Raw genomic sequence first — 57671 nt, 5'->3', positions numbered from 1 at the left:
TCTTGAGCCTTCGGATGGTCAGGATACAGAACTGTCAAATGATATCCAGACTGCATTTCGGATTCTGGATGGCACAACATTAAATGCGTATGAAACACAGAAGCAGTTACAGGAACTGGAAGCAATGTATGATGACATAGCAGGAAATTCAAAAGCGGAGCTTGTGGAGAGCAAAATGAATGCTCAGAATAAAACATCAGATGTTATCCGGATTCGGATAAGATATGAGGGAAATGAGAATTTATCGGATAAGCAATTGGATGAATTTACTTCATATGTTGAGCAGGCGGTACTTTATGGCATAGCCGAGAAACTTGGCGCAGACTATAACGATCAGGAGAAAAGCATTGTGCGAAAGAATCTGATACTGAGCAAAGAATATATCGATGCCTGTGCAGAGGAAAGTGCAGAAGAATACGGCATCCCGGTTACTGCCTGGTCAGCCTTTGAATACTTGAGCCTCCCGGCAGCAACATTGAATGGCGTTGCTTATCCGGCTGGGTATTATGAGACTTTGTGTGTGACGTTGAAAAGATTATGACTGACTTTTCCACCTACTCCTAAACCTACTCCTAAATCCCCGGAATCCTTGAATTATATAGGTGGTTGTGGTATGATATGAGATATTTTGATTATATATTTCAAAGGAGCTCAAGGGAATATGGCTAAGAAAAAACTGGTAGTTATTTTTGGAGGAAGATCATCGGAACATGAAGTTTCATGCATTTCAGTTCAGACAGTTGCCAAAGCGGTGGATACGGACAAATATGATATGACACTGATCGGAATCACAAAGGATGGAAAATGGCTGAAGGCTGACAGCATTGAGAGTATTGCTGACGGAAGCTGGTACGACAGTCAGGTTCGTGCAGTGATTTCACCGGATTCTGCAAAAGAGATTATCATAAAAGATGGCGACAGAATCTATGCGGAGCCTGTAGATGTTATTTTCCCTGTTTTGCATGGTTTATATGGAGAAGACGGTACGATTCAGGGATTGTTTGAGATGGCGGACATTCCATATGTGGGCTGTGGTGTATTTGCATCGGCTGCTGCAATGGACAAATTCCATACAAAGATCATTGCTGATCATATCAATGTAACACAGGCAAAATTCGTTCCTGTAGTAGAAGATGATTTTGATGATCTGGATGTTGCGATGGATCGGGTAGAGAGCGAGTTGAATTATCCGGTATTTGTAAAGCCATCATCCGCAGGTTCATCAAAGGGTGTTACAAAGGCACATGACAGAGCCGAGTTAGAGGCTGGTCTGCATGAGGCACTCAACCATGATTCTAAGATCCTTGTCGAGGAGACGATCGTTGGCAGAGAGTTGGAATGTGGCGTACTCGGATATGGCAATCATACAAAGGCATCCGGTGTTGGCGAGATCCTTGCCGCTGCAGATGCAGATTTCTATGATTTTGATGCAAAATACAACAATGCAGATTCCAAGACGATCATCGGTGCGGATATACCGGAAGAAGCTGAGGACGAGATCCGTGCAGAAGCAATCCGTATCTTTAATGCGATTGACGGCTTTGGACTTGCCCGTGTGGATTTCTTCCTTGAGAAAGACACCAATCGTGTAATATTTAATGAAGTAAATACATTGCCGGGATTTACATCGATCAGTATGTATCCGATGCTGTGGGATGCAGAGGGATATGATATCAAGACCCTTGTAAATACCTTAATTGAGATGGCATTTGAAAGATAATTTATGACGACGAGAGATATAAAGATAAAAGTAACGGGTGTACAGAGTGTTGCCGGAGCGGATGATGAGCCGGAGGTTCTGGAGCTTGAGACGCGGGGAACATACTCTGAGAAAAACGGAAACCGCTATATCAAATATGACGAATTCATTGAAGATGTGGAAGAACCGGTGAAGAATCTTCTGCGATTCGATGAGCATGCGCTTCAGCTGACGAAACGTGGCAGTGTGAACACGGTTATGTTATTTGACCGTGAGAAGAACAGCTCAGTGCATTATGTAACTCCGGTCGGACCGATCTGTATGAATATCTGTACGGAGGAATATCATATGGAGCAGTCCGAGAAGGGGATTCGGATTGATATTCGTTACTGTATTGATTTTAACAATGATTATATTACGGATTGCAGTCTGAATGTGACTGCGGACTACGAAGGGGTATAAATATATATGGGTAGTGAGAAATCCTTCGATAGCTTTTTGGGGATTGAAACGATCGCGGAGACAGCATTTGGAGATATGGATGTATGTCTTCCGGTGAACGAAGAAGATAATAATTATGAGGTTACATATTATAATGATTTGGTGACGATGTTCGATGAGATCAGCATGGAGCCTGAAGATACGCTTGTGGATTTTGGCTGTGGACTTGGCAGAGTGCTTTTTTACTGTAATTCCAGACATTACTGCCGGACGGTTGGAATCGAGAACAATGCCAGGGTCTATGACAGACTTCTGACAAATGCCGCAAGCTATCAGAGCAAATTCCTTGATCAGGAGGAACGGATGCAGTTCCTGAATGTGGAAGCGGAGGCATATGAGATCGGAGATGAAGACAATTATTTCTATTTCTTCAATCCATTTTCCAGCGCAACCTTCAAGAAGGTACTGGATAATATCATCGCATCGGTACGGAGACAGCCAAGAGATATTGAACTTCTGATCTACTATCCGACATTTGAATATCAGAAAGCAATCCGTGACTGCAACCTGTTCGTTTTAAAGAAGATGATCAAATTGTCCGGTTATGAAGAAGACCCGGATGAGAAGGTTCTGGTATATCATTTGTCACGATATTTTGTAGTGTAGAATAAATAAGGCGGTCTATCTGGCAGTAGGGCTGTATATTGACTTGCTACGATTCCTATTCAATGCACATGTCTTATTCGTAAATACTCCTGTGCCAACTCGTCCTTCGGACTCAAACAGGCACCCGTATTTACTGACAATGTGCATTTCATTACGGAATCTTCGCCAATGTCAATATACAGCCCTACTGCCAGTCAGACCGCCTTATTTATACACATTATATATAGCAGTCATGCAAATTGCAGTCAGGATACAGGTGATTCCGATGATTCCCCACAGTATAGAGGGGGAGATCGCTATACTTCCGATCACATAGGAAGAAGCGTTTAAGATTATATGAAGGATCATGCCTGGGACCAGGGAGCCTGACCATACGGCAAGACAGCCCAGAATGATTCCGGCCGGAACGCTGTAGCAGAACTGAACGACATTTCCATGATAGCAGCCGAAACAGAATGCTGTGAACAGGATTGCACAGAGGGCGGCATGCTTCGTGTGAAATGCAGAGACAGACAGCTTCAGTGCCACTCCCCGGAAGGCGAATTCTTCTGCGATCGGTGCGAGAAGTGTGACTGTACAGATACGGATGATTCCATTGTTGATGGAAAATGACCGCTGTACCCGTTCATGGTATGAGATTAGAAGCTCCGGCCTATAAGTGTCGATCAGACGAAGAATACAGGTTGTTAAGAGCTGAAGACTGATACCAAGGATCAGCAGTAAAATAAAGATAACAAAAGCACGCAGGAAAGGATTTTTCTTTCCTGCGTGCTTTGTTTTTGAATGATCGGACAGATAAAAATATCCGAAAATACAGATACAAAGAATATATGAAATACATGATGTGATACTGCCGACAGAATCAGTCTGACTGCCTGTAAGATCACAGATCCGGGTGCCTGCAAGATAGACAATATTATGTATCAGTAATGCGGTAACCGGAACCAGACAGGTAATAACTAATTTTCTGAGGTCGACACGAGTATTTATCATGATTACTGGATCTTCTTTGCCCTTTCTTTCTCTTCCTTTGCCTTTGCTTTTCTTGCGGCTTTTTCTTCTTTGCTGAGTTTCATGCTGGCAGTTTCCTGCTCATAAGTCTGCTCGTATTTCTTCTGTTTTGCACGAAGCTTCTGGCTGAATGATTTCTTTGCAGGCTCCGGTGCTTTCTTACCACGAACATTCTTAACGCTTGTGATGTAGATACCGCTGACCATAGCTTTAACTTCGCCACGGACAGGCATAACATCAAAGATTCCATCGTCGCAGATCAGATTGATGATCTGTGGGCCAATCTTGGCTTTAACGATAGGAAGCTTGGCTTTCTGGTAACGCTTTGGAGTTGATTCCAATACCTGTTTCGGAAGATTTGCATCTTTCATAGGCAGCATCTTTTTATCGATGACCAGCATCGTGACAGGCTGTGCAGCCTGAAGCATAGCTTCTTTCTGTGCGCTCTGCTTTTTCTGCAGGCGGTTTCCTACTATGTAAAGTACTACTAAGATTACAACTAATATTGCGATGACGATTAACATCCATCCCCACCAAGGCATAATAAGTTCCTCCTTATATTTCATTATTTGTCTGTGATTGCAAATTGTATATATTATGATTACTTTTGACCTTACCAATCAGGGAACGCTTCCGCTCGTTTCTGCGCTGCATAACTTCGAACTAAGCTCGAAAATACCTCGCTAAGATCTCAGTTACTCCTGCAGCGGTACTAAGATGCCGCTTCTGCGCCATCTAAGGACCGGCGGACTCAAATGTCCCTGTATTGGCAAGTCAAAGTAATCAAATATATATACAATTTGCAATTATATTATTTTTCTGTCATAGGCAGATTTTTTAACCGGGCTGCCTGAATCTTACCGGGGATTGCATCCAGAACCTCTTTACGTTCCTTCGGCTTCAATCCACGGATGTCAACCGGCTCTAAGAATTCGATCACAACCTTGCTGCTGTGAAGAAAATTATGTTTATTCGCTTCCATACATTTGTCTGTTCCGCAGATAGCAACCGGAATGATCAGACATCCGGCTTTCTGAGCGATCTTGAATGCACCGTCTTTAAATGGCAGCAGTTCGTCGCCCTTATTTCTTGTTCCCTCCGGGAAGATCATCATGGAGTGACCGGATTTGATGATATCAGCAGTCTGCAAAATCGTTTCCAGACCCTTTTTCAGATCGGTACGATCCAGATATGTGCATCCGATATCATCCATGTATTTGTAAAGCAGAGGTATATCCTTGATATTGTCCTTGGACATGAAGCCAAGCGGCATATCGATTGCATTGTGACAGGATAAAATATCAAAATAGCTTCGATGATTACCAACGAACATGACCGGTTGGTCGGTAGGAATATTTTCCTTGCCAATAATTGTTCGTTTACATCCGGTTAAGAACATAACTGCTCCGAAAAATCCTTTTACCAGCTTCTGAGCCTTGATGTAAGCTTTGTCCTGATCCTTTTTTGCAAGCTGCTTCAGATACAGATGATATGGAAAACAAAATATGATTCCAAGTACTGCAAACAGTACAGTAATAATGGTTCTCAAATATATCCTCCTGTTCTATCTGCCGTAGAGTTTTGCTGTCTCAAATAGACGTTCTTCTAATTTAGTATCCATGTCTTTATCCTCAAAGCGCCAAGCCCAGTTGCCTTCCCCTACACCTGGAGTATTCAGACGAGCCCATGAATCTAATTTCAGAACATCCTGCATAGGAACAACAGCCATATTTGCGACAGACGAGAAACATGCACGGATCATAACCCAGCAGATATCACTGGCATCTGTGCTGAAATAGCGGCGAAGCTTGTCCTTGGATGCTTCGTATGCTTTCTGATACCAGCCAAATGTTGTGTCATTGTCATGTGTTCCTGTGTAGCATACACAGTTTCTTGTATAATTATGCGGAAGGAAATCATTTTCTTCCGGATTCTCAAATGCAAACTGTAAGATCTTCATGCCAGGCAGATTGAATTTGTCACGCAATTCGATAACAGAATCGTCGATCTCACCCAGATCCTCAGCGATGATCGGAAGGTCATAGCCAAGATTTGCCTGTAACTGTGTGAAGAAGTTGATACCGGGAGCGGGTTTCCATTCTCCGTTGATGGCGGTTTCTTCGCCATAAGGTACAGCCCAGTACCGGTCAAATCCTCTGAAATGGTCAATTCTTAAGAAATCTGTCAGAGTGAGCTGGTATTTGATTCGCTCGATCCACCATTCATAACCGGTAGCGGTATGCTTTGGCCAGTTATACAGTGGGTTGCCCCACAACTGTCCGGTCTCTGAGAAATAATCAGGTGGTACACCGGCAACTTCAGTTGGGTATCCCTTTGAGTCCAGCATGAAAAGCTCCTGATGGCTCCATACATCGGCACTGTCCCATGCAAGGAAGATCGGAGCATCACCTACGATGCTGATGTTCTTTTCATTTGCGTATTCCTTGATCGCCATCCACTGTGTATGGAATAAGAACTGGATGAAATCATAGTAACCGATCTCATTTGCAAGCTTCTTTTCCCATGTGGTACGCTGTCTTTTGGTAGGTGCTTTCAGGGAATCTTCCCACATATACCAAGGCATTCCTTCATGGAAATCCTTACCTGCCATAAACAGGGAGTAGTCAGCGAGCCAGGAGGAATCCTTTTTGAAAGAAGCAAATGCTGCCATCTGTTCCTCGTCTGTTGACAATCCGTCCTCATAGTCAGGATCAGTAAAACGTTCGTAAGCGAGCTTTAACAGCTTTGTCTTAAAAGTGATCAAGGTTCCGTAGTCGATGTGGATGGGATCCCATTCCGGCATATCGGTAAAATCATTTTCTGACAGAAGCTTGTATTCTTTTAATGCATCAAGGTCAATAATTAACGGCTGACCGGCAAATGCGGAGAATGGCTGATATGGTGAATCACCAAATCCGGTATGTCCAAGTGGAAGCACCTGCCACAGATTCAAGCCCGAATTTGCCAGAAAGTCTATAAACCGGTATGCACCTTTTCCGAGATCACCGATTCCGTAAGGACTTGGAAATGAAGTCGGATGTGCCAGAATACCGGCGTATTTCTTTGGCTTTTTTTCATGGTTGTTTTCTAACATGTTTATCCTCTTTTCCTATTATTATATTGACGTTTTTGGTCTGGTCAGATATATCTGTCTGCCCGAACATCATAAAACCTCATTTTTCCTTGAAAAATCAAGGCGGTGTGGAAAAAACACCGTACGGTTTATTATACATAAAACGAATTATTCTTACAAGCCTGAAATTGGGGGAAGTCGCAGTCCGCCTGCCCGCCTCTGTCGGTCTCCTTGGCTGGTATGGGTGACTGGCATGGGCAGTTGGTCTCCCCACTATAATATGGCATCAGCGAGAATTTCGTCGTGAGATGCACATTGCCAGTAAATACGGGTGCTTGTTTGAGCCGAAGGCGAGTTAGCACAGGAGTATTTACGAATCAGGCATGTGCAACGAACAGAAATCGCAGCAAGCCATTTATAGTGGGGAGACCAACTGCCCATGCCAGTCACCCATACCAGCCAAGGAGACCGACAGAGGCGGGCAGACAGGTTGTGTTAGCTTTATAAAGTTTTGTTTATGATCTTCATAAATACATCAGAAAATAAACACAGTTTAGACACACTTCCCTTATATACTGTGTATTGTAAGAGTTTTTCATTTATTTGAATCCTCTCTCCCCTCATTTTTTGCAAGTGGTAATAAATCTTTCCCCGGTTTGTTACCACTTGTTTTTTGTTATAGCGACGAGGCAAGTGCAGTGTGCTTGCACAACTGCATTTGCCGACCGCTAATCACTGAGCCGATAGGCTTTTATCTTAAACAAAAATGTCAGTTTTAGTTTATAAACACATCAGAAAATGAACACAATTTAGACACACATCCCTTATATACTATGTATTGTAAGAGTTTTTCATTTATTTGAATCCTCTCTCCCCTCATTTTTTGCAAGTGGTAATAAGTCTTTTCCCCGATTTATTACCACTTGTTTTTTTGCCTTTTCGGCGGTATACTTCCATTATTAAATTCACAACAGACGGAGGATGACAGGTATGATTTCGGAAAAATATGCAGATATGACAACCAAAGGTTCTATAATAAGAGAATTTGCGCAGTATGCATCAAAACGTGCGGCAGAGATCGGAAAGGAAAATGTATATAACTTTACGATCGGTAATCCTTCTGTTCCGGTATGTCCGGAGTTTACAGAGACATTGGAACGGATGTTAAAAGAAGAAAATCCTTTGACGCTTCACGGATACAGTCCGACACTTGGTATTATGTCCGTCAGAGAAGCGGTTGCAGATTCTTTAAACAGAAGATTTGGAATGGAATATACAGCAGATGATATTTTCATGACCTCCGGTGCAGCAGGTGCGATCGCACATGCGATTCGTTGTGTAACAAAGCCGGGAGATGAGGTGGTCACATTTGCTCCATATTTCCCTGAGTATGTTCCATATGTTGACGGAACAGGTGCGGTGCTTAAGATCGTGCCGGCGGATATTACATCCTTTCAGATTAATTTTGATGCATTTCTGGAGCTTTTAAATCCAAATGTACAGGCAGTTCTTATTAACTCTCCGAATAACCCATCCGGTATCGTATATTCAACAGAGACGATCAAGAAGCTGGCTGCAATTCTGGAAGAAAAGCAGAAGGAATATGGACATGATATCTATATTATCTCCGATGAACCTTATCGTGAGATCGTATTTGAAGGAACGGATTCGCCATTTATTTCATCCTTCTATGACAACAGTATCTGCTGTTATTCATTCAGTAAATCACTTTCCCTTCCGGGTGAGCGTATCGGATATGTAGCGGTAAATCCGAAATGTAAGGATGCGAAGCTGATCGTTCTGATGTGTGGTCAGATCTCCAGATTTACAGGACATAACTGTCCGCCATCCATGATCCAGCTTGGTGTGGCAGAAGTGATCGATAAGACAGCTGACCTGTCAATTTATGAGAAGAATAAGAATATTTTATATAAAGAGCTTACAAATATGGGATATGAGTGTGTAGAACCGGGCGGAACCTTCTATATGTTCCCAAAGACTCCGATCGCGGATGCAAATGCATTCTGTCGTATGACAGCCAGCAAGCTGGATCTGATCCTGGTACCGGGAGACAGCTTTATGTGTCCGGGACATATGAGACTTGCTTACTGTACCACAACGGAGATGGTAGAACGCGCACTTCCGTTATTTGAAAAAGCAATGAAGCTTGCAAAAGAGATGGAGTAATCAAAGGAGAACATCATGGTTACACAGATTCCGATCATACTTGCATCGAATTCACCGAGAAGAAAAGAGCTGCTTGAAAGAGCCGGTTATACATTTACGGTTATGCCAAGTGACTGCGATGAAGCTACCGATATCCGTTTTCCAAAGGATATGGTGATGGAACTTGCCGGAAGAAAGGCAGAAAATGTATATAAAAAGGTATGTGCAGACCATGCCGGTACGGAAGCAGAGACACAGCCGTTTATCGTGATCGGTTCCGATACGGTCGTCGCATTAAATGGCAGGATCCTTGGAAAACCGGTTGATTATGACGATGCATATAATACGTTGAATAGTTTGTCAGGACAGACACATAATGTATATACAGGTGTTTCTATTATGTATTATGACGGAGAGAAATGCCGGACAAAGACATTTTACGAAAATACAGAGGTTACATTTTATCCGATGACGCATGAGGAGATCACCGGATATCTTGCGACGGGAGATCCGTTTGACAAAGCAGGAAGCTATGGGATACAGACACAGGGTGGTCTGTTTGTGAAAGGGATCAAGGGCAGTTATGACAATGTTGTCGGACTTCCGCTTTCCCGGTTGTACCATGAGTTAAATGAGATGTTATATGGGCAGTAATGTGTGAGAAAACGATGTGCCGATCATGTATGATAGAATAGTAGAGATTATAAACTGCTGAAAAAAGAAAGGCAGGAGGACAGAGATATGGACGAAAAAAGAAATTTTACCTTATTAACAGACTTCTATGAATTGACGATGATGCAGGGATATTTCCGTGAGAAAGCAGATGACATCGTTGTATTTGATGCATTCTACAGAAAAAATCCATCCGGAAGCGGCTATGCGATCGCTTGTGGTTTGGAACAGGTGATCGACTATATCAAGAATCTGTCCTTTTCCTATGAAGACGTTGATTACTTAAGAAGTCTGAATATGTTTGATGAAGAATTTCTGAATTACCTTGCAGGATTTCATTTTACAGGTGATATCTATGCGATTCCGGAAGGTTCTGTAGTATTTCCGTATGAGCCACTTGTGAAGGTGGTTGCACCGATCATGGAAGCACAGTTGGTTGAGACCGCATTGTTAAATATTGTGAACCATCAGAGTCTGATCGCTACAAAGGCATCCAGAGTCTGCTATGCAGCAAAAGGGGATGGTATCATGGAATTCGGACTTCGCCGTGCGCAGGGACCGGATGCCGGAACCTTCGGTGCGAGGGCGGCAGTTATCGGTGGCTGTGTCGGAACCTCAAATGTAATCTGCGGTAAGCAGTTCGGCGTGCCTGTACTTGGGACACATGCACATAGCTGGATCATGAGCTTCCCGGATGAATATACAGCATTTAAGAGATATGCGGAATTATATCCGGATACATGTACATTGTTGGTTGACACATATGACACATTGAAATCCGGTGTGCCAAATGCAATCCGGGTATTTGATGAGATGAAGGCAGAGGGAAAGATGCCGACCAGATATGGAATCCGTCTGGATTCCGGTGACCTTGCATATCTGTCTAAGAAAGCCAGAAAAATGTTGGATGCAGCGGGATATCCGGATGCAGTCATTGCAGCATCCTCTGATCTGGATGAATATCTGATCAACAGTTTGAAGAATCAGGGTGCAGCGATCACGTCATGGGGCGTTGGAACCAACCTGATCACGTCGGCAGATAATCCATCTTTTGGCGGTGTTTATAAGCTTGCGGCGATCAAGAAGCCGGAGGATGAAGAATTCACAGCCAAGATCAAGATATCAGAGAATCCGGCGAAGATCACAAATCCCGGAAATAAGACGGTGTTCCGTCTGTATAATAAAGAGACCGGAAAGATCAAGGCGGATCTGATCGCACTTTCCGATGAGACATATAATGAAGCGGAAGATCTGGAGATATTTGACCAGATGGCTACATGGAAGCGTTCGACACTTCCGGGTGGTTCTTATGAGATCCGTGAGATGCTTGTCCCGGTATTCTTAAAGGGACAGTGCGTATATCAGAATCCATCCACGATGGAGATCCGGGAGTATTGCCGGAAAGAACTGAACACACTCTGGGATGAGACCAGACGACTGGTAAATCCGCAGGAAGTATTTGTCGATCTGTCAAAGCCGTTATATGACCTGAAACAGAAGCTGCTAAACAGTAGACATTGATGCAGGAATGGTCAGATCAGAAAATATATATTATTTTATCGTCCGACCGGCGTTATAATGAAAATCTTTAATATCAAAATTCATAGCAGAGATCTCGCTCATAGCAGCGTTGATCTCTGTTGTTGTTTTAGGGACAGCTTTTGTAATATGAGCCAGAGTCGTCTCGTAGCCAAGCATCTGTTGAAGGATCTTCCTGCAATAAGCTTCTTCTTCAATCATGGTGTGGATGTCATGCTTTTGCAGATAATCAGTCATGAAGCCGGCACGGACATTGATCTGATAGATGATATAGGCTCGGATCACACGGCAGATCATATAGATCGTGCCGAGAATTAATGCACCTACGGCGATCCAGCCTTCATACGTCTGCATGACAACTCCGCCACCACTTAACATAATATTAGAAAAAAGAGAGTCAAATATTATCAGGCAGATCAGAAATACGACATTATAAAGAAAATGTGTTTTCAGGCTGTGCCGCCTTTTTGCCAGACCATCGATCTCAGCAGTATATACCATTTTATAATATTCGATCTGCTTGCCTGTATTATCGATCATATCCATCAGATCAAAATATTCCTGTGAATACGGCGAATCAGATGGGTCTGCATCTGATTGAAAAATGTCAGTTTCTATTATTGGTTCATTTTCGGATGACTCCGAATCTTTTGCCTTTAAAGTAAGCATGCTTTTATCCCCTTATGTAATGATGAAAGAATCCCCTGTCTGTATATGCGCAATTTTCAAATATATTGCATATGCGAAGCTCATATACATTGCTTTTCAAGTTTGTTTATGGATTTCATTGTAACACAATTTACTGCCGGATAGGGAGTCTTCCTCAAAAAGTAAAATAAAATATCTAGTCTTTCAAACCATGTTACAAAGCCCCGAAAACCATGGCTTTTCTATATAGAAACTACGATTGACATTTGCTGTTCGAATCATCTATATTATAAAAAGTTAAGGGATACAGGCATTTTTGAAACTTGGAATTAGTAGAGTGTATAAGAGTTTTGAAGTGCCGGTTTACAAATAGAAAGATGAGGTTTTACCTATGAGCAAGATCAGGATCATAACAGATTCAGCCAGTGATATTTCAACTGCTGAGGAACAGAAATATAATATATTAATCCTTCCGTTTCCGGTAACGGTCGGTGACAAATCTTATATGAGCAGAGTCGATTTTGACAATGCCGGTTTTTATAAGATAATGGAGGAAAATCCAAACGAACTGCCAAAGACGGCGCAGATCACAGCATTCCAGTTCGACGAGCTGTATAAGGAGCAGTTTGATGCAGGATATACAGAAATTATATTTGTCAGCATCAATAAAAAAGGTTCTGCTACCCATGATAATGCAGTCATGGCAAAGAATGAATTCTTTGAGGAGCATCCGGAGTATGCAGGAAAAGGAACGATCCGGATCTTTGATGGTGTTGGATACAGCGGTCAGTATGGATATCCGGTTGTGCAGGCAGCAAAGATGGCAGAAGAAGGAAAAACAGTGGATGAGATCACTGCTTATCTGTCAGACATTCTTCCGAAACGACGGATCTACTTCGGTATTTATGGATTGAAATATGCAGCAAAATCAGGACGTATTCCGAGTGCCGCAGCACTGGTCGGTGATGCACTTGGCGTAAAACCGATCATGAAGATATGGGCAAATGAGATCGTTACAGCATTCAAATGCCGCGGCGAGAAGAAATTACTGGCAAAGATGGCAGATGTCTCAGCAGCAGAGATGCTTCCGGGTTCGCCATATCAGATCGTATATGGATGCGATGATGTATGCAGGGATGAACTGGCTGCCAAGATGACAGAAAAGGTTGGTTATGCGCCGGACGATTTCTTCCAGATCGGAGCAGCGGTTGCTTCCAATGCAGGACCAAAGGTAGCCGGAGTTATTTTTATGGTAAAAGACGAAGCATAAACAGAATATAGATTTTCATAGAAAAGACCTTTGTTCACAGGAGCGGAAGCAGATATACAAGAACCGATGTGGATAAGGGTCTTTTTGTATGGGGATTGACTGGCAAGAAAAAGATGAATTGTGCGGCATAAAGGAAGCCGATTGGCGTAAAGAATGACAACAGTTGGTTGCATATGCTGATCTTAGTAGTGTATACTTAAAAGAATGAAGAAAAATGTGCCGGCAGATGAAAGGCAGATGAGAGATATGGGTGACACACCAAAGATTGAAGAAACAACATTTTATCATATTAATTATTATTTGTATGGAAAGGCATTTAAGGGAAGTTATCAGGGCATGCGGTTCCGCCTTGCCAGAAATCCGCTTGAAAATGTATTTTTTAAACCGAAAGAAGTACAGAATGCCGGAACTCTGATGGCAACGGTCTGGCCGGAGCCGTTCAGTTACGAGAATACGGATGATGAAAAGAAGCTGACAAAGGAATTTCCGTTTTCGGAGGATGGAAAGCTTGCGGCAGTAGACTGGTTCAATGAGCAGTATGAGAGCCGGAAAGAAGAATGGGATGCAGCGAAGCATACAGACTGGAGCAGTCTGAGAAAATAAATGACCGAGGAATATGAAGATGATATTTGAGACACACGGACACTATGATGATGAACAGTTTGATACAGACAGAGAGCGGTTATTAGAGGAATTTCAGAGACAGGATATCCGATATGTAATGAATATAGGGGCTAATATAGTGACCTCAAAGGCATCCGTTGAGCTTGCACACCGATATGATTTTATCTATGCGGCGATCGGAACGCACCCGGATGATGCACCGGAGCTGTCAGATGCGGCGATCGAGATGTATCGGCAGATGGCAGCAGATGAGAAGGTAAAGGCGATCGGAGAGATCGGGCTGGATTATTTCCATGAGGATGTGCCAAAAGAGGTGCAGATCCACTGGTTTCGAAAGCAGTTGGAGCTGGCAGAAGAACTGAAGCTTCCGGTTGTGATCCACAGCAGGGATGCGGCAAAGGATACCATGGATATCATGAAAGAGATGCAGGGAAGACTTTGCGGTGGCGTCATTCACTGTTTTTCATACAGTACAGAGATTGCAAGAGAATATATTAAGATGGGATATTATATCGGCGTTGGCGGTGTAGTGACATTTAACAATGGACGTAAGCTGAAAGAGGTGGTGGAAGCCATTCCGCTTACCAGCATCGTATTAGAAACGGATTCGCCGTATCTGTCACCCGTACCATTCCGTGGAAAACGGAACTCTGCCCTTAATATTCCTTATGTGGCAAAAGAGATCGCAGCATTAAAGGGAGTTACGGAAGAAGATGTGTATGACGTGACATTCAGAAACAGTCTGAAGCTGTACAGAATGGAAGAAAATATGCAGGCAGAGGCGTAGGAAGAATGATTGCGTGATAAGATGAAAGCGTAAGAATGCATAGATGGAGGACAGAGCATGGAGAAATTAAGTAACCCGCAGGTTACGATACAGACAATAAAGAAATATGAGTTTGCATTTCAGAAGAAGTTCGGTCAGAATTTTCTGATCGATGACCATGTGATCACAAAGATCATAAATGCAGCGGAGATCACGAAGGATGATCTGGTACTGGAGATCGGACCGGGAATCGGAACGATGACACAGTATCTGGCAGAGTCGGCCGGAAAGGTGATCGCGGTTGAGATCGATAAAAATCTGATCCCGATCCTTGGGGAGACTTTGGCGGAATATGATAATGTAACGGTTATTAATGAAGATATATTGAAGTTAGATATCAACCGACTGGTTGAGGAAGAAAACGGTGGTAAACCGATCAAGGTCGTTGCCAATCTGCCGTATTATATTACAACTCCGATCATTATGGGCTTATTTGAAAGCCATGTACCATTACAGTCAATTACGGTCATGGTACAAAAGGAAGTAGCAGACCGGATGCAGGTAGGACCGGGATCGAAAGATTACGGTGCGTTGTCACTTGCGGTTCAGTATTATGCAAAACCATATATTGCAGCAAATGTACCGCCAAACTGCTTTATCCCGAGACCGGGTGTAGGATCTGCGGTGATCCGATTGACCAGATATGAGGAGCCGCCGGTGATGGTAAAGGATGAGAGCCTGATGTTCAAGCTGATCCGGGCATCCTTTAACCAGAGAAGAAAGACGTTACAGAACGGAATCGCAAACAGCCCCGAGCTTCCATATTCAAAAGCACAGGTGGAGAAAGCTCTGGAAAAAATGGGACTTGCCGCAAATGTTCGGGGAGAAAGTTTAACGCTGGCAGAATTTGCAAAGTTAAGTGATACTATTTCCGAAGAATAAAGGAATAAGTTACAGAAAAAATGCATAGATACAAGTAAGGCTTGTCTTTCAGGGATAATAGCGGAAGCAGACATGATTTCCTGTCAGATGAAAAATGTCAGATAGAAAAAAGAGGCGGAGGTATCTATGGTTTACTGGAACAGATTTATATCATATATTTTCAGATATCACAATTATGATAAATGTGAAAATGTTGGATTTGCAAAGGTGCAGAAGCAGAATGAGAAAGGTAAAATGCAGGTGAATCTTAAGGATCAGGTAAAGAAAGAGGGCTTATATTCGGTTTATCTGTATCGTGAGACGCTTGCGGACCCGGAGGAATATCCGGAGGCAGTGCCGGACGGTATGATTCCGGCTGTTCTGTATCTTGGGAAATTGAACATGAAATCCGGCAGGGGAGAAGGCTGCTTTACCTTTGACTGGAATAATGTCAATCAGACCGGACGGCCGATCACAGCGTGGAGCGGCATTATCATAAGGCGGATGGGCGAAGAAGAAAGTGATATTTTCTGTTCTTCATGGACAGATAATACTGTGGACTACAGTCAGGCATTTGCCAGACGGGAGGAAGAAGCTGCCCGCGGAATTGCAGTAACAGAGTATGATCGGAGAAGAATCGTGTCCGAGACGATGGCAGAATCAGAAAACATGGACAGCGAATCTGAGACGGAGACAATGGCTTCAGAGGTGAAAGAAACGGCACATACAGATACAGACAACTCGGAAACCGTTTTGCCGGAATCGGAGGAGTCTCCGGATGAAAAGATATTTTCCCGGGCCGATGAAGAAACGGAGAAACGAGTAACGGCAGCCGAGGTTTTAGAAACAATGAAAGAAGACGGAAGAGCGGCAGAACTGATGGCGAACCGGGAAAAGCTTCCGCTCCTGCCGAATTGTCCGGATGGAGAAAACGGAGTGATCGAGTGTGTAAAGATCAATCCGAACGATATCGGATTGCTGAACATGGATAACTGGCGGTTGGGGGTGAATAGCTTCCTGACACATGGATTTTACAGTTATAAATATCTGATGCTCGGAAGGGTGCTGTTTGATGAAGAAGATACGAACGGATACATATTGGGAGTGCCGGGAGAGTATTCATCCAAAGAGAAGTATCTCGCAGGAATCTTTGGATTTGATCGTTTTATTCCGGTGAAGGAGACAAGGATCAAGACAGGAAGCTTTGGCTACTGGGTGGTGGATCTGAAATAAAAAAAGAGCTGTGGCATAAAATAATGTTTATTGAATGATAAAAAAAAACGGCATGGTGAAGAGCGCAGGTTGAATGACGGAGGATGCCGGCATGGAGAAGAAAATGGAACAGAATACAGAAGAAAATGTAATAGGACAGGGGATAGAAGATGATCAGAATATACGGAACAGGGAAGATGAAGTAAAAGATACATACGTAGATCGGCAAGGGACAGAACCTGAGATGTCGGGTGAAGACAGGAAGATGTATGAGATTTATATGAAAAAGGCAATTAAGCTGGCGCAGAAAGCTTATGTTCAGGGAGATGTTCCGATCGGTTGTGTGATCGTAAAGGATAATAAGGTGATCGCACGGGGGTATAACAAGAGAAATCTGAAGAAGACAACACTGGCGCATGCAGAACTGCTGGCGATCGAGCAGGCATCAAAGAAACTCGGTGACTGGCGGTTGGAGGATTGTACGATGTATGTGACATTAGAACCGTGTCAGATGTGTGCCGGAGCCATCGTACAGGCAAGGATCCCGAAGGTTGTGATCGGGTGTATGAATAAGAAAGCCGGATGCGCCGGTTCGATCCTTAATATGTTCGATATGTCGGCATTTAATCATCAGGTAGAAACAGTATATGGTATCTGTCAGGAGGAGTGCAGCAGCCTGATGAAGGACTTTTTTGCAGACCTCCGCAAAGGCGTGGTCGTAGGAAGCCGTCAGCGGTAGAATTTTTGAAGATTGCATGTTCAACATAGACGGATTTCATGACCTGCCAATTTATATATGTTGTCCAGCAATGTTTCTACTCATCACACACGCCTGATCCGCTCATGCTCCAGTGCTAACTCGCCCTTCGGGCTCAGACAAGCACCCGCATTCGCTGGCAGTGTGTTCTTCGTAACGAAACATATGCAAATGACACCATATACAAATCAGCAGGTCACAGAATCCGGCTGTTAAACATGCATCTTGCTTTATCGATAGCCGGATTTCATGACTTGCCAATTTATATATGTTGTCCAGCAATGTTTCTGTTCATCATACCTGCCTGATCTGCTTTTTTCAGTGTTGTTAGGGCGGTATTTGGGCTGCAGGCTGTGGCAGAGGCTGTTTGGACATTCGCAAAAGGACCGACGTGAAGAACACGCTGCCAGCTCATGCGGGTGCTTGTCTGAGCCCGAAGGGCGAGTTAGCACAGGAGCATGAGCGGATCAGGCGTGTGTGATGAACAGGGACGTTGCGAGGATCAACAGCCTTTGCCACAGCCTGCAGCCCAATCCACCAAAAACGCTGCCAAAGAAACAGGTTGACGTATGTGCGATCGTCATTTATAATCAAATATGCGCCAAAAATGTGGCGTGCAATTGAATATGTTATAAAGTTTCCATGCAACCGGGGAAGTAGCGGTGCCCTGAACCTGCAATCCGCTATAGCAGGGGTGATAGTTTTCTTGAGGGATGTCCACTGTAGGGCTGCCCTTAGTAAGTGGCGTTGATGTCTGGGTCTTGCGCAACAGGACTCTTCGAACCGTGTCAGGTCGGAGACGAAGCAGCACTAAGGAGAATCTCCTGTGTGCCGCGAGGGTGCCTGGGCTGAGTTAACTGCTAAGGTAACGCTTATGGCGGCGTTTCGAGAGAAAACTGCATGGATTTTTTTGATAAAAATATTTATAAAATTTTCAAAAAAACATAGCAAATCTATACAAAAGATGCTATCATAGATAATGATACTTTCTTTTTTTATGAGAAAGTTTTGGAGAAAGTCTGTTTGGCAGGATTTTAAATCGTCAAATAGAGCGTAAGTTACAAAAAAAGGTATAAATCAAGGGGCGAACAGAGATGAATTACGCTGATGTAATTGAGTTTGTCAAAACGCAGACTGCGAAGAATGGCAGACCGCCAAATTATGAGTTTAGAAGTAGATATGAACACACGATGCGTGTGTACAGATGGGCAATTAAGTTACAGTCCAAGTTAGGGGGCGATCTTGATATTATCGTACTTGCAGCACTTTTACATGACATTGGCTGGGATGAGAACAGACCACATGGAGAAGTTGGTGCAGAGATAGCTGTTGAATATCTGGACAGCATAGGAGTAGATCCTGAAAAGATCGCAAAGATCGGGGAGATTATAATGATTCACGAGGAGAAGGATACAGATGCAGATCTTTCTTTGGAATGTAGGATCGTTATGGATGCAGATCTGTTAGATGAAGTGGGAGCAGTCAGTGTACTATGGGATTCCATGGCAACTGCGCTGGAGGACGATGCAAGCTATAAGCGCGCATATTACAGAATAAAGAACTTTTACAGAATTAATAAACCAAAGATCAGAAGATGCAAGACAGATGCCGGCAGAGTGGAATATAATAAGCGTATGCAGCTCTTGGAAGAATTTATATTTCAGTTGGAAAAAGAACTGTTCTAAGTATTTAATAATAAAGGAAATGGGAGTGTTGATATGAAGACTTTTGTAAAAGTGTTAGTTGCTATTCTTATAGTAATCGGATTGTGCTTTGGAGTTTATGCTGTTCTGCCGCAGACATCAAAGATGTTTGTAAAGGGAAATATTCAGTATCGTACAGATGATACGGCGAAAGCTCAGGTAGATAAGATCAAGAAGACAAAGATTCCGGGATTTGATAAGACTTTTGGTGATGGTCTTGAAAATCTGTGTAAGAGCAGTGCTTGGTATTATGAAGAAGAAGCAAGCGGTGACTGGAAAGTTACATACTACGGATCTAAGGCTACAATGGATCTTACTACAGCAGGTATGGATCAGATGTATACAGATCAGCCTATGAAGGTTGAATTTACAGTAAGAAATAATTCTCAGGTTGATATCGTGATAACGATCAAGGATGATATTCTTTCGACCGATCAGGCAAAAGAAGCTGCCTATGAGAAGATCGCAAATGCAGCGAAGTAATTATAATATATACCATATAAAAGAAACAGGCATATATCGAAATGATATGTGCCTGTTTCTTTTATGCGCGTTATACCTGTTGCTGTATTTATTTGTTATTCACCAGTTCCTCGATCATGCCGATTATAATAGACGTGGAATCTGTAAGATTGCTCTTTTCCATTGTCTCGATGTAAGTCTGTTTATTATTATAGACATCATCGATCGCAGCAAATAATGTCTCGGAGGATAATTCCTCTTCTTTGATCACATAACTGTAACCGCTCTTTTTGAAGGATTCTGCATTTAAGATCTGGTCACCGCGGCTGGCAGCAGCAGATAACGGGATCAGGATATTCGGTTTGCGAAGAGCAAGCAATTCACAGATCGCATTTGCACCGGCACGGGAGATCACAAGATCAGCAAGAGCAAGCATACTGCTTAGTTCTTTCTTTATATATTCATACTGAACATAACCGGACTTGTTATCAAGTGAATGATCCAGATTGCTCTTACCGCAGAGATGGATCACGTTAAAACGCTCCAGCAGTTTATCGATGTTTTCACGGATCGCTTTATTTATCACGGCACTTCCCGAACTGCCGCCGACGATCAGGATCACAGGCTTGTTGTCTGTAAAACCGCAGAAGTTGATCGCATCAACTGCATTTCCGTTGAAAAGCTCTTTACGGATCGGGGTTCCGGTCACGACTGCTTTACCTTCCGGGAACATATCCTTTGTCTCCGGGAAGTTGCAACACACACGGGAGGCCTTTGGAAGCTCCAGCTTATTTGCAAGACCCGGTGTCATATCAGATTCGTGGATGATGACAGGGATGTTGCAGGATTTGGCTGCGAATACGACAGGAACGGTTACAAAGCCGCCCTTTGAGAATACGACATCCGGCTTCAGTTCCTTCATTAACTTCTTGGCTTCACCCATACCTTTTATAACCCGGAACGGATCTGTAAAGTTCTTAAGGTCAAAATAACGTCTGAGCTTGCCGGAGGAGATCCCATGATAAGGAATGTTCAGATCCTCGATCAGCTTGCGTTCCATTCCGTTATAAGAACCGATATAATGGATATCATATCCAAGCTTCCGTAATTCCGGTATCAATGCTATATTTGGTGTAACATGACCGGCAGTTCCACCGCCGGTAAGGATGATTCGTTTCATATATTATGCCCCCTGAAGATAATTCTTAAGTGCCTTTGCCAATTGATCCGGACAGGATGTTGGCTTGAAGCTGCATGTTGTTCCTTCCAGTTTATCAATGACATCTTCCACCTTCATTCCCTCAACTAGGGCGCTGATACCCTTCAGGTTACCATTGCAGCCGCCTGTGAAAGAAACATTTTTAACTTTACCATCTTCCACTTCAAAATGAATGTTAGTGGAACAGGTTCCTTTTGTTTTATAATCCATTTTAATCTACCTCTTTTCTATTATAGTCCAAAATAACCATACACATTCTTAAATGAGTTCAAATCTAAATCAGTATACCAAAAATGAAAATAAAGGTAAACATTTGTCGTGTGATTTCACTTGAAAAATCAAAAATACCGAAACTATAATGAAACCACCCTGAATCCGGAGCGGGGTATCGGAACTGAAAACATGAAAAATTATTTGAAAAGGGGAAATGGTTATGTTTGGAACTATTTTGGAACAGAGTATTTTTTTGTATGTGATCGCAGCGACGGGAATATGTGGAATTGTAGCAAAGCTGATAATGGATGGATTTTTGAAAGGGCTGGTCAGAGGAGCAGGAAGTATGAAAAGTACAAAAAAGAAAGCACTGGTGGAGATACGAAAAAGGTACGAGGAGTTATCGTATCTTGATGTGGGTATCCGGGATACGAGATCGTTTGTCGAGAAATACATATATAAACTGAAGCTGGGCAAGAGCTATGTCAGCTCCTGGAACAGCTTCTGCAGTAACATGATGATCCTTGCTGCCGGAACAGGTCTGATCGGAACCTGGTGGGAATATCGGACAGGCAGTTCTGTATTTGCAAGTGTGCAGATCGGTATGTGGGGTATTGTTGCCTGTGGAGTTATGCAGATGGTCTACAACATATTCAATACCCGGCGGAAATGTGAGATGTTATCGGCGGAACTCGTCAGCTATATGAACAACAGTTTGGCAAATCGTCTGAAACGGGAGCAGGAAAAACAGATGGAGAGCAGTAAACAGAAAGCAGATGACAGAAGCCGGAGTGGTCTGAAACAGACGGCAGCGGCTATTATAGAGCCAAATGTGATCGATATTGATGCGGCACTGGCACAGATGGGAGAACAGAAGGACAGACGGAACGAGAAAAAGGCTGAGGCAGAACGTAGAAAGAGTCGGGAGACTGATATTAAAAAGAAGGACCTGCAGGCAGTTGCAGAGACAGAGCCGGAAAATAAAGATGGACGGTTGGCCGGCGACGGACAGAAGGATGCACCGGAAAAGAAGCTTGGTACATCCGGAATGAAAATGCAGGAAATGGATTCGACACGGGAAAGAATCACGGCAAAATCGAAAAAAGCGATGCGGGCAGAACACCGCAGATCAGAGAAAAGCCGGCGGCAGCCGGCAGCCGAAGGGCAGCAGCCTCTGAAACAGACCGCAAAGGAAGATGACCGGGAGATAACGGAGGAACAGATCGCGGCGTGTGATGCATTATTTGACAAGCTGCTGCAGGGAATCAGTACAACCTGACAGGTATAGGTATAAACAGCGGAAGAAACAGCATATATTATATCCAAAATAACAATTGGAAGTGGTTACAGTCAAAAAACTGTATGTAGTTTCGGGAATTATGATGTGTCTGTTTCTGACAGGCTGTGCCGGAATGGCGAAGAGCAAAACGAGGAAAAACGGAAATGTGGCAACACCGGGAGACTGTCAGATGCAGAATGAGGGAAATCGGACGGCTGATGGTTCCGGTGGACAAAATGGCAGTCCGGACGGACGAAAAGGGGGAAATGATAATGGAAGTGTAGAAGACCGGACAGAAGCGGCGACGGAGGATATGACGCTGCTTCGTGATTATGATGCAGTCAGTAATAAGAAGTTTTCATGGTACATTGTACGGGATAAAAATCATGGGATCAGTGACTGCGATCACAGTTTTTCGATCGAACAGTATGATGCATATTATGTGGATCAGGATGCCGGAGATGACAAGGTTATATATCTGACCTTTGACTGCGGTTATGAGAACGGATATACAGAACAGATGCTGGACACGTTAAAGAAGCATAATGCAAAAGCTTGTTTTTTCGTCACACAGACGTATATCAGGGATAATGTGGAGCTGGTAAAAAGAATGAAAGAGGAGGGCCACCAGGTTGGCAACCATACAGTTACCCATCCTTCCATGCCCGGTATCAGTGTGGAAAAACAGAAGGAAGAATTGCAGACCTGTGCTGATTATATGAAAGAGGCCACGGGTTACCGGATGGATCCATATTTCAGACCGCCGAGCGGTGAGTACAGTGAAAGGGTGCTCCAACTGGCAAAGGATATGGGGTATAAGACCATTTTCTGGAGCATGGCATATTTGGATTATGATGTAAATAATCAGCCGGGGAAAGATTATGTGATCGAGCATTTTGATAAATATTATCATAATGGCGCAATTCCGCTCATGCATAATGTGTCGGAGTCAAATGCGCAGGCGTTAGATACGGTGTTGTCAAATTTAACAGAACTTGGTTACAGATTTGTATCACTTGATGAAATGTTCGAAAAATAGTTGATTATGGGGTTTCCTTTTGCTACAATTATCCATAGCTTTGAAAAATCATATAAGCAAGGAGAGATAATAAAATGGCAAAGACAGTAAGTTTCGATTTTAAGAATGTTGCTGGTATGGCTTCCGCTGAGGATATCGCAGCTATTAAGGAAGAAGTTGTTGCAGCAAAATCAACACTTGTAAACAAGACCGGTGAAGGAAATGATTTCCTTGGATGGATCGATCTTCCGGTTGATTATGATAAGGAAGAGTTCGCAAGAATCAAGAAAGCGGCTGCTAAGATCCAGTCAGATTCAGATGTTCTGGTAGTTATCGGTATCGGCGGTTCTTACCTTGGCGCAAGAGCAGCGATCGAAGCTTTAAGACACAGCTTTTATAATTCAGTAGATAAAGAGATTCGTAAAACCCCTGAGATCTATTATGCAGGAAGTAATATCAGCAGTACCTATATGGCACACCTGTTACAGGTGATTGGAGACAGAGATTTCTCTATCAACATCATTTCCAAGTCAGGTACAACTACAGAGCCTGGTATTGCATCCAGAATTTTCAAGAAGAAATTAATTGAGAAATATGGTAAAGAAGAAGCAGCTAAGAGAATCTATGCTACAACAGATAAGGCAAAGGGAGCATTGAAGACACTTGCTACAGAAGAAGGATATGAGACATTCGTGGTACCTGATGATGTAGGTGGACGTTTCTCAGTTCTGACAGCAGTAGGTCTTCTTCCGATCGCAGTAAGCGGTGCAGATATTGATAAGCTCATGGAAGGTGCTGCATCAGCAAGAAAAGACTGCCTTGCAGAGAACTTTGACGATAGCGATGCTATGAAGTATGCAGCAGTTCGTAATATCCTGTACAGAAAGGGCAAGTCCATCGAGATCCTTGCCAACTTTGAGCCGGCATTACATTTCGTAGCAGAATGGTGGAAGCAGTTATACGGCGAGAGCGAAGGAAAAGACGGTAAGGGATTATTCCCGACAGCAACTGACTTTACAACAGACCTTCATTCATTAGGACAGTTTATCCAGCAGGGTTCACAGAACCATTTCGAGACAGTAATCAATGTGTTACATCCAACATGTGAGATCGTAATGGAAGAAGAGGATTGTGATCTTGATGGTCTGAACTACCTTGCAGGCAAGACAGTAGATTTTGCAAATAAGAGTGCTATGAACGGAACAATTCTTGCACATGTTGATGGCGGAATTCCAATCATCCAGATCAATATTGACAAGATCGATGAGTTCACATTAGGTGAGCTGTTCTACACATTTGAGTTTGCATGTGGTATCAGCGGATACACTCTTGGAGTAAATCCATTTAACCAGCCAGGTGTAGAAAGCTATAAGAAGAACATGTTCGCATTACTTGGTAAGCCTGGTAATGAGGAACTTGGTAAGGAGCTTCTTTCCAGAATTAATGGTTAATAATTTAGATAGAAAATGATGATAAGCCGGCGGCATACGCATGAAAACGCGGATGCCGCCGGTTTTCGATAATGTTCGAAAGGTTTATTTGTAATTATATGAAGATGGTATTTTATATAAAACAGGTATTGAAAATGGCGATGCAGCAGATTTATCTGCCGCTGCTCTATAAACGGTATGCCGGAAAGCCGGTTGAAAAGGGGCTGGTGATCTTCGCCGATGCACATCATGAGGAACTGCCTTTTTCTATGAAAAAAATGTATGAAACACTGCAATGGGATCCGGAGTATAAGAACGAAACTTGGGTCACCGATTTTGGAAAGATGGGATATGGCAGTCTGTTAAAGTGGCTGAGGCAGTTTATGAAGCGGTATGCTGTCGCAGAATATGTATTTATCTGTGATAATTTTCTTCCTGTATCGGCCTGTGAGAAACGGCCGGAGACAAAGGTGGTACAGCTCTGGCATTCAGGCGGACTGCTTAAGAAAAGCGGATATGACACGACGGAAGATATTCCGAAGATGTATAAAGGCGATTCGGTTTACAAAAACTATGATCTGCTGACAGTCAGCGCACCGTGTTGTGTCCCGGTATTTACAAAGACAATGCGGCTTGCTTCGGGAGTTGTACAGGCGACCGGGATCAGTCGGTCGGACTATTATTATGATGATGTGTGGAATCAGGCAAACCATGAGGAATTTTATCGGAAATATCCGGAAGCAAAAGGGAAAAAAGTAATTCTCTGGGCTCCTACATTCCGGGGGAATGCGGCTATGCCGACACTCTGTGGAATGGAAGAGATACAGAGAGTTATGAAAGAAACAGAAGATCGTTATTACTGGGTGATCAAGCTGCATCCACATCTGGAAGAAAAGGGAATGAAGTCGAATTGCGATCTGCCGTCCGAGAAAATATTTGCGGTTGCAGATCTGCTCATCACAGATTATTCTTCGATATTATTTGACTATATGGCATATAAGAAGCCGTTTTTATTTTTTGCACCGGACTTTGATTCGTTTGACCATGCCAGAGGCTTCTATGTTCCATATGATTCCTTCCCGTGTAAGGTGGTTACGGATGGAGCGGGGCTTCCTGCGGCAATCGAGTATGAACTGTCCGAGCGGGATCCTGCCGAGATCGAAAAGTGCTTTGCTTATCATATGTCGATGTGTGATGGTAAGGCAACGGAGAGAATATTGAAAACGATAAAACAAATAACACACAATGCATCAAGTCAAATATAAGTTGAATTTTTCTTGATTTCGTTATAAAATTAATATATCTATGCAGAATGGGGAAAGTCTATATAGCATTCTGTATCGCACAATTGCGGCAAAGAAGTGAAAAATTTAAAATAAACAGAAAAAAGGAGAAACAGTAGATGAATATAGCAATTATTTTTGCAGGCGGCAGTGGAGTAAGAATGGGAGCGGGAATTCCAAAGCAGTTCCTTGAGATCAACGGAAAACCGATCCTGGTTCATACATTACAGTTATTCCAGTATCATGATCAGATCGATGCGATCTACATCTCGGTTCTCGAGGATTATATTCCTTATGTAGAAGATCTGGCAGAAGAGTATCATCTGACAAAGGTAAAACATGTATTGGCCGGTGGAGCAACTTCTCAGGATTCTATTTACAATGCACTTAAAATGGCAGAGTCTGAATGCCCGGAGGATTCTATTGTTCTGATCCATGATGGTGTTCGACCATATGTTTCATATGATGTTATTTCCAACAATATAGAGAGCGTTAAAAAGTACGGTAATGCGATCACATCGACTGCCTGCTATGAGACGATCATGATCAGTGAGAATGGTGTCGAGATCGATTCGGTACCACCTAGAAAAGACACATATTCAGCACAGGCACCGCAGTCCTTCTACCTGAAGGATATCATTGCCGCTCATGATGTTGTCCGTGCAACTCCAACCGGATATGAAGGAATGGTTGATGCATGTACCATTATCAGAAGTCAGAATATTGTGGCACATATTGTTGAAGGCAACAGAGGAAATATCAAGGTTACGACACCGGAAGATGTATATATGTTCCGTGCGTTGTTACAGTATAAAGAAAATGAACAGGCTTTCGGACTTGGCATCACGAATAAGATTGATACAAGAATGAGCCAGTATAAGAAGAAAAGCGAGAAATAGAAATGAATAAAAAATACAATGGAGCCCTCGACTTCTGGAAATTTGTGTTTTGCCTGGTGATACTTGTATTCCATGTAGGTGAGGTATATGGCGGCAAGCATGGATATCTGTTGGAATGGGGACGATATGCGGTTGAGATGTTCTTTATCGTATCAGGATATTTCATGTGTGTGTCAGCTGCAAAAGCAGAAGAACGGCATACAGGTATTTCTCTCGGGAAAGAGACATTCGGCTTTGCCCTTCATAAGATCCGACGGATCTTACCGGCATATTTGTATTGCTATGCACTGGGGCTTTGTGTATGGTTTGTGGAAGTCGGCCGATATGTATATTTAAAGGAAGGAATTATCGGATTATTTATTGCGATTGTGAAGATGATTCCGAACTTTTTACTGCTGTCCATGTCAGGCGTGCAGGGAACTCAGGTTGTGATGATCACTTGGTATATTTCGGCTATGCTTATCGCCATGCTGGTGATCTATCCATTATTACGAAAGTATAAGGACACTTATACACTGATCATTGCTCCTGTTACCGCGCTTTTGATATCAGGATATTTTTATAATACTGTCGGATATAATGGCTTTACGAAGTTTGAAGGTGTTATCACGCATGGCATCTTGCGTGCCTTTGTAGGCTTGAATATAGGATGTCTGGTATATATGTTTGCAGAATATCTGAAGAAGAAAGAATTTCGTCCGTCAGTAAAACGGCTTCTCGGAATCGCAGAGCTTCTGCTGTATCTGCTTGCGATCTTTATGATGCATGAAGGTGGAAAGACCTGTGTATTTTATAATAACATTTTGCTGTTGTTTGCGATATCGATCACTGCCAGTAAGCAGTCGGCAATATCAGGTGTTTTTGATAATAAAGTAAGTAAATTCCTGGGAGAGATGAGCTTGTTTATCTATCTTTGCCAGAGCCCGGCGCGGGCAACTGTCCGTTATATCTTCCCGGATGTATCGTATTGGACAGGATTTGCATACATTGTAGGTCTGACATTTGTTTCTGTGGCATTCGGTATGATCCTGATCCATTGGATCGCACGGATGAACAGACAGAAAACACAACTAAAATAAACAGGATACAGATTATCCGGAAAGGACAGATTCGTCATGAACGAAAATAAACATACAAATAAAAGACATGATTTTTATACACAGATGCCGCTCTATATGATTGCATTGTTTGTGGTGTTTGATATCTGGATGTTTACGATCAGTGTGGCAGCAGGTGTGGTAGGTATCATTATTACTGCTGTTTATGCGGCTATGACTATCGTCCTTTATATATCTTCACGTGTATCAAGTGACGCATTATTTGCAAATCAGGCGATGGAAAATGGTAGAGTTCAGAAGGATCTGATCCGGGAATTCCCTATACCATACGCTATCTTAGACAAGACGGGAAGACTTGCATGGGTAAATGATGAATTTGCACATATCACGAATACAAGTAAGCGTAAGCTGATGCGGCTTACAGCTATGCAGGTGTTTGAGGGCTTAACACATGAGATGATACCGGCTGAGGGTGAAGATACGGTTCATGCAGATATCGAATATAATGAAAGAGAATATAAAGTAGAGATCAAGCGTGTCAGGGTAAATCCGAATGGCCCGGTAGATGCGGTTGCTGAACCGGAAGCACCGGAAAGTGCAGAAGCACCGGAGATCGTACTACAGGATACAGGTTTACAGGAGGAGAATAAAAAGACACGTACCTCGAAGAGAAAGAAACATACAGACGGTGTTACCACATTTATTGCCATGTATCTGTTTGATATGACGGAGCAGAACAAACTGGCGAAGGAGAATGAGGAGCAGAAGCTGGTTACCGGTCTGATATATATCGATAATTATGATGAGATATTCGATGATCTGGAGGAAGTCCGTCATTCACTGTTAGTTGCACTTGTAGATCGAAAGATCAATAAATATATGGCAAATGTAGATGCGATTGTACGTTCCTTTGAAAAGGATAAGTATATGTTCGTTATGCCGAAGAAATATCTTCCGCAGCTTCAGGAGAATAAATTTGCATTGCTGGATGAGGTAAAAGCAATCAATATCGGAAATGATCTGCCACTTACGTTATCTATAAGTCTTGGAACGGAATATTCCAGCTTTCTGGCTGATTTTGAAGCGGCTCGTTCCGCAATGGAACTTGCACTCGGACGTGGTGGGGATCAGGTTGTCCTGAAATCCAATGATAAGATTACTTATTATGGTGGAAGAAGTCAGGGTACAGAGAAATCTACCCGTGTAAAAGCTCGTGTTAAGACACTGGCATTTAAGGAGCTGTTAGAGACAAAAGAAAAGGTGATCATCATGGCACACAAGGATCCGGATATGGATGCATTCGGATCTGCAATCGGTGTGTATCGTATGGTGAATTCTATGAATAAAGAGGCACATATCGTTATCAATGAAGTGTCATCGGCGATCAGTCCGATCTATGGTAATTTTACAGCAAACAGTATGTATGGTGATGACATGATCATCAACAATGAACAGGCGATTGAGATGATAAATGCGGATACGATGCTGGTAGTCGTAGATGTGAATAATCCGAGTCTGACTGAGTGTGAGGAGCTTATTTCCTATGCAAAGACGGTGGTTGTGTTCGATCATCACAGACAGACAAAGGATGTGATCGCGAATGCGACCCTTTCCTATGTAGAACCATTTGCTTCGTCAGCGTGCGAAATGATCGCGGAGATGTTACAGTACATGGATGAGAAAATCAAGCTTCGCCCGTCTGAGGCAGATGCGATGTATGCAGGTATTCTGATCGATACAGATAACTTCCTGACAAAGACAGGTGTTCGTACATTTGAGGCTGCTGCTTATTTGAGAAGAAGCGGCGCGGACGTTATGCGTGTCAGAAAGATGTTCAGAAGCGATATTGACACATACAGACAAAAAGCAGATGGCGTTAGAAACGCAGAGATGGTTCTTGGGATGTTTGCAGTATCGGTATTTGAGCCGAAAGAAGGACCTGAATCACCGACTGTACTGACAGCCAAGGTGGCAAATGAGATGTTGAATATTGCAGGTGTACGTGCTTCCTTTGTAATCGCACAGTTGGGAGAAAATGTAAAGATATCTGCCCGCTCTATCGATGATGTGAATGTCCAGATCATTATGGAGCGTATGGGTGGAGGCGGACATGCGAATATCGCGGCCGCGCAGTTTAAGAATACGACAAAGGAAAAAGTAAAGAAACAGCTTGTCAACCTGCTTGAGGAGATGTACAAGGAAGGAGATATTTGATATGAAGGTTATATTACTGGAGGATGTAAAGAGTCTTGGGAAAAAAGGTGAACTGGTAAATGTCAGTGACGGACATGCCAGAAATTATATTATACCGAGAAAACTTGGGCTTGAGGCAACACCAAAGAATCTGAATGATTATAAATTAAAGAAGGCACATGAAGAAAAAGTTGCGGCAGAGAATCTTGCAGCAGCCAAGGCTCTCGCAGCAGAGCTTGAAAAGGCATCTGTAACAGTCGGCATAAAGGTCGGCGAAGGCGGTAGGGCATTCGGCTCTGTATCGTCAAAGGAGATCTCGGATGCGATCAAGAGCCAGTTACATTATGATATTGATAAGAAGAAAATCGTGCTGAAGGATGCGATCAAAGCAATGGGATCATTTACTGTAAAGATCAAGCTGCATCCACAGGTACAGGCAGAGCTTACAGTAAAGGTAGAAGAGGCTGACTAATGGAAGATGCATTTATCAGGAAAAAACAACCATATAACCTGGATGCAGAACAGTCGGTTATCGGCTCTATGATCATGGATCGTGATGCCATAGTAGATGTGTCGGATATACTGACAAAGGATGACTTTTACAGTGCGCAGAATGCGATCCTGTATGAGAATATGATCGAGCTGTTTAAGGAAGGAATGGCAGTCGATCTGATCACGCTGAACAACAGGCTTCGGGAGAAGAATGTTCCGGAGGATGTTGCCGGTATGAGCTACATAGCTGATATCATAGCCGCAGTTCCGACATCGGCAAATGCGAAGTATTATGCGAAGATTGTAGCGGATAAGGCAGTGCTTCGCCGTATGATCAAGATGTGTGAGGATGTCGAAAAGGACTGTTATCTTGACACGGACGATGTAGACGGATTACTTGAAACGGCAGAGAGCGGGATTTACAAGATCGTTCAGCAGAGAAACGGCGCAAATGATTTTGCACCGATCGATTCGATCGTACTTGATGTAATCGATCAGATCGAGGCGGCATCCAGACAGAATACACGAGTTACCGGTGTGCCGACCGGATTCATCGATCTGGATAATATGCTAACGGGTCTGCATGGATCGGAATTGATTCTGGTAGCAGCACGTCCTGCTATGGGTAAGACAGCATTTGTACTTAATATTGCACACCATGTAGCTGTAAAAAAGAGGATCCCTGTTGCTATTTTCAGTCTGGAAATGTCAAAGGAGCAGCTGGTAACACGTATGATCGCCCTTGATTCTCTGGTAAATTCCCAGAAGATCCAGACCGGACAGCTGGTGGACGATGAATGGGATAAGATCATGGAGAGTACGGAGGTAATCGCGGATGCGCCGATCTTCGTAGATGATAATTCGGCGATCACTGTAGCCGATCTTCGTTCGAAGTGTAGAAAATTAAAACAGAACAATGATCTGGGACTTATCATCATCGACTACTTACAGCTGATGAGTACGAATAAGCATGTAGAATCCAGACAGCAGTTCATTTCAGATACATCGCGAGCGTTAAAGGTGCTTGCAAGAGAGCTTAATGTTCCTGTTATTGCGTTGTCGCAGTTGAACCGTGCGGTTGACTCCAGACCGGATCACAAGCCGGTACTTGCCGATCTGCGAGAGTCCGGTGCGATCGAGCAGGATTCGGACGTTGTAATGTTCATTTACCGTGATGATTATTACAATCCGGATACCGAGAAGAAGGGTATTGCAGAGATTATTATAGCAAAACAGAGAAAGGGCGCGACCGGATCGGTTGATCTTGTATGGATGCAGGATTACACGAAGTTTGCAAACAAAGAGCGCCCGCAGATGTAAGCCGCATATGACCAGATATTGATACAAAATGTATAAATATAAATTGAGAAAGAAAGTCCGGACAGATCGGATGATTAGAGGAGAAAATTAAAATGGTAGTAGAACCAAGAGTAAAAGATTATATCTGTACCACCGCTCACCCGGTTGGATGCGCAGAGAATATTAAGAATCAGATCAAATATGTAAAGGCACAGCCAAAGGTTGACGGACCGAAGAAGGTACTGGTGATCGGAGCATCTACCGGATATGGACTTGCTTCCAGAATCGCGGTTGCATTTGGCTATGGAGCAGATACACTTGGTGTAATGTTCGAGAAAGAGTCAAACGGAAGAAGAACCGCAACCGCAGGCTTCTATAACACAAGAGCATTTGAAGAAGAAGCAAAGAAAGATGGCTTATATGCAAAATCCATCAACGGAGATGCATTCTCATTGGAGATCAAACAGCAGGTGATCGACACGATCAAAGCGGATATGGGAAAGGTTGATATGGTTATTTACAGCCTTGCAGCACCGAGACGTGTAACACCGGATGGACATAAGTATACTTCTGTTCTTAAGACAGTCGGTGAAGAATATACAAATAAGACTCTGGTTCTAAAAGACAATACAGTTACAATGGCACATATTCCTGCTGCAACAGAGGAAGAGATCGAGAACACTATCAAAGTTATGGGCGGCGAGGACTGGATCGACTGGATGCAGGCATTATCAGATGCAGGCGTTCTGGCAGATCATGTAACAACAGTTGCATATTCATATATAGGACCAAAGATCACATTCCCGATCTATGCCGAGGGTTCGATCGGTATGGCAAAGAAGGATCTGTATAAGTCGAGCGACATTATTAATGAGAAGTTCGCAAATGTATCATCATATATAGCAATCAACAAGGCACTTGTTACACAGTCCAGTGCAGCAATTCCTGTTGTTCCGCTTTACATTACTCTGCTCTATAAGCAGATGAAAGCAAAGGGTGTTCATGAGGGCTGTATCGAGCAGATGGCAAGACTTTTCCTTGATAAGATGGCCGGTGAAGTTGAGACAGACGAAAACGGATTTGTCCGTATGGACGACTGGGAAATGGCAGATGATATTCAGGAAGCAGTTGCTAAGAACTGGGATGCCGTAACCAGCGAGAACGTTAAGGAACTTGCCGATATCGATGGATATTGGGATGAATTCTATAAGATGTTCGGATTTAAGATCGATGGCGTTGATTACAGCGCAGATGTAGATATTATGTAATAAATAATATGAGGTTGTTATGAAGCAGACAGGGCAGACATGGAATAAAAAACAGATATTATGGGCAGTTATTTTGGGACTGGCTCTATGCTTTGTTTTTGCATTGGTGTATAAAGCACAGCTTGCAGATAAATTTACAAAGCCGGTATTTGCTACACTTAAGATAGAACATAAGGATAACGGACAGGTAGAAATGTCCGCAAATAATCCTGTTATTGTAGAAGCCTTTGAATGTACAGTGCCTGATCTTCAGGTATTATATGTTGAAACGGTTGGTGTGATATCAAATCCGGATGCAATGCTTCATATCACAGTCTCTGATGCAGATACGGGAAAGATTTATTATGAGAAAGACCGGCCGGCAAAAGGGGCTGCAAAGAAAAATAAGAAAAAAAGGATTCGCGTAGGAATATGGGATGATCCGGTATTTAAAGAGTCTGAGGGAAAACGGCTTGTGCTTACGATGGAGCTTCAGAATCCGGGTGATACTGTATTCTATGTGAATGCAGATCAAAAGCCGGGACTTGTTGCTATGTTTGGAGGAGATCCGGCAAATAAGATGAATGTCATATCGGGAATGAAATATGCAAGCTGCTGGAAGCTTCGCAGTATGTATGCAGTATTGTGCCTTGCACTTTTGATATTTTTTGAACTCATGTATATGCTTATCGTTGTTAAGAAGCTTCCGGTATCGAAGTTCTATATTCCGATGGCGCTGCTACTTGGAATGATCATGAATGTGGTGATCGCGCCGCATGGTGTACCGGATGAACCATGGCATATAGATACGGCATATAAGTATTCGAATAGGATGATGTTTGCAGGTGACACGGGCATTGAGGGAACGATATATAAGCGTACCTGTGATGTAAAAATGGAGGATATGCTTGCAAATGGAGTAGAGAGTAATTCCTATTACCAGCTGGCACATCATACATTTGAAAGACCGGATGATCAGGAGCTGATAGCAGTTCCGTATGTAGATTCCAGTAATATTGTACCGGGTATTTTCTTTATACCGATGGCATTTGGAATTACGATCGGACGACTGCTTGGACTTTCAACCATGCTAATGTTATTGATCGGAAGATTTATGAACCTGTTGGTATTTGTATTATTGACAGGATTCGCCATACGGATACTTCCGGTTGGTAAGAATATGCTTGCTGCGCTTGGTTTTCTTCCGATCGCGCTTCAACAGGGGGCATCTGCGTCCTATGACGCAATGATAAATGGAATTATATATGTATTTATCGCCTTATGCATGAGTCTTTCGTTGGAGAAAACATATAAGAAGTGGCAGGTAGTCCTGTTGGTGCTCTGTGGTATCCTGACCGCTGTCGTAAAAGGCGGTGTATATTTTCCGTTATTATTGCTGGTATTTTTGTTGATACATGCAAAAAGGAAGGAACATTCTCTGAAAGTAATGCCGAAGCACAAAAAGGGAATACTTATAACAGCAGTGATTTGCGGAATTATAATTGTTTTCTGCGGGGCATTATATTATTATTTTCCGGTTATAAAACAGCTGTTTGCGGGACAGGATACAGCTGTAACAGAGGATACATTATATTCACTCGGATATCTGCTCCGTCATCCGCTTAATGTTGTTTATTTGTATTGGAATACATTGATTAACGGAGGAGAAACGCTGTTGCGTGGATTCTTTGGCGGCCTTTTGTCATGGCTTGATATAAAGATCAGTTGGGTATTGCTGTTGGTGTTGGTATTCAGTCTGGTATTGTTTGCAAATGTTGAGGGTGATAAGTATTGCGGAAATAAAAAGAAACGCATATATATGTTTGCGGTATTCCTGATATCGCTTGTATTGATCCTGCTGTCGATGCTGGTTGCATTTACATCGATATCATCAAGTAAGATCAGTGGCGTACAGGGAAGGTATTTTCTGTGTATTGCTCCGTTGCTTTATTTGGCAACCACGACATCGATTGTTCACGTGAGTGAGGACAAATGCAGAAAAGTCTGGATGACTGTAATAGCTACAGAGGTATTGATCGTATTGCAGATTGTCATCGGAGCAATGTAGGCTGGAGAAACTGCCCGGATATAAAAATGGCGAGATAAATGGAGAAGAAAAATGGCTGAAAAGAAGCATACATTTGTTATATGTGCATATAAGGAAAGTCCATATCTGGAAGCGTGCATCCGGTCTTTGAAGAAGCAGACGGTTGCAAGTGCCATTTGTCTGGCAACATCAACGCCAAGTGATTATTTAAAAAATATATGTGAAAAATATGATATAGCCTATTATATCCGTGATGGAAGATCTAATATCGCGGATGATTGGAATTTTGCTCTATCTGTGGCAGATACAGAATATGTAACGATTGCACATCAGGATGATATCTATGAGGCTGCGTATACAGAGGAGATATTGAAGACAGCGGATCAGAAAGATACAGAAGCAAGAAAAACGCTCTTATTATTTTCTGATTACAGAGAGCTGATAGATGACAGAAAGTATTCGGATCGTAAGAATCTGAAGATAAAAAGGATTCTGCTTGGTCCGTTGAAAAATGGAAAGAAGCAGGGGCGCAGATGGAGGAAACGGGCTGTGCTCAGATTTGGAAATGCAATCTGTTGTCCGGCTGTTACATATCATAAAACAGTTATATGTGAATATCTGAGACAGGAAAAAAGAGTAGATTTATTTCTGAAACATTTCCGAAGCAATCTGGACTGGCAGACCTGGGAATGGCTGAGTGAAAAAGAAGGAGAATTCGTATATATTCCCGAATGTTTGATGGCACATCGTATTCATGAGGATAGTGAAACGAGTGCAACGATCCGGGATCATGAGAGAGGGCAGGAGGATTTTGAGGTGTTTTGTAAGTTCTGGCCGAAGTGGATCGCACGGATCCTGGCAGGGGCTTATGGTACAAGCGAGAAGGGAAATGAAATATAGTCTGTAAGACTGTTTCACAGAAGAATGGAGATCTGTATATGAAGTTACTGATGGTTATACCTGCGTATAATGAAGAAGATAATATCGTGGGTGTGGTAAATACAATCAAAGAGAAATATCCGGAGTATGATTATATCGTGGTAAATGACGGATCAACGGATCATACTTCCAGAAGATGCCACAAGCATGGATTTGAGATCATAGATCTTCCGGTAAATCTGGGACTTGCCGGAGCTTTCCAGACGGGACTGAAATATGCATATTATAAAAATTATGACTGTGTATTGCAGTTTGATGCGGATGGACAGCACAAGCCTGAATATATTAAGGCTATGCTTGAAAAAATGGAACAGGGATATGATATTGTAATTGGTTCGCGTTTTGTGACAAAAAAGAAAGAAAAAAGTATGCGAATGCTTGGTTCACGGCTGCTTACATCAGCGATTCGCCTGACCACCGGAAAACGGATATCAGATCCAACCTCCGGGATGCGTATGTTTAATAAAGCAATGGTAAAGGAATTTGCAGTCAACATGAATTACGGACCGGAACCGGATACGATCTCTTATCTGTTAAAGCAGGGAGCGAGCATCGCAGAGGTGCAGGTGGAAATGGATGAAAGAACTGCCGGAAAAAGTTATCTGAATTTTTCCAGATCAGCAATGTATATGTTCCGTATGCTGATATCAATCCTGCTGATCCAGAGCTTTCGTAAAAGAGACAGTAAGCATATCATTATGAAAAGAGGGGTATAAGCAGCTATGTCTATAATGTTAAGAGTATTACTGATTGCAATGTCGGTGATCAGTTCGTTTTATGTAATATGGAGAATCCGTAATTCCAAGATGCAGATTGAATATGCATTGTTTTGGATCATTATGGCAGTTCTGATGATCATTATGTCTGTATTTCCACAGATTGTATACTGGATCACCGGAAAGATGGGCATGATGTCGCCGGCAAATGTGGTGTACCTCTTTATTATAGCAATACTGTTGATCAAAACATTTATGATGACGATAGAACTATCCAGTCTGGAGAATAAATTCAAGGATCTGACGCAGCAGATTGCGATTAACGAGAAGCAGGCAGCGGATGAAAAGAAAGAAACTATTGGGGACAAAAATGGAACGGATTAATGTCTTGGTATCGACATATAATGGAGAAAAATATATAGAGGAACAGTTAAAAAGTATAGATTGTCAGACATATTCGAATGTTCATGTTTACGTTCGTGATGATGGATCGACGGATCATACAGTTGAATTAGTGAATCGATATATTCGGGAAAATGAACTTAGTGATAAATATACAGTTGCAACAGGAGAGAATATCGGATTTTCGAAAAGCTTTCATTTATTAATGCAGATGGCAGATTCAGGGGAGTATTGGGCATTTTGTGATCAGGATGATGTCTGGTATCCGAATAAGTTGTCAAATGCAGTGAAATGGATGCAAACACAGAAAAACGATATTCCTTTGTTATATCAGAGCAAAATTGCAATTGGAAATAGTGATCTGTCAGAAATAGTTCCCTATAAATATGAAAACTATAATTATAATTTTCAGAAAGCTTTTACATCTAATATTTTTTTTGGATTTGCCATGGTGATTAACCGGGAATTATATGATCGACTTATACGTGCAGATTTTGATCAGATAAAATATCATGATTGGTTTGCGGCGATCATAGTATCTGCTTTTGGAAAATATGTATTTTCGGAAGAAATAGAAGCTGTTCACAGGCAGCATGAAAATAATGCGTCTCCATTATATTTTTTTAAAAAAATTCCCGATGGGATTCGGTTGCTTCGAGGAGATAATTTTTATACAAGAAACGCAAGAGAATTTGATCGACTTTTTTTGTCTGAAATGGATGATGGTCAAAAAGAAATATGCACATTATTTATTAATGAAAAATATAGCTTAAAAACCGCTGTAAAAAAGACTTTTTATCCGAAAAGGTGGAATATGAGTCTAAGTGTGGAGTTTATACTGAGAGCCTTAATGTTGATTGGAAAAATATAAATATGATGGAGAAACAGATGAACAAAATAGCCGTTTTATTATCGTCATATAATGGATATGAATATATAGAAGAACAGATTGACAGTATCTGCAAACAGAAAAATGTGGATTTTACACTTTATATCAGAGATGATGGCTCAGAGAAAGAATTTGTAGAGTTACTTTGTGGACTTCAAAAAAAGTATGATTTTAAATTATTAAAGGAGAAAAATATTGGATTTTTAAAAAGCTTTATGGAGTTGCTTGCTGCTGTTGATGATGCGGATCTATATGCTTTTTCGGATCAGGATGATATTTGGTCAGAATCAAAACTGGAAATAGCAGAACAGTGGTTTCAAAAGCAGAATTCATATGATTCGATCCCACTTTTGTATCATAGTGCATATGATCTTGTAGAAAGGGGAAAAAAGGTAGGGCATTTTTATTTTCCTGATGCAGGATATGATTTTCGAAGAAGTATTACTGAAAACCATTTTTCCGGTTTCTCAATGGTTATTAACCGAAAAATGCGTGAAATGATGCTGCAGGGTGATCGTGACCAGATCGGATATCATGACTGGTGGGCAGCAATGATTGCACAGGCATTTGGAAAGTCATTTTCTGATGTTAAGACAGAAGCAGAGCACCGGGTGCACGGCGATAATGTGACAACATTTAATATAAAGACAAGATTAAAATGGTTGAAAAAGAATTTATGCGAAACTTCAGAGATAAAGAAACGGTCATGTGAATTTGAACGTTGCTTTAAAAATATGATGTCAGATAAAGATATACGGACATTGGCAATGTTCACACAGGAAAAGTATTCACTCAGGCAGTCATTAAAAAAGGCATTTTATCCTAAACGCTGGAGACCGGCAATATCCTCAGAGATCACAATTCGCCTTTTGATGTTGTTAGGCAGGGTGTGATTATTGCCTTATAAAAGTGATTGTGATAAAATGTGGCTGATATTGTAGAAAAATGTACTTAAATGTATAAGAATAAATGTAGATGAAGAAAGGAGTTGCACTAATTATTAAAGTAGTGTGGTAAAGGTTATGAAAGTAGCGGTAACAGGAGCGGGAGGATATATTGGTAGATTTGTTGTAAAAACGTTGGTAGATCAGGGACATGAGGTTGTTGCAATTGATTTTGTACATCAGGGAATTGATGAAAGAGCAAAGATTTGTGATGTGAATATTTTTTCAGGAGAGCCTGATGTATATGAGAAGATGGGCTGTCCTGACAGCGTAATTCATCTGGCGTGGAAGGATGGATTTGTACACAATTCTAATGCTCATATGGACAATCTTTCTTCCCATTATAAGTTCCTTCGCAATTTAGTTGATGCCGGATGCAAGAATATTAGCGTGATGGGTACGATGCATGAAATAGGATTTTACGAGGGAAAAATTGATGAAAATACTCCATGCAATCCATTGTCCCAGTATGGAATTGCAAAAAACGCATTGCGACAGGCACTTCTTACTTATACAAAAGATAAAGATGTAAATATATTTTGGCTTAGAGCATATTATATTCTTGGCGATGACAAAAAGAATAATTCTATATTTGCAAAGTTACTGGCTGCTGCTGAAGCCGGTAAAAAGGAATTCCCATTTACTACAGGAAAAGCAAAATATGATTTTATTCAGGTTGATGAACTTGCAAAACAGATAGTAGCTGCAAGTACACAGGATAAGTATACAGGAATTATAAATGTATGTTCCGGAAAGCCGGTATCACTTGGAGATCGGGTTGAACAGTTCATAAAGGAAAAAGGGTTAGATATATCCCTGCAGTACGGAGTCTTTCCTGAACGTCCATATGATTCAAAGATTGAATATGGAGATAATACTATTATAAGCAAAATAATGGAGAATGTTGGAGCATAATATGTTTAAAGAGATATATGATTATCGGACCATGATCGTAAGTTTGACAAAGCGGGATCTGATCGGAAGATATAAAAGGTCGGTTCTTGGTTTTTTATGGTCGTTTATCGATCCGCTGATTCAGCTGGCGGTATATACATTTTTATTTAAAATAATCTTACCGACAAATATTCCATTTTTCCATATTTGTTTATTTGTTGCATTGGTACCTTGGCTGATGATCTCATCCTGTTTAACAGGGGGATGTATGTGTGTTGCCGGTCAGCAGGATATGATAAAGAAAATATATTTTCCAAGAGAAGTGTTGCCGATAGCATTTGTTTCGGCACAGTTTATTAATATGCTGCTATCATTCATTATTGTATTTGTTGTTCTTGGAGCGTCAGGATATGGTTTTTGTGGAAAAGCGTTATTGTTATTCCCTGTAGTTGTGATCATAGAATATATACTTGCATTGGGAATGACCTTGTTTTTTAGTGCCGTCACCGTATATTTTCGAGATATGCAGCAGATACTGGGAGCATTATCGCTGATTTTAATGTATGCATCTCCAATTATATATACGCTTGAACTGGTTCCTGAAAAATACAGACCATTTTATATGATAAATCCGATTACAAGAGTGATCGTTGCATACAGAGATATTTTTTATTATAAACAGGTTCCGGAATTTTCAAATATTATATTGGGATTGCTGGAAAGTATAATTGTTTTGATAATTGGACTCGTTGTGTTTAGGAAATTAAATAAGCACTTTGCGGAGGAACTGTAGTATGAACCAGGATGTTGCAATTGAAGTACAGCATATATCTAAATCTTTTAAGATTAGTTATGATAAAAGTAAAACATTAAAGGATAAAATCATATTTGCAAAGAAAGATAAATATGAAATTCATCAGGTATTGGATGATGTGAGTTTTACAATAGAAAAGGGTGAAGCAGTAGGTCTTATAGGTCATAATGGATGTGGAAAGAGCACGACTTTGAAATTATTGACCCGTATTATTTATCCTGATTCAGGAGAAATTAGTATTGATGGAAGAGTATCCAGTTTATTAGAGCTGGGAGCAGGATTTCATCCGGATATGACCGGAAGAGAAAATATATATACAAATGCTTCTATTTTTGGATTAACAAAAAAAGAGATTGATGAACGATTAGATGAGATCATAGAGTTTTCAGAATTGGAAGAATTTATTGATAATCCTGTCCGGACATATTCTTCCGGAATGTATATGCGGCTTGCATTTTCGGTTGCAATTAATGTAAATGCAGATATTTTGTTAATAGATGAAATACTTGCGGTTGGAGATTCTAATTTTCAGTTGAAATGTGCGAATAAAATGCAGGAACTGAAAAAAGAAGGGATTACGATAGTAATTGTTTCGCATTCCATGGGACAGATTGAGGAATTATGTGACAGATGTATATGGCTGGATAAAGGAAAGATTGTTTCAGATGGAACCCCACAGTATGTTCATAAATTATATATGGAATTTATGGGGCAGGCCAGAGCAGAACGATCTGAAAAAGAACGCCAGTTGATGGAAGAAGCTAAAAATCTGGATTTATCGATAACAAAGGTGGAATGTAAGAATAATGCCGGGGAGCCGAGAGTTGCATTTAGTATTGATGATGATATAAATATAACATTATATTATAAAATAAAATCCCCACGGAAGGTGGCTGTTCAATTTACTGTTTTCAGATCAGATTATATGATGTGTTATGAGAGAAGAACAGATGCTGAAAAGGGAACAGTACTTCTTGAAGGAGAAGGGAAAATACAGTTAAAGTTAAGAAAAGTACAGCTTTTATTAGGACATTATATGATTGATTTTTCATTCTATACGGAAGAGGGACATCTTATTAATTCATTTGAACGTATTTGTCAGTTTGACGTATATGCTGATGTAGAAGAACGGGGAATGTTCCGGATGGAACACCAGTGGAAGTTTTAGCCGGATGATCATTACAGATCAGACAATAAAAATAAGGGACAGATAGGATTATTTATATGAAGAGACAGGGTATTTTTTTATTATATGATGAACAGGGATGTGTAGATGAATATATAGTTTATATGCTGCAGAGTATGAACCAGTATTTTGATAAGATTACAGTGGTCTGCAATGGGATACTTTCATCAGAAGGACGGAAAAAATTAGAATCCATTGACAGGATCCAGGTGTTTGTCCGCGAAAATAAAGGATTTGATGTTTGGGCATATAAGGAAGCCATGGAACACATCGGATGGGAAGAGATAAAAGATATTGATGAATTGATCATGTTTAATTATACATTGATGGGGCCGGTGTATGAACAGGATCTGGACAGAATGTTTAAAACTATGGATGCGAAGAATGTAGATTTTTGGGGCCTTACTTTATATCATGGTGTTCCATTTGATCCATGGGGGATACTTCCTGATCATAAGCTCCCTGATCATTTACAGTCGCATTTTATTGCGGTTCGTAAACATATGCTTGCAAGTGTAGAATTTGAAACATATTGGAAGACCAGACCTATGATAACCTGTTATGAAGAGGCAGTAGCTTTTCATGAGGCAATATTTACACAACATTTTTCAAATTGCGGATTTAAGTGGAAAGCATATTGTAACCCTGAGGAAAATGTGATAGCTAATCCGTATCCTCTTTTTATGGCACCGATTCAGATGGTGATGGATTATCATTGCCCATTTTTCAAAAGAAAATTATTCTTTTATCCAATGAAAGAAAAAATAGTAGATTCCAGTAGTTATATTTCCCGAGTATTTTATCAATTTATTAAGCAGGAAACACCATATGATGAAACATTGATTTTAAAGAACCTTATCCGTACTGCTCCAATGCAGGATATTGTTGACGGATTAGGATTAAATGTAATTCCTGATTCAGAATGTGAAAGAATCGCAGAAAAGATAGCTGTTGTTATTGATGAAGATTTTTATCTGCAGCATCAACCGGATATAGATGATTTAGAAACACATGCAGATCTATATTATTGGGGAAGTGAGGAAAGCTTTCATCAGAAAAAAAATTGGGAGGAAATGCATCTTCTTGAATGTACGACAGGTAATTTTGCAGAAGTATATTATGCTGTTGGAGCATTTGCTAAGGAGTATGAATATATCTGTTTTCTGGTAAATGAAGATCGAAGTTATATTGCTGAAAATCTGGACAATGGACATACAGGCTGGATCATTGAAAACAGTATTTTAGGCAAAGGCGTATCGTTAGGGAATATAGTGTCTTGTTTAAATGATAATTCAGGAATTGGTTTGGTTTATCCTCCGAATTCAAGTCAAAGTTTATATTATTCAAGACAGTATAAAGAACGTGAATTAATTTCCTGCGAGATCCAACAGATATTAGAGGACAGTGATATACATTTGAATATAGCAAAAGTCAGGGGAAGTATAGGACAATATACAGGATGTTTCTGGTGTAGAAGTCAGGTTCTGCAAAATCTGACAGAGAATGTCGATGTCAGAAAGTGGTTATTGGCACAGACAGATCCATGTTTTGTTTTTACTTCTGTTCTGAGCCTGTGTGCACAGTCAATGGGATACTATACAGCAAGATCGTATAATAAACAGTTGGCGGGTATACAGATTGATAGTAATGATGTGATGAATGATGAAATTAATGCGGCTGTACAGAATACTTCTATGAGTTTCCCTCAGATGTGTAAGAAACTGGAGTGCTTACAGAACGAACTTACTTGTATTGCAGCATATGATTATGGTCAGGGATTTGCTTCAGTTTATCAGAAGAAAGTAGCAGTAGAGTATTTGGATAATGGAAAAGGGCAAATATGCATACCGGTACCTCGAAAAGTAAAGAATATCAAGCTTATTTTTAATGAAGATATATATGTAATATTCGATGGATTAAGATGTGAAATTGATGGTATAAGTATTATAGATAATTTTATGTATAAGGATGATAAATATTCAATATTACATGGTTCGGATTCAGCAATATACTTGAACGGAACATTGAATGAGGTAGCTTCAATAAAAATATGTTTTGATGAAATATCCTATGGTTATTTGGGACATGGTATGGATTCTATTATTGGTAATATTCAGTATAAAGAGAGACAACTTGCAGATATGCGATTATCGTTGCAGGATTACCAGAATGATCTTATAAATAAAAAAGCTGTTATTGCACTTCAGGAGCAGCGTCTTAAAGAGGTCAGAGAAGAAAATAAAAAGCTAAAGGAAGAACAGAAACAATTATATGAAATAAATGGCTATTTAACAAATGAAAGAAATGCATTAGTAGAATATCGTAATGATATCGAGAACTCTAAAACAAGAAGAATGCTTCAGAAAATTGATAAAGTGAGAGGAAAATAATGAAGATAAACAATGAGCAGGTAAAAAGATTAGGAATATATTTTTTCTATGAAAAAGAAGGAATAGTAGATTCTTATGTAAAATATTTTTTTAAGGACTATGTGAAACAGGTCACAGATATGATCGTTGTCTGTAATGGACAGCTCAATGAAGAAGGGCATAAGTTTTTTGAACAGTATACGAAATCTGTTATTGTCCGTGAGAATAAGGGCCTGGATGTTTGGGCATATAAGACAGCGATGGAATCGTTAGGATGGGAAAAATTAGTTCAGTATGATGAGATCTGTTTTGTCAATTGTACGATCATGGGTCCGGTTTATACATTGAAAGAGACTTTTGAAGCTATGTCAAAAGAGAATTTGGATTTCTGGGGAATGACCAAACATTATAAGAATGAATATGATCCATTTCATAATAATCGATATGGATATTTACCGGAGCATATCCAGTCTCATTTTATGGTATTCAGACAGTCTCTTGTAAAATCTGAAGATTTTCAGAGCTTCTGGGATGAAATGCCAATGATTAAAGGATACGAGGATTCAATTGGTAATTTCGAATCCATTTTCACAAAGCATTTTGCAGATCTTGGTTATAAATGGGATGTTTATGTTAAAACAGATGACATTTCAAATAAAACAGATTATCCATTAATGAATTATGCGAAGGAATTAATTCGTGATAAAAGATGTCCTATTTTTAAACGAAGAATGTTTTTTCAGCCATATGAGTACGAAATTTTCAACACTCTGGGACAACCCGGAAAAGAATTATATGATTATTTGAAATCAACAGGTTTATATGATGTAAATCTGATATGGGATAATATTTTAAGAACCTGTCATCAGGCAGATTTTGTAAAAAATCTTCATTTAAACTATATTCTTTCTTCATCTTCTTATGATCAGAATAAAATGGATGAGATTTTAAAGAAGAGAAAGCTTGCATTAGTCATGCACTTATATTTCCCGGACCTTGTGGAAGACTCTTTCCAGTGGGCGTCCAATGTTCCAAAGGAAACAGATGTATATATTACAACGGACACGGTGGAAAAGAAAGAAGCAATACTGAAAGTATTTAAAAATCTTCCATGTAATCATTTGGAGGTCCGTGTAATTGTAAACAGAGGAAGAGATGTCAGTAGTATATTGGTCGGCGTGAAAGACGTTATTCAGAATTATGATTATGCGTGTTTTGTACATGATAAGAAGACTGCTCAGGCGAAACCAGGCTCTGTAGGTGATTCTTTTGGCTACAAATGTTGGAATAATACATTATATAATAAAGAGTTTGTATGCAATGTATTGCAGACTTTTGAGGATAATGAGCGTTTGGGAATTTTATCTCCACCAGAACCAAATCATGGTCTGTTTTATCAGACATTAGGAAATGAATGGGGATGCAATTTTGAAAAGTCAAGAGAAGTAGCTGATAAGCTTGGCATTACAATCCCAATGTCAGAGGATAAGGAAGCACTTGCACCTTATGGTACTTTTTTCTGGTTCAGACCAACGGCATTAAAGGTTTTATTTGATCATGACTGGCAGTATGAAGAGTTTCCGGAGGAACCTAATAATTTTGATGGAACCATATTACATGCGATTGAACGGCTATATCCAATCTGTGTTCAACAGGCAGGATATTATCCTGGATTGTTAATGTCTGATCAGTATGCAGCCATAGAGGTAACAAACCTGAGATATTATGTCCGGGAATTAAATCGTGTTATGATTGACAAGGGATATATGGAATACGGATTGTTTAACATGGTTCTTCAGCGTTTGAAGCAGGGAGCAAAACAGGTTATTGCATTGGATGGACCAAGTTGCATGAAATTTGATTCGAAAATGCGAAAGATATTACCAAAATGGTTATATAAATTTTTAATTAAGATAAAACGAGCAATTTTTGGACCTCACGGATTAAAGGATCCGGATTAAGGGAGTAATACGGAAATGGGAAAAGAGAGATTATTTTATTTGGATTTTGTGAGGGCTCTGGCAGCTATCTCAATTGTAATTACACATTATAATGCTATATTTTTATATGCCAATCCGCAGATAAATAATTGTTATGTGATACATGCGTTTATTTTTAATATATATATTGGTGGATTTGGAGTATCGTTGTTTTTAATTATTTCAGGTGCAGCATTAATGTATGTTTATGGTCAGGCATGTAATCTGAAAAAATTTTATTTGAAACGATTTAAAACATTGTACCCAATGTTTTGGATTGCATATATTATTGCATTCCTTGTTATATATGTATGGAAAGGGGCATGGAAATATACAACTATTCCAAAGGGAAAATTACTTCTTTCTGTAATCGGAATGGATGGTTATCTTGCAGATGTTATGCCAACATTTTATCTGGTTGGAGAATGGTTTTTGGGATTTATAGTCATATTTTATTTTGTTTTCCCATTACTCAGGTGGATGATCAATAAATGTCCGGTGGTTTTGGCCGTAATTTCGTTAGCAGTATATGTTATATTACTAAAATGGTATCCGATTCAATTTGCATCTTCTAAAAACCTGCTTGTGCGATTACCGGAGTTATTATTTGGGATGTATTTTATAAAATATATAAAGAAAGTAAAATTGCCTGTGGCAATTGTCGGCTTAGGAGTATTATTATTTAATCAGTTTTTTAAACCGGATCTGCCAACTGATTTGCAGACTACATATGTAGGAATCGCTGCATTTCTTGTATTAGTGTATATTTCACAATGGGTAAGAAGCCAGAGAATACAGGAGATATGTCAGTGGGTTAGCAAATATTCATATGCGATTTTCTTAGTACATCATATTGTAATTTATTATGTTATGATGACATTTAATTTATATGCAATTACACATGTTGAAAGTTATTTGATTTTCCTTGGATTCTGTGTCGTAATTGCAATTTTATCCAAGATACTGTTTGATGTAGATCATTACATCAATAAAGGCGTTGGTAAGTTAATTAGCAGAAAACAAAAACAATAGTAGAAGGAAAATAAAAATGAAAAAGATATTGATAACAGGTGGTGCGGGATTTATTGGCTCACACCTTGCAAATGAGTTGATAAAGAGAGGATATACAGTCAGAGTTCTTGATAACTTATCAGAACAGGTACATGGAAAAAATGCGAAGATACCAGCTGAATTAGATGAAAGAGTTGAATTCATCCTCGGGGATGTAAGAAATACAGAGGATTGGAGAAAAGCATTATCAGGAATGGATGTTGTTGTTCATCTGGCAGCTGAAACGGGTACTGGGCAGTCTATGTATGAAGTATATCATTATACTGATACGAATATAGGTGGAACTGCCAAGTTAATTGATATATTAACAAATGAAAAGCATTCAATTAAAAAAGTGTTGGTTGCATCTTCCAGAGCCATTTATGGAGAGGGAGCTTATAATTGCCTAAAACATGGAATTGTATATCCGGAATTTAGAACAGAGGAAGATCTGGAAGCAAAAGATTTTGGAATGAAGTGCCCGATATGTGGAGAAAGCGTTTCTGTTGTGGCTACAAAAGAAGATGCTCTTTTACATCCTGTAAGTGTATATGGTATTACAAAGCAGGTTCAGGAAGAATTGGTTCTTACATTGTGTAAAAATCTGGGTATACCGGCGTTGGCATATCGTTTTCAGAATGTATATGGTCCGGGACAATCTTTATCAAATCCATATACGGGTATTTTATCTATCTTTTCAACAAGAATTCGACAGGGAAAGGATATCAATATTTTTGAAGATGGTCAGGAATCACGGGATTTTGTCTATATTGATGATATAGTTGCAGCCCTTATCGCGGGAATTGAATCGGATCGCTACATGCACGAAAGTTTCAATGTAGGAACAGGCAAGATGGTAACAGTTGAAACGGTTGTAAATGAATTAATGCGGTGTTATAAAAAGACCGTTCCGGTACATATATCAGGCATGTTTCGTGTCGGCGATATCCGTAATAATTATGCAGATATGACAAAAACAGAAAAACTTTTAGGGTTTAGAACTAAAGTTGATTTTTCTGAAGGAATTGAGAAATTTGCTGATTGGGTATGCGGACAGGATATGAATCTGGATGGATATGAGTGGTCTCTTAATGAATTAAAGGAAAGAGGATTACTAAAATAGTTTTCAAATTTATAAGTTTTTAAACTTCTTAAACCTTATTAATTGGGAACTGAAGAGTGTAACAATACATAAGCGGATTCATCATAAGATGGATCCGTTTATTGTATAATAAAGATATGTAAATATTTATATTACCGGGCATCAAAACCACATGGGTTTGGGTAAAAGTTTGGTTTTTGTGTCTGAAAGGTTTGCTATACAAAAACAGGAATAAAGAATATAATCTATAAGCGTCAGGGTTATGGGGGTATGTATGAAACAAATGAATAACGAGATAATTTATCCACGATCGGAAGAAGAAGTGTTGCTGATTTTAGCGACAGCAAAAAAAGAAGGCCATCTGCTAGAGATTATTTTTGATGAGTTTGTGAAGAAACCATTTTCCATGCCGGTACTTTGGGGGTGCCGGGCATATTTCTACGGGCTGAAAAAAGAAGAGCTGTCAGCACATCCGGTTCTGTTTACTCATCTTGCATTGCTATCTGCTATGGATGGGGACTTGAGTCAGGCAAAATCATATGTACAGTTTATGGGGAAGACACCGCGGCTGGTGAAAATGGATACATATGATATGATGGACATTTGTCGTATCAAAACAGAACTTGTCATGCCATATATAAGTGATGCAATGTTTTTTCGGATCGTAAGTTTTCTAATTGAAGAAGAACTGGTGCCCGTGATGGGTCTTACGCTTTCAGCATGCAGACCAAGTATACTGAATGGTTTTCGCGACTTTACAAGATATGGCAAATATCTGAAAAAAAGTAAGGACGGGATAACAGAAGCCGTATGCCGATTATATGGTGGAAGTGTTGGACAGAAAGTGTATGAGATCATGCTGGCAGAGTGGTATTATCAGAACAATAATTGTTTTGAGGCACTGATTCTTGTGACCGGAACGATTCCGTTGATCGAGCAGGAGAAGGATATGCGTTGTCTGTTTGTGGCACTTGCACTTCAGATGAAGATCCTTTTGGTAAATGGACAGACAAAAGCTGCACGTCCTTTGGTGGAAAAGATTCGGAAACGGATACAGATTACGGGATGGGATGAATTAACTTCAAGTCTGAATGCGATCGAATGTCTTGGTGCCTGTTATGATGGGCGACTACAGGATGTAGAGCGTTGGTTAGATGATATAGCACCGGATGAGAATAAGGGCATCTTCATGATGGATATGTATGCATGGATGGTTAAGGTGCGATGTTATATACAGACAGGCAAATATATGGCTGCCTATGTATTGACACACCAGCTTATTGCATTGTTGATTCCGGGCAGACGTTATATGGATTTGTGTGAATGCTATATGTTGTCAGCTATCATATATTATAAGATGAAGAATATGGAAGGCATGTGTGAGGAGCTTTCCAAGGCCATTGCGCTTGCAAAAAGGTGTGGTTATATCAGACTGCTTGCGGACACAGGCAATTGTATGGTACAAATGCTGGCAATTTATCAGAAAGAATATGAAGAAGATTCCTTCATAAGTGAGATTAAGGAACTTGCATATTCGGTCGGTACTTATTTCCCTGATTATTTAAAATCTCCATATGAATATTATGAACCTCTGACTCAGATGGAAGAAAAAGTCTTTCGTTTGATGGCACAGGGCTTAAGTAATGATGATATTGCACGACAACTGGGCAAAAAGACGGGAACTGTGAAGTCCCATAGCTGTAATATCTTTCGTAAGCTGCAGGTTCCGACGCGTCAGGAGGCAGTCGAACGCGGTCGGGAGATTGGTCTGTTATAAAACAGACGCTTTAATATATAAGAGCATTTGGCTCTTTTATATAGAAAAATAAAAAGGAGGAAATAAGATTGAAACAGAAAATTAAATTTGTGAAGCGTTTCATGTCAGTGGTAGTGGCTGCAACTATGGTGTTTGCAATGGTTACAGGCATTGGTGACTTTTTTCCGAATATAAAATCGGAAGCGGCAGCACGCCAGACGCTGTATATCTGTGATATTAAATCTGGGGGATTTAGTGCCAATTATGCAGGATATACAAGACTGTCTATTGATAGAAATGCGGGAAATGTAAACAGGGGATGTGGAAAAGGATCCAATGATTATATCTGGGTAAAGACGACCACAGATCCGGCACAGGCATATACAAGAATATGGTCTGTATGGCAGAATAATTCAGGTACATCAAGCAGTCTTGACGGATATAGCGTTGAGAGAAAGACGGGTGACCTGAATGATGGTGTAGGTTCAAAGTCCGGTTATATCTACGTCTATGCAACAAAGGACAGAAATGCAGGAGATCCAATCTCATCACTTGGTATCTGGAATACCGATGATAGAAAACTGCAGTATGCCGGAGGAAACTCAGGAAGCGGTCTTACAAGTGAAAATCAGCAGGAGGTTGACAGCAACTGGAACAAGATTGATGGAGATCTCAATAAAAATGCCGGAGGTGCATATATTTATCTTTATTGTAAGAGAGCACCTTATGTGATTCCAAATGATATAAGGCTTAATTTTGATGGTGAATATCATAGAGGATATGTAGAGTCAAAGACATCCGGCGTATCGATCTCATATGATAATACCGGTATGTATCAGGTAGGAAGTAATACTACAAAATATGCGGTGTCAAAATCCGGTATGGAGACAGCATATGGTACATTTACAAATACGATCGCTGATCCATATGGCTATGACAAATACACGAAGCTGGAGGATGGACTCTGGCTTGGAGTAAAGAGCACAGCGGAAACAGCAACAAAAGATGACTATTCTTATTCGGAGACAGATGGACTTACGATCAAATCTGATAAGGAGATGATCCTGTTCGGAACAAAATCCGGTAAGGTTATGAAGGGTCAGATCAAGGCAGCAGGGGATATTGATGTGAATCTTGCGATCCGTAGTCTGACGATCACACGGAATACTCAGGGGGCAGCGATCACAGTAAATCCGGCAGAGGGTAAGACCGTGACGATCACTGCTTACGGAACAAACAATCTGACATCATCGGGAGCTTATGCAGCAATCCAGAAGAATGGAAGCGGTAAGCTGGTACTGACTTCTACGACAAAAGGTACTATAAATGCAACTGCCGGTAACAATGCGACATATGGAGCAGCCGGTATCGGTGGTGGTACAGACAAAACCTTAAAGGTTGTTTCAAATATTGAGATAAATGGAAATGTAATTATAAAAGCAAGGGGATCACAGCCATCAAATGAAAGCTATGCAGCATATGGAGCAGCCGGTATCGGTTCTCAGTACAATATGCCGGTTGATGGCATCCGGATTTCAGAAAATGCAGACGTAACAGCAATTGGTGCAAACGGAGCAGCCGGTATCGGTTCCGGTGCAAATGCTGATGCTGCCAATATCGAGATTGCAGGCGGAATCGTAAATGCAACAGCGGGAAGTGGAACGATCGGTTCTAAAAATATTGGCGGAGCCGGTATTGGTTCCGGTGCTTACATAAATGATGAAGCAAAGCTTGCTTCCGGTATTACCATTTCAGGAGGAACTGTAATAGCGACCGGTGGAGACGGCGGAGCCGGTATCGGTTCCGGATCTGATGTAGAAGCAACAGAGATTAAGGTAACAGGCGGTGTTGTAAAAAAAGCAACAGGCGGCACAGATGCAGCCGGTGTTGGCTCGGGAGCAAATGCAAAGGTATCGGATATTACAATATCAGGTGGGACTGTAACAGCAGTTGGTGGAGCAAATGGAGCCGGTATCGGTTCCGGTCTGGCAGGTGCAGCCTCCGATATTTACATTTCAGGAAATGTAGCTGTAACGGTAACAGCAGGAACAGACGGAGCCGGTATCGGTTCCGGTAAGAATGCATCCGTTGATAATATCAATATTTATTTAGGGTATGCAGGAAATCTGAGTGTCGATGGTACAGAAAACGGAGCCGGTATTGGTTCCGGAGCAACAGATACTGTATCAGAGGCAACAAATATCAATATTTCAAATACAGGTTTTATTAGTATCAGAGCAAGAGGAAATGGAGCAGGAATCGGAGCCGGTCTGAATTCAGAGACAAGTGATATTAATATTACCGGCGAGGTCGGTGAGACAAAAGGAAAGCTTATAGTTATTGCTGCAAATGGTCCGGCAATCGGTGCTTATGCGGGAGATGTTAAGAACGTAAATGTCTTAACAGATGCAACAGTCAACCTCAGTGCTGTAAATGGTATTGCTGTAGGAGCACTGAATGGCTCATCTGCTTCTGATATTACAATTATCGGTGATAATATTTGTGGAGAAAAGGCAGAGGATGTTCCTGTTCTGGGAACTGTTTCTAACTCTGTTCTGTTCGTAGGAAAGACATATGAGATTTATGGAACAGCAACCATTCGCAAGAGTACACATATTAAAGCAGGAACAACATTAGAATTACCGTCATCATCCAAGCTGATCATTCCGAAGGGCGTTGAACTTGTAGTTGATCCACAGCATGATGATGTACTTCCGGGTGCGCTTGTCTGGGCAGCTGACAGTGATGCACAGTTGATCATCAATGGTACTTTAACAGTTAAGGGAACAATGGCGATGGATTCCGAATATGGTATCATTGTATTGAATGGTTCTCTTAATCTGGAAGAAAATGCCAATATTTACGGTAAGTTCTTTATGAATGGTAAATATACCGGAAATGGTGTTATCACAAAGGGAAAGAATCAGACTCCGGAAGAAGGGGAGATTGCAGTATACCTTGAACTGGATATTGATGATGGTGTAACCTACAATGCGAAGGGAAATCTTGCAGAGAACCAGTTGATCATTGATGAGTCCAGCCTGGAGGATACTACTACCGGTACATATGCAATTAATAACATTGTTGCACATGACGGATTCCAGATCACAGATATCCTGTTGGATGGCAAGTCCATTATAAATGACAGCAGTTATGTTACAAAGAATCAGGAAACAGGAGAGTACAATGTAGTATTATCGGTATCTGAATATCGTGGTGAGACGATAAAATTTGCAGTTAAAGCAAAATCAACCGTAGAATCGATCAGCATCGAACGTTTCCCAAATAAGACAGCATTTGCCAAAGGGGCAGAGTTTGATCTGAATGGTCTGAAGGTAGTAAAGACATATAAGAATAAGAAGACTGCACCGGTTGATATTGATAAAGAGCTGAAGGTTACAGGCTATGATATGAATAGCGTTTCTGCACAGACGGTAACACTTCAGTATATTGCAGATGACAGATACAGTGATGATATTACAGCATCTTATGAAATAACTGTATTTGATTTTGCAGGCTTGAATAAGGAAAAGACCACACTTACTGCGGGCGGCGAATCATTTGTTGCTACAGATGTAGATAATGCGGAGCATGTTGTTAAGTTTGCATTAGATAAGAATGTCGGTGATATCTCAGCACTGAAGGATAAGATCCGTCTTCAGGTACAGGGATTTACCAATTCAGTTGGTCAGATTGATTTTGTATCAAGTGAAGTAGTCGGACAGAATGCGGTTGAGGCAACATATGTAGCAGATATATATGTAGATAAAGCGAAAACAGTAGTGATCCAGTATACAATAGTGATCACACAGCCAACCTTATACTATGATCTTGCAGAGGCAGCAGTAGTAGTAAATGGCGAATATACCTATGATGGAACACAGCAGACACCGGATAAGGAAAATATCGAAGTTACAATCGATGGCGCAGTTGTTCCGGACGATCAGTATACGGTAGAGTATGGTGAGAATGTGAATGCCGGTACCGGTAGACTTACGATCAAGGGTGATGGTATTCATACTACAAACAGTAAGGAAGAAACATTTACAATTGCAAAAGCGAAGCTTAAGAATATAGATGCACTTGTAAGATCAAATGAATTTACAGTTCAGAATGATGTGAAGCATGAGCTTCAGATAGAATTTGGCGAGATCGAAGGCCTTGCAGCAGATGAATATACTGTATCTTATAAGAAGATATCCGATCAGTCAAATATCGTGGCAAATGTATCAAACGGAGTTATCACGACTGCTTATGATACATCCTATTCAAAGGCAGGAACAGCAGAAATCGCTGTTAATGTAACAATTAAGGATAGTGCAGTAAACTACTATGCAGATTCTGAATTATCACATTCGATAAATGTTACATTAACAAAGTATGTAAAGGGAACCAGTATTACGATCACATCCGATTCTGATGATTTTGCGTGGGATGCATCAGCCGGTGAATATAAGGTGACGCTTTATAAGGGTGAGAAGATCTGGATTGATGCCAAACTTAACGATGGATCAACAGATGTTATTGACTATAAGGTCGCAGAAGGCGGCGAAGAGATAGCTGCTTGTGATGGAATTACCATTTCTGCGTTAGGCAAGGGATCGACCATTATCACTGCAAGTACAGGTAAGGGTGCTACAACAAAGAGGATTGCGGTAACGGTTCTTCCGACTACCAGACTTGAATTAACCGGTACGGAGACTTATGAGAAGGTATTTGGCGATAGCGCATTTACACTGGATGTGGCTTTAAAGGATACAGCGCTTGAATCCAAGCTCTCTGCATTACGGTATGTTTCGGCTGATCCGGAGGTTGCTGCTGTAGATGAGACCGGTAAAGTTACTATAACGGGATGCGGTGAGACTACAATTACAGTAACATCCTATACAGAAGAAAGAGCATATACATCTGATGAATATGTGGTAATAATCAAGGTTAAGGCACCACATACGCAACATATCAAAGATAATGGAACACGAGTTGAGCCAACCTGTGAGAAAAATGGTTCTATCACATATAGATGTACCGAGTGTAATGAGATTGTGGATACAGAAGAACTGAAGGCAACCGGACATAAATGGGATGAAGGACAGGTTACGACACAGCCGACTACAAAGACAGAGGGTGTAAAGACATATACCTGCAGCGTCTGCAAAAAGACAAAGACAGAGTCGATTGCAAAACTTGAGGAGCCGACACCGGTAGAACCGGCACCGACGAATCCAACACCGGTGACCCCAACGACACCGGAAAAACCGACAGTAAAACCGGTCAAAAATGGTGATGTGATTACAGATGACAGTAAAGCTGCAAAGGTTCAGGTTATAAGCACATCCAAGAAAACAGTTGCATATAAAGCACCTGTAAATAAAAAGGCTAAGACTGTCAGCATTCCGGCAACCGTGAAGATCAGAGGTACGAAATACAAAGTAACACAGATCGCAGAGGGTGCTTTCAAGAATAATAAGAAGGTAACAAAGGTTACAATCGGAAGCAATGTTAGTAAGATTTCCAAGAATGCTTTCAGCGGAGCTGCAAAACTTAAAACTATCACAATTGGCAAGAATGTAACGGAGATCGGAGCATATGCATTTAAGGGCTGTAAGGTTCTTACCGGTATTACGCTTCCGGCGAAGACAACGAAGATTGGTGATCAGGCATTTAGCGGATGTAAGAAGCTGAAGACAATTACGATCAAATCTTCAAAGATTACATCAAAGAAGCTTTCCAAGAATGCATTTAAGGGCATCACAAAGGTTACTACGATTAAAGTACCAAAGAAGAAGGTTTCTTCTTATCAGAAGTTGTTTAAGAGTAAAGGCTTATCTTCCAAGGTTAAGGTAACAAAGTAACAAAATAACAGTAAAAGCAAAGGACGCCGTTTGTGGTAAAAATATCACAGACGGCGTTTTTTGAAAAAATTTTAAAAATTATAAAACCTTTTTCAACTTCGCCCTGTCTTACTTATTAGAAGGCAGGAAAATAAAATATTTCTCTTGCAGCTGTAAATATTTGTTGTAATATAAAAACATCAAAAAAATGAAAAGGAGAAGAAGAATGATGAAAAACAAGAGCTTATGGAAAGGGTTAATTGTAATGCTGGCAGCAGCATTCGTAATGTTAGTGATGCCAGTGCAGAAGGCATCTGCAGCAGGAACAACAGAGGGATCAAATCTGACGTGGGACAGTGCGTATAGCGGAGTGATCACATACAGAGGGGAATATTACAGTTATAATTTTTCGTTGAAACAGTCTGGTCGGGTAACGCTTGCATTTAATGTGGATTCTGTAAGTGAATGTGCATGGACAAAGATTGAGGAGATGAATTTCCTGGATGAGAGTGGATCGGTAGTAGGTTCTACCAGAGTTTCAGAAGGCAAGACGAACGTATGGATTGATTTGTTAGCTGGAAATTATACTTTGGAGATAGTAGGACATTGGGGAACAGGAACAGGAGCATCGTTCTCATTTGTGCCATCATTCAAGTCAGCAGGAGAAACAAAGTCAGAACATTCTATGGCAAAGAATAATGAGCTTGGAATGGCAACTCCTTATAAGATTGGGAATAAAATCAAGGCTCAATTGGCTTGCGGCGATAAGGTTGATATCTATAAAGTGAAAGTATCAAAGAATTCATATCTGAATCTGACATTATCCAGCAAGATAAAGCAGATGGATATTACTATAAAAAATACTGCGGGAGATGTAACTATTGGAGAGTATAATATTACAGCCGGTACTCATAAATATAAATATTTCCTGCCAAAAGGAACATATTATATTACTTTTGAGAGAACGAGTGGGACAGGTATTTATTCCTTTAAGACTTCTTCAAAAGTAATGCCAACTGTTAAGATTAAAAAAGTAAAGGATACTGGAAAAAGAATTACAGCTACATTTAAAAGAAATTCAGATATGCAGGGTTACCAGATCCAGGTTGCAAGAGATAAGAAGTTTAAAAAAGGAAAGAAATCATTTTCTTATGGTAATAGTGGGGATGTAAGCGCATATGGATTAAAAAAAGGAACTTATTATGTTCGTATACGTGCTTATAAAACACGGAATGTAAGAGTAAATCATAATTATGAAACACGTTATTATTACTCTGGCTGGAGTACAGTTAAGAAGGTTTATGTGAAATAATACAACCCTACATAAATAAGTACAAAAACTGACATACGGATCATCATATTTTCGGAAGAAAAGATGCCTGATCCGTATGTCAGTTTTTTGGCCTTTATTTTCTTTGTAGGTTTGTCAAACATATGTTACACAGATGCCAGATAATCCTTTAGTACCTGATTTGGAGATTTCCATCCTAATG

48 protein-coding genes and 1 other RNA gene (1 of these 49 running past the window's edge) are annotated in these 57671 nt (G+C 40.8%); 42 read left to right on the top strand and 7 right to left on the bottom strand.

Annotation, left to right across the window (positions count from 1 at the left end):
• From GT641_RS09180 to GT641_RS09165, 4 genes are all read left to right on the top strand, one after another.
• Nucleotides 1–541, top strand: the 3' portion of a protein-coding gene (locus tag GT641_RS09180; protein ID WP_119963637.1) for a hypothetical protein. It extends 263 nt beyond the left edge of the window; only the last 541 of its 804 coding nucleotides appear in the window; its start codon lies off the left edge, out of view; its stop codon occupies nt 539–541.
• A gap of 120 nt (nt 542–661) precedes the next feature.
• On the top strand, nt 662–1720 hold the full coding sequence (locus tag GT641_RS09175) for a D-alanine--D-alanine ligase family protein (protein WP_119963638.1): 1059 nt from the start codon (nt 662–664) through the stop codon (nt 1718–1720).
• Nucleotides 1721–1723: 3 nt separating this feature from the next.
• Nucleotides 1724–2161 carry a DUF1934 domain-containing protein gene (locus tag GT641_RS09170; protein ID WP_008402400.1) on the top strand — a complete coding sequence of 146 codons (438 nt, stop codon included), beginning with the start codon at nt 1724–1726 and terminating at the stop codon, nt 2159–2161.
• A 6-nt stretch (nt 2162–2167) separates the two neighbouring features.
• On the top strand, nt 2168–2806 hold the full coding sequence (locus tag GT641_RS09165; protein ID WP_119963639.1) for an SAM-dependent methyltransferase: 639 nt from the start codon (nt 2168–2170) through the stop codon (nt 2804–2806).
• A gap of 204 nt (nt 2807–3010) precedes the next feature.
• Here the strand turns inward: GT641_RS09165 and GT641_RS09160 are convergent, their stop codons facing one another.
• The 4 genes from GT641_RS09160 to malQ all read right to left on the bottom strand — a co-directional run bounded on the left by GT641_RS09160 (nt 3011) and on the right by malQ (nt 6911).
• Nucleotides 3011–3799 carry a CPBP family intramembrane glutamic endopeptidase gene (locus GT641_RS09160; RefSeq protein ID WP_008402403.1) on the bottom strand — a complete coding sequence of 263 codons (789 nt, stop codon included), beginning with the start codon at nt 3797–3799 and terminating at the stop codon, nt 3011–3013.
• A 2-nt stretch (nt 3800–3801) separates the two neighbouring features.
• Nucleotides 3802–4359: a hypothetical protein gene (locus tag GT641_RS09155; protein WP_021944205.1), complete on the bottom strand. Its 558-nt coding sequence runs from the start codon at nt 4357–4359 to the stop codon at nt 3802–3804.
• A 269-nt stretch (nt 4360–4628) separates the two neighbouring features.
• Nucleotides 4629–5366, bottom strand: a complete 738-nt coding sequence (locus GT641_RS09150; RefSeq protein WP_161117356.1) for a lysophospholipid acyltransferase family protein — start codon at nt 5364–5366, stop codon at nt 4629–4631.
• 15 nt (nt 5367–5381) lie between these two features.
• Nucleotides 5382–6911 (bottom strand): 4-alpha-glucanotransferase, encoded by a 1530-nt coding sequence (malQ, locus tag GT641_RS09145; protein ID WP_161117355.1) that lies wholly within the window; start codon nt 6909–6911, stop codon nt 5382–5384.
• 969 nt (nt 6912–7880) lie between these two features.
• Between malQ and GT641_RS09140 the strand changes: the two genes are divergently transcribed.
• From GT641_RS09140 to GT641_RS09130, 3 genes are all read left to right on the top strand, one after another.
• On the top strand, nt 7881–9077 hold the full coding sequence (locus GT641_RS09140; protein WP_161117354.1) for a pyridoxal phosphate-dependent aminotransferase: 1197 nt from the start codon (nt 7881–7883) through the stop codon (nt 9075–9077).
• Between the two features lie 15 nt (nt 9078–9092).
• Nucleotides 9093–9710 carry a Maf family protein gene (locus GT641_RS09135; RefSeq protein ID WP_008402409.1) on the top strand — a complete coding sequence of 206 codons (618 nt, stop codon included), beginning with the start codon at nt 9093–9095 and terminating at the stop codon, nt 9708–9710.
• Between the two features lie 87 nt (nt 9711–9797).
• Nucleotides 9798–11249, top strand: coding sequence for a nicotinate phosphoribosyltransferase (locus GT641_RS09130; RefSeq protein WP_161117353.1), 1452 nt, complete (start codon nt 9798–9800; stop codon nt 11247–11249).
• A gap of 30 nt (nt 11250–11279) precedes the next feature.
• Here the strand turns inward: GT641_RS09130 and GT641_RS09125 are convergent, their stop codons facing one another.
• Nucleotides 11280–11936, bottom strand: a complete 657-nt coding sequence (locus GT641_RS09125; protein WP_008402411.1) for a hypothetical protein — start codon at nt 11934–11936, stop codon at nt 11280–11282.
• Between the two features lie 370 nt (nt 11937–12306).
• On the opposite strand from GT641_RS09125, the gene GT641_RS09120 reads away from it, so the two are divergent.
• The 9 genes from GT641_RS09120 to GT641_RS09080 all read left to right on the top strand — a co-directional run bounded on the left by GT641_RS09120 (nt 12307) and on the right by GT641_RS09080 (nt 19651).
• Nucleotides 12307–13185 (top strand): DegV family protein, encoded by an 879-nt coding sequence (locus tag GT641_RS09120; RefSeq protein WP_008402412.1) that lies wholly within the window; start codon nt 12307–12309, stop codon nt 13183–13185.
• A 204-nt stretch (nt 13186–13389) separates the two neighbouring features.
• Nucleotides 13390–13788 (top strand): hypothetical protein, encoded by a 399-nt coding sequence (locus GT641_RS09115; RefSeq protein WP_008402413.1) that lies wholly within the window; start codon nt 13390–13392, stop codon nt 13786–13788.
• 19 nt (nt 13789–13807) lie between these two features.
• Nucleotides 13808–14596, top strand: a complete 789-nt coding sequence (locus GT641_RS09110) for a TatD family hydrolase (RefSeq protein ID WP_192919827.1) — start codon at nt 13808–13810, stop codon at nt 14594–14596.
• A 57-nt stretch (nt 14597–14653) separates the two neighbouring features.
• On the top strand, nt 14654–15517 hold the full coding sequence (gene rsmA, locus GT641_RS09105; protein ID WP_161117351.1) for a 16S rRNA (adenine(1518)-N(6)/adenine(1519)-N(6))-dimethyltransferase RsmA: 864 nt from the start codon (nt 14654–14656) through the stop codon (nt 15515–15517).
• Nucleotides 15518–15643: 126 nt separating this feature from the next.
• Nucleotides 15644–16729, top strand: a complete 1086-nt coding sequence (locus GT641_RS09100; RefSeq protein WP_008402417.1) for a DUF6128 domain-containing protein — start codon at nt 15644–15646, stop codon at nt 16727–16729.
• A gap of 244 nt (nt 16730–16973) precedes the next feature.
• Nucleotides 16974–17447, top strand: coding sequence for a tRNA adenosine(34) deaminase TadA (gene tadA, locus GT641_RS09095; protein WP_044946014.1), 474 nt, complete (start codon nt 16974–16976; stop codon nt 17445–17447).
• A 658-nt stretch (nt 17448–18105) separates the two neighbouring features.
• Nucleotides 18106–18369, top strand: an RNA gene (gene ffs, locus GT641_RS09090) — signal recognition particle sRNA large type.
• Nucleotides 18370–18559: 190 nt separating this feature from the next.
• Nucleotides 18560–19150: an HD domain-containing protein gene (locus tag GT641_RS09085; protein WP_008402424.1), complete on the top strand. Its 591-nt coding sequence runs from the start codon at nt 18560–18562 to the stop codon at nt 19148–19150.
• A gap of 33 nt (nt 19151–19183) precedes the next feature.
• Nucleotides 19184–19651 (top strand): hypothetical protein, encoded by a 468-nt coding sequence (locus GT641_RS09080; RefSeq protein WP_008402425.1) that lies wholly within the window; start codon nt 19184–19186, stop codon nt 19649–19651.
• Between the two features lie 88 nt (nt 19652–19739).
• Here GT641_RS09080 and GT641_RS09075 read toward each other — a convergent pair whose 3' ends face one another.
• Both GT641_RS09075 and GT641_RS09070 read right to left on the bottom strand, forming a co-directional pair.
• A complete protein-coding gene (locus GT641_RS09075; RefSeq protein ID WP_161117350.1) occupies nt 19740–20810 on the bottom strand; it encodes an undecaprenyldiphospho-muramoylpentapeptide beta-N-acetylglucosaminyltransferase in 1071 nt (356 codons plus the stop codon).
• Between the two features lie 3 nt (nt 20811–20813).
• Nucleotides 20814–21059 carry a TIGR03905 family TSCPD domain-containing protein gene (locus GT641_RS09070; RefSeq protein WP_008402427.1) on the bottom strand — a complete coding sequence of 82 codons (246 nt, stop codon included), beginning with the start codon at nt 21057–21059 and terminating at the stop codon, nt 20814–20816.
• Between the two features lie 223 nt (nt 21060–21282).
• On the opposite strand from GT641_RS09070, the gene GT641_RS09065 reads away from it, so the two are divergent.
• From GT641_RS09065 to GT641_RS08940, 26 genes are all read left to right on the top strand, one after another.
• Nucleotides 21283–22341: a hypothetical protein gene (locus tag GT641_RS09065; RefSeq protein WP_044945964.1), complete on the top strand. Its 1059-nt coding sequence runs from the start codon at nt 21283–21285 to the stop codon at nt 22339–22341.
• A 133-nt stretch (nt 22342–22474) separates the two neighbouring features.
• Nucleotides 22475–23380: a polysaccharide deacetylase family protein gene (locus tag GT641_RS09060; RefSeq protein ID WP_243143732.1), complete on the top strand. Its 906-nt coding sequence runs from the start codon at nt 22475–22477 to the stop codon at nt 23378–23380.
• A 74-nt stretch (nt 23381–23454) separates the two neighbouring features.
• Complete coding sequence (locus GT641_RS09055) at nt 23455–24810, top strand: glucose-6-phosphate isomerase (protein WP_008402430.1); 1356 nt, start codon at nt 23455–23457, stop codon at nt 24808–24810.
• Nucleotides 24811–24908: 98 nt separating this feature from the next.
• A complete protein-coding gene (locus GT641_RS09050; protein WP_161117349.1) occupies nt 24909–26054 on the top strand; it encodes a CDP-glycerol glycerophosphotransferase family protein in 1146 nt (381 codons plus the stop codon).
• Nucleotides 26055–26191: 137 nt separating this feature from the next.
• Nucleotides 26192–26971: an IspD/TarI family cytidylyltransferase gene (locus GT641_RS09045; protein ID WP_008402432.1), complete on the top strand. Its 780-nt coding sequence runs from the start codon at nt 26192–26194 to the stop codon at nt 26969–26971.
• Nucleotides 26972–26973: 2 nt separating this feature from the next.
• Nucleotides 26974–28050, top strand: a complete 1077-nt coding sequence (locus GT641_RS09040) for an acyltransferase (RefSeq protein WP_119963411.1) — start codon at nt 26974–26976, stop codon at nt 28048–28050.
• A gap of 36 nt (nt 28051–28086) precedes the next feature.
• The gene (locus GT641_RS09035) at nt 28087–30243 is read left to right on the top strand and encodes a DHH family phosphoesterase (protein WP_008402434.1); all 2157 of its coding nucleotides are present in this window, start codon (nt 28087–28089) and stop codon (nt 30241–30243) included.
• Between the two features lies 1 nt (nt 30244).
• Nucleotides 30245–30694 carry a 50S ribosomal protein L9 gene (gene rplI, locus GT641_RS09030; protein WP_008402435.1) on the top strand — a complete coding sequence of 150 codons (450 nt, stop codon included), beginning with the start codon at nt 30245–30247 and terminating at the stop codon, nt 30692–30694.
• The gene (gene dnaB / locus GT641_RS09025) at nt 30694–32034 is read left to right on the top strand and encodes a replicative DNA helicase (protein ID WP_008402436.1); all 1341 of its coding nucleotides are present in this window, start codon (nt 30694–30696) and stop codon (nt 32032–32034) included. The genes rplI and dnaB overlap by 1 nt, the downstream gene beginning before the upstream one ends.
• A 92-nt stretch (nt 32035–32126) precedes the next feature.
• A complete protein-coding gene (gene fabV, locus GT641_RS09020; RefSeq protein ID WP_008402437.1) occupies nt 32127–33281 on the top strand; it encodes an enoyl-ACP reductase FabV in 1155 nt (384 codons plus the stop codon).
• A 19-nt stretch (nt 33282–33300) separates the two neighbouring features.
• Complete coding sequence (locus GT641_RS09015) at nt 33301–35328, top strand: DUF2142 domain-containing protein (RefSeq protein WP_161117348.1); 2028 nt, start codon at nt 33301–33303, stop codon at nt 35326–35328.
• 51 nt (nt 35329–35379) lie between these two features.
• Entirely contained in the window at nt 35380–36207 is an 828-nt protein-coding gene (locus GT641_RS09010) for a glycosyltransferase family 2 protein (RefSeq protein WP_161117347.1), read from the top strand.
• A 38-nt stretch (nt 36208–36245) separates the two neighbouring features.
• Complete coding sequence (locus GT641_RS09005; protein ID WP_008402441.1) at nt 36246–36962, top strand: glycosyltransferase family 2 protein; 717 nt, start codon at nt 36246–36248, stop codon at nt 36960–36962.
• Between the two features lie 15 nt (nt 36963–36977).
• Nucleotides 36978–37346, top strand: coding sequence for a DUF2304 domain-containing protein (locus GT641_RS09000; protein ID WP_008402442.1), 369 nt, complete (start codon nt 36978–36980; stop codon nt 37344–37346).
• Entirely contained in the window at nt 37303–38235 is a 933-nt protein-coding gene (locus GT641_RS08995) for a glycosyltransferase family 2 protein (protein ID WP_161117346.1), read from the top strand. The genes GT641_RS09000 and GT641_RS08995 overlap by 44 nt, the downstream gene beginning before the upstream one ends.
• A 17-nt stretch (nt 38236–38252) precedes the next feature.
• A complete protein-coding gene (locus GT641_RS08990) occupies nt 38253–39146 on the top strand; it encodes a glycosyltransferase (RefSeq protein WP_161117345.1) in 894 nt (297 codons plus the stop codon).
• Nucleotides 39147–39275: 129 nt separating this feature from the next.
• On the top strand, nt 39276–40112 hold the full coding sequence (locus tag GT641_RS08985) for an NAD-dependent epimerase/dehydratase family protein (protein WP_008402445.1): 837 nt from the start codon (nt 39276–39278) through the stop codon (nt 40110–40112).
• A gap of 1 nt (nt 40113) precedes the next feature.
• The gene (locus GT641_RS08980) at nt 40114–40884 is read left to right on the top strand and encodes an ABC transporter permease (protein WP_119963415.1); all 771 of its coding nucleotides are present in this window, start codon (nt 40114–40116) and stop codon (nt 40882–40884) included.
• Between the two features lies 1 nt (nt 40885).
• Nucleotides 40886–42073, top strand: coding sequence for an ABC transporter ATP-binding protein (locus tag GT641_RS08975; protein ID WP_008402447.1), 1188 nt, complete (start codon nt 40886–40888; stop codon nt 42071–42073).
• Nucleotides 42074–42129: 56 nt separating this feature from the next.
• Nucleotides 42130–44481, top strand: coding sequence for a rhamnan synthesis F family protein (locus GT641_RS08970; RefSeq protein ID WP_161117344.1), 2352 nt, complete (start codon nt 42130–42132; stop codon nt 44479–44481).
• The gene (locus tag GT641_RS08965) at nt 44481–46421 is read left to right on the top strand and encodes a rhamnan synthesis F family protein (protein WP_161117343.1); all 1941 of its coding nucleotides are present in this window, start codon (nt 44481–44483) and stop codon (nt 46419–46421) included. Before GT641_RS08970 ends, GT641_RS08965 begins: the two co-directional genes overlap by 1 nt.
• Nucleotides 46422–46436: 15 nt before the next feature.
• Nucleotides 46437–47471: an acyltransferase gene (locus tag GT641_RS08960; RefSeq protein ID WP_008402451.1), complete on the top strand. Its 1035-nt coding sequence runs from the start codon at nt 46437–46439 to the stop codon at nt 47469–47471.
• A 16-nt stretch (nt 47472–47487) separates the two neighbouring features.
• On the top strand, nt 47488–48612 hold the full coding sequence (locus tag GT641_RS08955) for an SDR family NAD(P)-dependent oxidoreductase (RefSeq protein WP_161117342.1): 1125 nt from the start codon (nt 47488–47490) through the stop codon (nt 48610–48612).
• Nucleotides 48613–48865: 253 nt separating this feature from the next.
• Complete coding sequence (locus tag GT641_RS08950; RefSeq protein WP_161117341.1) at nt 48866–50368, top strand: LuxR C-terminal-related transcriptional regulator; 1503 nt, start codon at nt 48866–48868, stop codon at nt 50366–50368.
• Between the two features lie 68 nt (nt 50369–50436).
• A complete protein-coding gene (locus GT641_RS08945; protein ID WP_161117340.1) occupies nt 50437–56199 on the top strand; it encodes a leucine-rich repeat protein in 5763 nt (1920 codons plus the stop codon).
• A gap of 205 nt (nt 56200–56404) precedes the next feature.
• Nucleotides 56405–57490 (top strand): hypothetical protein, encoded by a 1086-nt coding sequence (locus GT641_RS08940; protein ID WP_161117339.1) that lies wholly within the window; start codon nt 56405–56407, stop codon nt 57488–57490.
• The last annotated feature ends 181 nt before the right edge of the window (nt 57491–57671 follow it).

It is taken from the genome of Clostridium sp. BIOML-A1 (assembly GCF_009874105.1).
In the GTDB taxonomy this organism is placed as follows: Bacteria; Bacillota; Clostridia; order Lachnospirales; family Lachnospiraceae; genus Coprococcus.
Note: the sequence above shows the minus strand (reverse complement) of the source record. Positions and strands in the feature narration are given on the sequence as shown.

What these genes read in the sequence shown, in the direction of transcription:
- GT641_RS09175 (WP_119963638.1), top strand. Translation starts at nt 662, where the DNA reads ATGGCTAAGAAAAAACTGGTAGTTATTTTTGGAGGAAGATCATCGGAA.
- GT641_RS09170 (WP_008402400.1), top strand. Translation starts at nt 1,724, where the DNA reads ATGACGACGAGAGATATAAAGATAAAAGTAACGGGTGTACAGAGTGTT.
- GT641_RS09165 (WP_119963639.1), top strand. Translation starts at nt 2,168, where the DNA reads ATGGGTAGTGAGAAATCCTTCGATAGCTTTTTGGGGATTGAAACGATC.
- GT641_RS09160 (WP_008402403.1), bottom strand. Translation starts at nt 3,799, where the DNA reads ATGATAAATACTCGTGTCGACCTCAGAAAATTAGTTATTACCTGTCTG.
- GT641_RS09155 (WP_021944205.1), bottom strand. Translation starts at nt 4,359, where the DNA reads ATGCCTTGGTGGGGATGGATGTTAATCGTCATCGCAATATTAGTTGTA.
- malQ (WP_161117355.1), bottom strand. Translation starts at nt 6,911, where the DNA reads ATGTTAGAAAACAACCATGAAAAAAAGCCAAAGAAATACGCCGGTATT.
- GT641_RS09140 (WP_161117354.1), top strand. Translation starts at nt 7,881, where the DNA reads ATGATTTCGGAAAAATATGCAGATATGACAACCAAAGGTTCTATAATA.
- GT641_RS09135 (WP_008402409.1), top strand. Translation starts at nt 9,093, where the DNA reads ATGGTTACACAGATTCCGATCATACTTGCATCGAATTCACCGAGAAGA.
- GT641_RS09130 (WP_161117353.1), top strand. Translation starts at nt 9,798, where the DNA reads ATGGACGAAAAAAGAAATTTTACCTTATTAACAGACTTCTATGAATTG.
- GT641_RS09125 (WP_008402411.1), bottom strand. Translation starts at nt 11,936, where the DNA reads ATGCTTACTTTAAAGGCAAAAGATTCGGAGTCATCCGAAAATGAACCA.
- GT641_RS09120 (WP_008402412.1), top strand. Translation starts at nt 12,307, where the DNA reads ATGAGCAAGATCAGGATCATAACAGATTCAGCCAGTGATATTTCAACT.
- GT641_RS09115 (WP_008402413.1), top strand. Translation starts at nt 13,390, where the DNA reads ATGAAGAAAAATGTGCCGGCAGATGAAAGGCAGATGAGAGATATGGGT.
- GT641_RS09110 (WP_192919827.1), top strand. Translation starts at nt 13,808, where the DNA reads ATGATATTTGAGACACACGGACACTATGATGATGAACAGTTTGATACA.
- rsmA (WP_161117351.1), top strand. Translation starts at nt 14,654, where the DNA reads ATGGAGAAATTAAGTAACCCGCAGGTTACGATACAGACAATAAAGAAA.
- GT641_RS09100 (WP_008402417.1), top strand. Translation starts at nt 15,644, where the DNA reads ATGGTTTACTGGAACAGATTTATATCATATATTTTCAGATATCACAAT.
- tadA (WP_044946014.1), top strand. Translation starts at nt 16,974, where the DNA reads ATGTATGAGATTTATATGAAAAAGGCAATTAAGCTGGCGCAGAAAGCT.
- GT641_RS09085 (WP_008402424.1), top strand. Translation starts at nt 18,560, where the DNA reads ATGAATTACGCTGATGTAATTGAGTTTGTCAAAACGCAGACTGCGAAG.
- GT641_RS09080 (WP_008402425.1), top strand. Translation starts at nt 19,184, where the DNA reads ATGAAGACTTTTGTAAAAGTGTTAGTTGCTATTCTTATAGTAATCGGA.
- GT641_RS09075 (WP_161117350.1), bottom strand. Translation starts at nt 20,810, where the DNA reads ATGAAACGAATCATCCTTACCGGCGGTGGAACTGCCGGTCATGTTACA.
- GT641_RS09070 (WP_008402427.1), bottom strand. Translation starts at nt 21,059, where the DNA reads ATGGATTATAAAACAAAAGGAACCTGTTCCACTAACATTCATTTTGAA.
- GT641_RS09065 (WP_044945964.1), top strand. Translation starts at nt 21,283, where the DNA reads ATGTTTGGAACTATTTTGGAACAGAGTATTTTTTTGTATGTGATCGCA.
- GT641_RS09060 (WP_243143732.1), top strand. Translation starts at nt 22,475, where the DNA reads ATGGCGAAGAGCAAAACGAGGAAAAACGGAAATGTGGCAACACCGGGA.
- GT641_RS09055 (WP_008402430.1), top strand. Translation starts at nt 23,455, where the DNA reads ATGGCAAAGACAGTAAGTTTCGATTTTAAGAATGTTGCTGGTATGGCT.
- GT641_RS09050 (WP_161117349.1), top strand. Translation starts at nt 24,909, where the DNA reads ATGAAGATGGTATTTTATATAAAACAGGTATTGAAAATGGCGATGCAG.
- GT641_RS09045 (WP_008402432.1), top strand. Translation starts at nt 26,192, where the DNA reads ATGAATATAGCAATTATTTTTGCAGGCGGCAGTGGAGTAAGAATGGGA.
- GT641_RS09040 (WP_119963411.1), top strand. Translation starts at nt 26,974, where the DNA reads ATGAATAAAAAATACAATGGAGCCCTCGACTTCTGGAAATTTGTGTTT.
- GT641_RS09035 (WP_008402434.1), top strand. Translation starts at nt 28,087, where the DNA reads ATGAACGAAAATAAACATACAAATAAAAGACATGATTTTTATACACAG.
- rplI (WP_008402435.1), top strand. Translation starts at nt 30,245, where the DNA reads ATGAAGGTTATATTACTGGAGGATGTAAAGAGTCTTGGGAAAAAAGGT.
- dnaB (WP_008402436.1), top strand. Translation starts at nt 30,694, where the DNA reads ATGGAAGATGCATTTATCAGGAAAAAACAACCATATAACCTGGATGCA.
- fabV (WP_008402437.1), top strand. Translation starts at nt 32,127, where the DNA reads ATGGTAGTAGAACCAAGAGTAAAAGATTATATCTGTACCACCGCTCAC.
- GT641_RS09015 (WP_161117348.1), top strand. Translation starts at nt 33,301, where the DNA reads ATGAAGCAGACAGGGCAGACATGGAATAAAAAACAGATATTATGGGCA.
- GT641_RS09010 (WP_161117347.1), top strand. Translation starts at nt 35,380, where the DNA reads ATGGCTGAAAAGAAGCATACATTTGTTATATGTGCATATAAGGAAAGT.
- GT641_RS09005 (WP_008402441.1), top strand. Translation starts at nt 36,246, where the DNA reads ATGAAGTTACTGATGGTTATACCTGCGTATAATGAAGAAGATAATATC.
- GT641_RS09000 (WP_008402442.1), top strand. Translation starts at nt 36,978, where the DNA reads ATGTTAAGAGTATTACTGATTGCAATGTCGGTGATCAGTTCGTTTTAT.
- GT641_RS08995 (WP_161117346.1), top strand. Translation starts at nt 37,303, where the DNA reads ATGAAAAGAAAGAAACTATTGGGGACAAAAATGGAACGGATTAATGTC.
- GT641_RS08990 (WP_161117345.1), top strand. Translation starts at nt 38,253, where the DNA reads ATGAACAAAATAGCCGTTTTATTATCGTCATATAATGGATATGAATAT.
- GT641_RS08985 (WP_008402445.1), top strand. Translation starts at nt 39,276, where the DNA reads ATGAAAGTAGCGGTAACAGGAGCGGGAGGATATATTGGTAGATTTGTT.
- GT641_RS08980 (WP_119963415.1), top strand. Translation starts at nt 40,114, where the DNA reads ATGTTTAAAGAGATATATGATTATCGGACCATGATCGTAAGTTTGACA.
- GT641_RS08975 (WP_008402447.1), top strand. Translation starts at nt 40,886, where the DNA reads ATGAACCAGGATGTTGCAATTGAAGTACAGCATATATCTAAATCTTTT.
- GT641_RS08970 (WP_161117344.1), top strand. Translation starts at nt 42,130, where the DNA reads ATGAAGAGACAGGGTATTTTTTTATTATATGATGAACAGGGATGTGTA.
- GT641_RS08965 (WP_161117343.1), top strand. Translation starts at nt 44,481, where the DNA reads ATGAAGATAAACAATGAGCAGGTAAAAAGATTAGGAATATATTTTTTC.
- GT641_RS08960 (WP_008402451.1), top strand. Translation starts at nt 46,437, where the DNA reads ATGGGAAAAGAGAGATTATTTTATTTGGATTTTGTGAGGGCTCTGGCA.
- GT641_RS08955 (WP_161117342.1), top strand. Translation starts at nt 47,488, where the DNA reads ATGAAAAAGATATTGATAACAGGTGGTGCGGGATTTATTGGCTCACAC.
- GT641_RS08950 (WP_161117341.1), top strand. Translation starts at nt 48,866, where the DNA reads ATGAAACAAATGAATAACGAGATAATTTATCCACGATCGGAAGAAGAA.
- GT641_RS08940 (WP_161117339.1), top strand. Translation starts at nt 56,405, where the DNA reads ATGATGAAAAACAAGAGCTTATGGAAAGGGTTAATTGTAATGCTGGCA.